The 41,228-nt window shown below is 71.5% G+C and carries 37 protein-coding genes (1 of these 37 only partly in view); 19 read left to right on the plus strand and 18 right to left on the minus strand.

The window, feature by feature from the left end; genetic code table 11:
* A protein-coding gene (locus tag CLV43_RS45895; RefSeq protein ID WP_106196868.1) for an AAA domain-containing protein crosses the window boundary here: on the plus strand, positions 1–714 show its end. The gene continues 2,145 nt to the left of window position 1, outside the view; the window shows 714 of its 2,859 coding nt (coding positions 2,146–2,859); the start codon falls outside the window, past its left edge; it ends in the stop codon at positions 712–714.
* 79 nt (positions 715–793) lie between these two features.
* Here CLV43_RS45895 and CLV43_RS45900 read toward each other — a convergent pair whose 3' ends face one another.
* The 4 genes from CLV43_RS45900 to CLV43_RS45915 are packed head-to-tail and all read right to left on the minus strand — an operon-like array spanning position 794 to position 4,063.
* On the minus strand, positions 794–1,648 hold the full coding sequence (locus tag CLV43_RS45900; RefSeq protein ID WP_106196869.1) for a p-hydroxycinnamoyl CoA hydratase/lyase: 855 nt from the start codon (positions 1,646–1,648) through the stop codon (positions 794–796).
* Positions 1,649–1,704: 56 nt separating this feature from the next.
* Positions 1,705–2,352 carry an HD domain-containing protein gene (locus CLV43_RS45905; RefSeq protein WP_106196870.1) on the minus strand — a complete coding sequence of 216 codons (648 nt, stop codon included), beginning with the start codon at positions 2,350–2,352 and terminating at the stop codon, positions 1,705–1,707.
* 50 nt (positions 2,353–2,402) lie between these two features.
* On the minus strand, positions 2,403–3,050 hold the full coding sequence (locus CLV43_RS45910; RefSeq protein WP_106196871.1) for a hypothetical protein: 648 nt from the start codon (positions 3,048–3,050) through the stop codon (positions 2,403–2,405).
* A gap of 5 nt (positions 3,051–3,055) precedes the next feature.
* Positions 3,056–4,063: a hypothetical protein gene (locus tag CLV43_RS45915; protein WP_106196872.1), complete on the minus strand. Its 1,008-nt coding sequence runs from the start codon at positions 4,061–4,063 to the stop codon at positions 3,056–3,058.
* Between the two features lie 220 nt (positions 4,064–4,283).
* On the opposite strand from CLV43_RS45915, the gene CLV43_RS45920 reads away from it, so the two are divergent.
* Positions 4,284–4,883, plus strand: coding sequence for an FKBP-type peptidyl-prolyl cis-trans isomerase (locus CLV43_RS45920; protein WP_106196873.1), 600 nt, complete (start codon positions 4,284–4,286; stop codon positions 4,881–4,883).
* Between the two features lie 64 nt (positions 4,884–4,947).
* Here the strand turns inward: CLV43_RS45920 and CLV43_RS45925 are convergent, their stop codons facing one another.
* Together CLV43_RS45925 and CLV43_RS45930 are read right to left on the minus strand one after the other, a co-directional pair.
* Entirely contained in the window at positions 4,948–5,919 is a 972-nt protein-coding gene (locus CLV43_RS45925) for a quinone oxidoreductase family protein (RefSeq protein WP_106196874.1), read from the minus strand.
* A gap of 26 nt (positions 5,920–5,945) precedes the next feature.
* Positions 5,946–7,559 (minus strand): DUF885 domain-containing protein, encoded by a 1,614-nt coding sequence (locus CLV43_RS45930; protein ID WP_245887524.1) that lies wholly within the window; start codon positions 7,557–7,559, stop codon positions 5,946–5,948.
* An 88-nt stretch (positions 7,560–7,647) separates the two neighbouring features.
* Here CLV43_RS45930 and CLV43_RS45935 point away from each other — a divergent pair, with 88 nt between their 5' ends.
* Together CLV43_RS45935 and CLV43_RS45940 are read left to right on the plus strand one after the other, a co-directional pair.
* Positions 7,648–7,953, plus strand: a complete 306-nt coding sequence (locus CLV43_RS45935; RefSeq protein WP_106196875.1) for a hypothetical protein — start codon at positions 7,648–7,650, stop codon at positions 7,951–7,953.
* Positions 7,950–8,837, plus strand: coding sequence for an ATP-grasp domain-containing protein (locus tag CLV43_RS45940; protein WP_106196876.1), 888 nt, complete (start codon positions 7,950–7,952; stop codon positions 8,835–8,837). Before CLV43_RS45935 ends, CLV43_RS45940 begins: the two co-directional genes overlap by 4 nt.
* A gap of 104 nt (positions 8,838–8,941) precedes the next feature.
* Here CLV43_RS45940 and CLV43_RS45945 read toward each other — a convergent pair whose 3' ends face one another.
* Together CLV43_RS45945 and CLV43_RS45950 are read right to left on the minus strand one after the other, a co-directional pair.
* On the minus strand, positions 8,942–10,537 hold the full coding sequence (locus CLV43_RS45945) for a solute symporter family protein (protein ID WP_106196877.1): 1,596 nt from the start codon (positions 10,535–10,537) through the stop codon (positions 8,942–8,944).
* Between the two features lie 3 nt (positions 10,538–10,540).
* Positions 10,541–10,972 (minus strand): DUF485 domain-containing protein, encoded by a 432-nt coding sequence (locus tag CLV43_RS45950; RefSeq protein ID WP_106196878.1) that lies wholly within the window; start codon positions 10,970–10,972, stop codon positions 10,541–10,543.
* 330 nt (positions 10,973–11,302) lie between these two features.
* Here CLV43_RS45950 and CLV43_RS45955 point away from each other — a divergent pair, with 330 nt between their 5' ends.
* From CLV43_RS45955 to CLV43_RS45970, 4 genes are all read left to right on the plus strand, one after another.
* On the plus strand, positions 11,303–13,720 hold the full coding sequence (locus CLV43_RS45955) for a sensor histidine kinase (protein WP_106196906.1): 2,418 nt from the start codon (positions 11,303–11,305) through the stop codon (positions 13,718–13,720).
* The gene (locus tag CLV43_RS45960; RefSeq protein WP_106196879.1) at positions 13,717–14,148 is read left to right on the plus strand and encodes a roadblock/LC7 domain-containing protein; all 432 of its coding nucleotides are present in this window, start codon (positions 13,717–13,719) and stop codon (positions 14,146–14,148) included. The genes CLV43_RS45955 and CLV43_RS45960 overlap by 4 nt, the downstream gene beginning before the upstream one ends.
* Before the next feature lie 7 nt (positions 14,149–14,155).
* Positions 14,156–14,656 (plus strand): DUF742 domain-containing protein, encoded by a 501-nt coding sequence (locus tag CLV43_RS45965; RefSeq protein WP_106196880.1) that lies wholly within the window; start codon positions 14,156–14,158, stop codon positions 14,654–14,656.
* Positions 14,657–14,781: 125 nt separating this feature from the next.
* The gene (locus tag CLV43_RS45970; RefSeq protein ID WP_106196881.1) at positions 14,782–15,504 is read left to right on the plus strand and encodes a Clp protease N-terminal domain-containing protein; all 723 of its coding nucleotides are present in this window, start codon (positions 14,782–14,784) and stop codon (positions 15,502–15,504) included.
* Between the two features lie 52 nt (positions 15,505–15,556).
* Here the strand turns inward: CLV43_RS45970 and CLV43_RS45975 are convergent, their stop codons facing one another.
* Positions 15,557–16,348 carry an alpha/beta fold hydrolase gene (locus tag CLV43_RS45975; RefSeq protein WP_170156305.1) on the minus strand — a complete coding sequence of 264 codons (792 nt, stop codon included), beginning with the start codon at positions 16,346–16,348 and terminating at the stop codon, positions 15,557–15,559.
* Positions 16,349–16,545: 197 nt separating this feature from the next.
* Here CLV43_RS45975 and CLV43_RS45980 point away from each other — a divergent pair, with 197 nt between their 5' ends.
* Entirely contained in the window at positions 16,546–17,010 is a 465-nt protein-coding gene (locus CLV43_RS45980) for a GbsR/MarR family transcriptional regulator (RefSeq protein ID WP_106196883.1), read from the plus strand.
* Positions 17,011–17,016: 6 nt separating this feature from the next.
* On the opposite strand, the gene CLV43_RS45985 is transcribed toward CLV43_RS45980, so the two are convergent.
* The 4 genes from CLV43_RS45985 to CLV43_RS46000 form a co-directional block, all read right to left on the minus strand.
* Positions 17,017–18,384 carry an ATP-grasp domain-containing protein gene (locus CLV43_RS45985; protein ID WP_106196884.1) on the minus strand — a complete coding sequence of 456 codons (1,368 nt, stop codon included), beginning with the start codon at positions 18,382–18,384 and terminating at the stop codon, positions 17,017–17,019.
* 39 nt (positions 18,385–18,423) lie between these two features.
* Positions 18,424–19,389 (minus strand): COX15/CtaA family protein, encoded by a 966-nt coding sequence (locus tag CLV43_RS45990; protein WP_106196907.1) that lies wholly within the window; start codon positions 19,387–19,389, stop codon positions 18,424–18,426.
* Positions 19,390–19,432: 43 nt separating this feature from the next.
* The gene (locus CLV43_RS45995; protein ID WP_106196908.1) at positions 19,433–20,146 is read right to left on the minus strand and encodes an ABC transporter permease; all 714 of its coding nucleotides are present in this window, start codon (positions 20,144–20,146) and stop codon (positions 19,433–19,435) included.
* A 95-nt stretch (positions 20,147–20,241) separates the two neighbouring features.
* The gene (locus CLV43_RS46000) at positions 20,242–21,180 is read right to left on the minus strand and encodes an ABC transporter ATP-binding protein (protein ID WP_106196885.1); all 939 of its coding nucleotides are present in this window, start codon (positions 21,178–21,180) and stop codon (positions 20,242–20,244) included.
* Positions 21,181–21,314: 134 nt separating this feature from the next.
* Between CLV43_RS46000 and CLV43_RS46005 the strand changes: the two genes are divergently transcribed.
* Together CLV43_RS46005 and CLV43_RS46010 are read left to right on the plus strand one after the other, a co-directional pair.
* Positions 21,315–21,959, plus strand: a complete 645-nt coding sequence (locus CLV43_RS46005) for a DUF998 domain-containing protein (RefSeq protein WP_106196909.1) — start codon at positions 21,315–21,317, stop codon at positions 21,957–21,959.
* On the plus strand, positions 21,956–24,004 hold the full coding sequence (locus CLV43_RS46010) for a glycosyltransferase (RefSeq protein WP_106196886.1): 2,049 nt from the start codon (positions 21,956–21,958) through the stop codon (positions 24,002–24,004). The genes CLV43_RS46005 and CLV43_RS46010 overlap by 4 nt, the downstream gene beginning before the upstream one ends.
* Here the strand turns inward: CLV43_RS46010 and CLV43_RS46015 are convergent.
* Complete coding sequence (locus CLV43_RS46015; RefSeq protein WP_106196887.1) at positions 23,914–27,762, minus strand: patatin-like protein; 3,849 nt, start codon at positions 27,760–27,762, stop codon at positions 23,914–23,916. The two genes, CLV43_RS46010 and CLV43_RS46015, sit on opposite strands and share 91 nt — an antisense overlap.
* 88 nt (positions 27,763–27,850) lie before the next feature.
* Positions 27,851–29,446, minus strand: coding sequence for a polyprenol phosphomannose-dependent alpha 1,6 mannosyltransferase MptB (gene mptB / locus CLV43_RS46020; protein WP_106196888.1), 1,596 nt, complete (start codon positions 29,444–29,446; stop codon positions 27,851–27,853).
* A 95-nt stretch (positions 29,447–29,541) separates the two neighbouring features.
* Here mptB and CLV43_RS46025 point away from each other — a divergent pair, with 95 nt between their 5' ends.
* From CLV43_RS46025 to CLV43_RS46060, 8 genes are read left to right on the plus strand one after another with little or no spacing between them, the layout of a single operon-like run.
* Entirely contained in the window at positions 29,542–30,270 is a 729-nt protein-coding gene (locus tag CLV43_RS46025) for a helix-turn-helix transcriptional regulator (protein WP_106196889.1), read from the plus strand.
* Positions 30,267–31,724 (plus strand): Fe-S cluster assembly protein SufB, encoded by a 1,458-nt coding sequence (gene sufB / locus CLV43_RS46030; RefSeq protein WP_106196890.1) that lies wholly within the window; start codon positions 30,267–30,269, stop codon positions 31,722–31,724. The genes CLV43_RS46025 and sufB overlap by 4 nt, the downstream gene beginning before the upstream one ends.
* A gap of 1 nt (position 31,725) precedes the next feature.
* Positions 31,726–32,904 carry a Fe-S cluster assembly protein SufD gene (gene sufD, locus CLV43_RS46035; protein ID WP_106196891.1) on the plus strand — a complete coding sequence of 393 codons (1,179 nt, stop codon included), beginning with the start codon at positions 31,726–31,728 and terminating at the stop codon, positions 32,902–32,904.
* A 34-nt stretch (positions 32,905–32,938) separates the two neighbouring features.
* A complete protein-coding gene (locus tag CLV43_RS46040) occupies positions 32,939–33,247 on the plus strand; it encodes a non-heme iron oxygenase ferredoxin subunit (RefSeq protein WP_106196892.1) in 309 nt (102 codons plus the stop codon).
* Between the two features lie 26 nt (positions 33,248–33,273).
* Positions 33,274–34,044: a Fe-S cluster assembly ATPase SufC gene (gene sufC / locus CLV43_RS46045; RefSeq protein ID WP_106196893.1), complete on the plus strand. Its 771-nt coding sequence runs from the start codon at positions 33,274–33,276 to the stop codon at positions 34,042–34,044.
* Between the two features lie 46 nt (positions 34,045–34,090).
* Positions 34,091–35,386 (plus strand): cysteine desulfurase, encoded by a 1,296-nt coding sequence (locus CLV43_RS46050; RefSeq protein WP_106196894.1) that lies wholly within the window; start codon positions 34,091–34,093, stop codon positions 35,384–35,386.
* 2 nt (positions 35,387–35,388) lie between these two features.
* Positions 35,389–35,832: a Fe-S cluster assembly sulfur transfer protein SufU gene (sufU, locus tag CLV43_RS46055; RefSeq protein ID WP_106196895.1), complete on the plus strand. Its 444-nt coding sequence runs from the start codon at positions 35,389–35,391 to the stop codon at positions 35,830–35,832.
* Positions 35,829–36,224 carry a metal-sulfur cluster assembly factor gene (locus CLV43_RS46060; protein WP_106196896.1) on the plus strand — a complete coding sequence of 132 codons (396 nt, stop codon included), beginning with the start codon at positions 35,829–35,831 and terminating at the stop codon, positions 36,222–36,224. The genes sufU and CLV43_RS46060 overlap by 4 nt, the downstream gene beginning before the upstream one ends.
* A 438-nt stretch (positions 36,225–36,662) precedes the next feature.
* Here the strand turns inward: CLV43_RS46060 and CLV43_RS46065 are convergent, their stop codons facing one another.
* From CLV43_RS46065 to CLV43_RS46075, 3 genes are all read right to left on the minus strand, one after another.
* Complete coding sequence (locus CLV43_RS46065) at positions 36,663–37,796, minus strand: carboxylate-amine ligase (RefSeq protein WP_106196897.1); 1,134 nt, start codon at positions 37,794–37,796, stop codon at positions 36,663–36,665.
* Between the two features lie 183 nt (positions 37,797–37,979).
* The gene (locus CLV43_RS46070; protein WP_106196898.1) at positions 37,980–39,695 is read right to left on the minus strand and encodes a GGDEF domain-containing protein; all 1,716 of its coding nucleotides are present in this window, start codon (positions 39,693–39,695) and stop codon (positions 37,980–37,982) included.
* Between the two features lie 81 nt (positions 39,696–39,776).
* Positions 39,777–40,889 carry a lycopene cyclase family protein gene (locus tag CLV43_RS46075; protein ID WP_211304888.1) on the minus strand — a complete coding sequence of 371 codons (1,113 nt, stop codon included), beginning with the start codon at positions 40,887–40,889 and terminating at the stop codon, positions 39,777–39,779.
* Positions 40,890–41,228: the final 339 nt, after the last annotated feature.

Here is a 41,228-nt window from a genome sequence, read left to right on the forward strand (position 1 = left end):
GCCGTCGACGACCTGGTGCCCGTCCGCGCCGCGGCCGACCTGGCGGGCATGACCGCCGACGAGCTCGCCCGACCCGCGTTCTTCCCCGCCGACGAGGTGGAGCGCGCCCTGGTCTGGGACTTCGAGCTCGCTCGACGTCGAATCGACGTCTACTGCCCGTTCCTGGACCGACCTCCGGTGCGCAAGTGGTTGAAGCGCCTGGAACGGCGGATGCTCGACGGGGTGGTTGTCGCCGTGCACACCCGGCCGCAGGACGAGGGGTCGTCCGCCGCGGGCCTGGTGGACGAACTGCACGCCGCGGGGTGCCAGGTGGTGTTGCGCGAGCGGATGCACGAGAAGGTGGTGGTGATCGACGGCACCGTGCTGTGGCACGGGTCTTCCAACCTGTTCGCGAACACCGGCCCCACCGACCTGATGATGCGGATCACGGATCCGGCCGCGTGCGAACAGGTCACCCGGATCATCGCCTCCGCCCGCATGGAACGCCCTGCCCGGCCGAGGTGGCCACCTCGGCCGACGTCATCAGGGCCGCCCGTCGCGGTGGGTGACGTGCTCAACGGACGCCTGTACCTGAACGTTCCTCGCGGCGAGAAGGACGAGGCGAAGGACCTCGTGGAGGCGCGGTGGGACCGTGACCGCGGGCTCTGGCACGTCGACGCGGACACGCCGCGGGCGAAGGTGCGCCGATGGCTTCCCGGCGAACCGGGGGTGTGAACCGAAGTCGGGCGGCCACCAGGTCCGGCCCACGACCCGCCGCGGACGGCTCCGGTTGTCGGAGCCGTCCTGGTGCGGGTCAGGGGGTCGGTTGGTCGTCCTCGAAGGACGTGAGGCCGGGGCGGTAGGACTTGTCGTCGAGGAAGCGGGAGAGGCCTTGGGCCTTGGCGTGGGCGGGGTCGTGGCCGGTGGTGGCGTCCAGTTTGGCGTAGAGGTAGTCCTCGGCCTGGTCCCAGGACATCTGCTGGACCTTGCGGAAGCCGATCTTGGCGGCTCGGAGCACCGTGGGGTTGGTGGTGGCGAGCTTCCTGGCGATCTCGGTGGTGCGGTCCTTGAGGCGGGTGGCGGGGACGGCTTCGTTGACGAGGCGCATGGCGGCTGCTCGGCGGCCGTCGAAGGTCTCGCCGGTCATGATGAACCAGAGGGCGTCGCGCGAGGGGACGGTTTCGGCGAGGGCGCGGGAGACGAGGCCGCCTGGGGGGATGCCCCAGTTGACCTCGGAGAGGCCGAAGGTGGCGTCCTCGGCGGCGATGGCGAGGTCGCAGGCGACCAGGGGGGTGAAGGCGCCGCCGAAGCACCAGCCGTTGACCATGGCGATGGTCGGCTTGATGAAGTTCATCAGCCTGCGCCACTGCCACTCGCTGGACTGGCGCCTGACCCTGGCCTCGACGTGGCTGGGGGCGGAGTCGACCTCGCGGAAGTACTCCTTGAGGTCCATGCCCGCCGACCACGAGTCGCCGCGGCCGGTGAGCACGACCACGCGGACGGACTCGTCCGCCTCCAGCTCGTCGAGTGCGCGGCCCATCTCCTGGTTGAGGGTGGGGCTCATGGCGTTGCGCTTGTGCGGCCGGTCGAAGTACAGCCAGCCGATGCCGTGGTCGTCGACCTCGATGGCGACGGTCTCGTAGGTCCCGCGATTGCCGTTGGGGTGCATTGTTGTCCTTTCCCCCACCGCACCGACCCCGCGAGGCCTCCGAACGGGCCACGGGATCAGGGCACGGCGGCGAGCAGATCGGTCACGCACGGGTCGTCGAGTGATTCGACGATGCACTGCCACAGTTCCAGGTTCGCGGTCGCCCAGCGGGTGTAAGTCGCGGCCGCTTCGGGGTCGTAGAAGTAGTAGCCGTCGTCCTGCTTGTCCTGCTGCTCGCCGACGATCTTGTGCGCGAGCTCCCGCAGGGTGATGCCGTTCTCCAGGAGGTACTTGTGGGCGAGCACCACCGGTGTCACCGGCAGGGCCTTGAACAGGGTGTCCGCGTCGGACAGGGCCTGCGCCTCCGGGGAGATGTCGCGGTGGCGGGTGCGCATCTCGGCCTCGTCGACGATCCGGTCGATCCACCCCGCGGTGGAGTCGTCCACACCGGCGTCGGCGAGGATCCTCATGCGCAGGTCGCTGCCCTCGGCGGCGGGCGAGTTGCGGCGCACGACGTAGTTGACGTCGTGCACCAGGGCGGCCACGTGCACCACGTCGACCTCGGAGCCGTTGCGCTCGGCGAAGTGCACCGACTTGTCGCGCACGAAGCTGACGTGGTGCCAGCCGTGGAACTGCAGTTGGGGAGCGAGGCGCGTGCACAACTCCCGCACGCGCCGCTCCACTTCGGTCATGGCCTTGGTCGAAAGTGCGTTTCGGACACGCATCGGAGCCCTCCCAAGCCGGGTGGGCCGATGGTAGGTCTCGGTGGTGATCCTTAGAGCTGCTTCGTCAGTTCCTCCCACCGCGACTCGACCGGCACGTGCCGGTGGCTGGACCGCGTGTCCGGGTCGAACGAGAGGCTCCACGGGCGCACCGCACGGGACTTGACCAGGAACGTCATCGTGTCGTCCTCGGCCCGCGGGATGCGGTGGAACTCGTGCGCCAACATCGTGCCGGAGGCCCCCGCCGGGCACTCCGTCCTGCGCAGCAGGCCGGTGGACAGGATGGCCGTCCCGTCGCCGTCGAGCCGCGCCTCGTACCGCTCGTGCAGGTAGGAGCCCGACAGGATCGTCGTGCAGAAGTGGTACCGGTGGTTGTGCACCGAGTCGGCGTACCCGTGCCGCCAGTCCCGTTGCGGTTTGTACTCGTGCAACCAGAACGTGAACGGCTCGGACGGCTCGTCGCGCAGGCACCACGCGAAGTGCGTGGTGGTCTCGCGCGACCTCGCGACGACGCGGGTCCTCTCCTGGGGCGGGAGGGCGCGCAGGTGCTCGCGCAGCCGCTCCCGCAGCCCCGGTTGGGCGGCCCACGCCCCGAACAGCGGCCCGATGTCGGACCACCGGTCGGCGGCAGGGGGGCCGGCCGAGGTGATCCGGGACGCGAGTTCGGTGATGGTGGCCAGCCCGGTCAGGTCGGTGGGCACCGCTATCAGCTCCCCAGCTGAGCAGAGGCCGAGAATTCCCGGCGGAATGTGTGGAACTTCTCCTCGAACGAACGGAAGTCGCTGTCGGACAGCGACGCACCGGTGATCTTCTCGAACAGCGCGGAGAACTCCACGCGGGTCGTGTTCGGTCCGATCACGAAGTGCTGCCCGGCTCGGGATTTGCTGACCCGGAGGAACTCGGCTCTTTCCATCCCGTACAGGAATGAGCCTTCCGAGAAGCGCAGCGTCCGCGGGTACAGCCGGAGCGCACCCGCGCCGGTGTTGCTGTAGAGCGTGAGCCACGCGCTGTCGTCGAACAGCTCCAGTCGGTCGACCGGCGGGTCCGAGACGATCGTGACGTCGATCCGGCTGCACCGGCCGCGGGCCAGGAACAGGCCCACCAGACCGATGGAGATCTGCTCGCGCAACCGGGTCTGGATGCCGTCGTAGTCGCCGTCGGCCCCCTCGTTGCGCAACAGGTACCTCGCCCGGTCGCCGATGGCGCTGCCGTCGCGCGGGTCCGCGAGCACCGCTCGCAGCTCGCACTCCGACTGCGACAACAGCAGCCTGCTGGCCGCGTACCTGCCCGCGAAGCCGCGGAAGCAGTACAGCCGGGTGCGGTCGAGGTCCTGCATCATGAGCTGGTTGAACGCCGGGTCGGGCTTCGCGGTGGGCTCGAACACGTGGCTGGGGAAGAACTCGCGATCGAGCGCGCGGTACTCGGCGGTCAGCTCCTGCAGCGCCTTCCGGCTCTCCTCGACGACGGGGGTGACGAGCGCGCGCTGCGTGGCCGAGCTGGTCAGCAGGGTCTGCCCGAAACCGACCACCGCGGAGATCATGGTGCCGGTGCCGATCGAGGTCAGGAAATTCTTGAACGTACCGGGATCCATACCGCTGGAAATGATCAGGCATATGCCCGAAGTGACGATAAGGCTCAGCAGGAGCAGGCCTGTTCGGGTCCAAAACAATTCCTGCAACAGGTTGCTGCGGATGCCCCTGGCGTCCGCGGACACAAAGTCACCTCCTGGGTGCTCATCCGAATGGATGAATGCGTTCGGTATCCGTCTGAGTGCGAGGAGTCACTGTACGCGCAGGTGTGAACGTACGAAAGCCGCAATTAGTGGCAGATAACGCACGTTGTTTTCGACGGTCGAACGCGCACGGTGAACGGCGTTGGTCCACCGGTGGGCCTGGGCGTCAGTCGGTCGGACGCTCCACCTAAGCTCCGCAACCATGCGTACTGTCGGCCGTACGGCCCTGATCCTCGTCACCCTGTTGTCCGCCGGGCTCTCCTCCGTCGCGTGCACGGCAAGCGATCGACCGTCCACCCTCACCAGCGGTGCCTCGACCCCCGCGCCGCAGGCGACGCAGCCGACCAGCCCCGAGACGCAGCGCAGCGCGGTGTCGCCCGCCAGCGGCCCGCCGTGCTCGCCGGACGACTTCAAGGTCGCGGGCGCGCTCGGCAGCAAGCCGACCATCACCGTGCCGACGGGCTGCAAGCCGCAGGACGGCCTCGTGGTCAAGGACATCGAGGCGGGCACCGGTCCGGAGATCAAGTCCGGGTCCACGGCGTCCCTGCACTACGTGCTCGCGACCTTCAGCGACCAGAAGACCCGCGAGGCGTCCTGGGACCAGGGCAAGCCGTTCGACCTGGCCAACATCGGGCAGGCGGCCGTGATCGACGGCTGGAACGAGGGCCTGATCGGCCTGAAGCAGGGCGGCCGCCGCCTGCTGGTCGTCCCGTCCGACAAGGGCTACCCGCAGGGCCAGGGCTCGATCCCGCCGGGCGAGACGCTGGTGTTCGTGGTCGACGCCGTGCAGGTCTCCGGCTGACGCGGAACCGCTCGTGCGGAGGGCCCGTCGACACCGGTGTCGACGGGCCCTCCGCCGTCGCGGGTCAGGGGATCAGCAGCAGCTTCGCGGTGGTCCGCCTCGCCTCGAGGTCCTCGTGCGCCTTCCGGGCCTCCGCCAACGGGTAGCGGGCGCCGACGGCGACCTTGAGCGACCCGTCGGCGACGGCCGCGAACAGCTCGCCCGCGCGCCACTCCAGCTCCTCGCGGGTCGCCACGTAGGCGCCGAGCCGGGGGCGGGTCAGGTAGACCGAGCCCGCGGCGTTGAGGCGCTGCGGGTCGACCGGCGGCACCGGGCCGCTGGCACCGCCGTAGAGCACCATGAACCCGCGCGGCTTGAGCGAGGCCAGACCGCCGTCGAACGTGTCCTTGCCGACGCCGTCGTACACGGCGTTGACGCCGACGCCGTCGGTGAGGCGGCGGACCTCGGGGGCGAAGTCGACCTCGGAGTACCGGATCACCTCGTCCGCGCCCGCAGCGCGGGCCAGCTCCTCCTTGGCCGCGGTCGACACGGTGGCGATGACCCGCGCGCCCCGCGACTTCGCCAGCTGCACGAGCAGCTGGCCGACCCCGCCCGCCGCGGCGTGCACCAGCACGGTGTCGCCCGCGTGGATCGGGTAGGTGGACGTGACCAGGTAGTGCGCGGTCAGGCCCTGGAGCATGGTGGCGGCCGCGGTCTCGTCGTCCACGCCCTCGGGCACCGGCACGGCCTGCTCGGCCGCGACGAGCACCTGCTCGGCGTAGCTGCCGGGCGACTCGTGCCACGCCACCCGGTCGCCGACGGCGAACCCGGTCACGTCCGGCCCGACCGCGGTGACGGTGCCCGCGCCCTCCAGGCCGAGCGCGAGCGGCAGCTCCAGCGGGTACAGGCCGGAGCGGTGGTAGGTGTCGATGTAGTTCACCCCGGCGGCGGCCACCGCGACCAGCAGCTGGCCCGGCCCCGGCTCCTTCGGCTCGACGTCGGTGAGCTCCAGCACCTCGGGTCCACCGGTCGAGCGCACGAGCACTGCCTTGGGCATAACGGTCCCCATTCTCGTCTTCTTGTTCATCCGCCGAGCGCCACGCGCCGCGCGAGGCCGAGCGGCAGGGCGCCGGAACCGGCGATCGTGTCGTGGAACTGGCGCAGGGTGCCCCTGCCCGCGGCGAGGTAGTCCGCCCTGATCCCCTCGATCTCCAGCGCGCCGGTGAGGTAGGACGGGGCCTGCGTTGGCCACGCGCAGTACCGGGTGACCTCGCCCTTGGCCGTGCCCGGCGTGAGGGACGCCTTGGTAGTCATGAACTCCTCGGCCTCCTCGGGGGTCTGGTCGCCGCAGTGCAGCGCCGTGTCCACGATCATGCGCGCCGCGCGGAACAGGCGCGCCTCGAGGTGCGCCAGCTCCTTCGCGGGCTCGGTGAAGTAGCCGTGCTCGCGCAGCAGCTTCTCCGCGTAGAGCGCCCAGCCCTCGGAGAAGTACGGCGTGCGCAGCACCTTGCGCACCGGCCGGTCCTGCGCGGCCAGCCACGACAGGTGCCAGTGGTGGCCGGGGTAGGCCTCGTGGACCGCGACGGACGCGAGCTGCGCTCGGGAGTTGGTGCGCAGCCGCTGCACGACCTGGTCGGGGGTGAAGTCGTCCGGCGTGTAGGGCACGAAGAAGTGCCCGGTCCTGGCCGCCGTCAGCGGCGGGGGAGACATGTACGAGGCCACCGACAGCACCGGCCGCTGGAACTCCGGCGACGGGACGACCCGGCACTCCTCGCCGTCGGCGAAGGTGACCAGTCCGTGCTCGGCCAGGAACGCCCGCGCCCGCACGGTCTCCGCCTCGTACTCCGCGCGCATGGCCTCCAGGGTCGGCGGGTGGTCGTCCTGCAGCCCCAGCATCACGTCGTGCCAGTGCCGCGGCGCGGCCAGCTCGGCCATCTCGGCCTCGAGCTCGGCGTGCGCGGCGATTCCCCGCTGGTGCAGCTCCGCCGCGCCGTAGCCCAGGACCTCCTGGTCGCGCAGCAGCGTGGAGTACAGCTCCTCGCCCATCCGCCAGTCACCGGTGGCGCGCTCGGCGAGGTCCTCCAGGAACGCCGCCAGCTCGTCGAACGCGGCCGCGGCGGGCTCGGCGGCCTCGGCCAGCCTCGCCCTCAGGTCGGGGTCGACGACCTGCGCGGGCAGCGACCGGGTGAGGAACGCCCGACCGGACCTGGCCTGGCCGACGGCGCGCCGGATGATGATCGGCGCCGCCAGCGCCGGGTCCAGGTTCGCCCGGCACGCGGCGAGCACGGACGGCACCTCGGCCAGCCGCACCACGACCGAGTCCACCAGCTCCGGCTCCGGGCGCAGCCGGTTCAGGAACGCGGTGAACAGCGGGAACAGCACCGGGGACAGGTAGGTCGACGGGTCGCGCCGCCACGCGGGCCAGGCGGCTCTCGCGCGCTGTCCGCGCAGCACGGCGACGAGCAGGTCGCGGTCGACCGACTCCTCCAGGTCGAGGCCGTCGGTGGGCACCGCCTCGAACCGGGCGAGCCATTCGCCCGCCTCGCGCTCCTGCGCGGCGAACCCGTCGGCGCTGAAGTCGCCGAACGTCCGGTCGTGCTCCAGCGAGCCCAGCATGGCGGCATGACCAGGCGAACGGTCGAAGTGCCACGCGAGCACACCGTCGACCAGGCCGGGCAGTGTCTTGTGATCGGTCACGTGCGGGAAGCTACCCCGAGGCGGGTGAGCGCCCCGTCACCCGCGCGAAGTTACCGGCGGGTTCTAGAGTTGGGGCGTGGCTGACGACGTGAAGGACGAAGGCGGCAAGCCCGCCGTGCCCCCGAAGGCGGCGGTGAGGTCGGCGACGGCGTTCGTCGCCAAGCACGGGAAGGGGTCGCGAGCGGTGGTGGAACCGGTCGGCCGCGCGGGTGCGCGGGTCGTGCTCGTGGGTGCCGACGACGGCGCGCTGGGCGACGTGGTGCTGGCCGACGTGGCCACCGCGGAGGCGCTTGTCGAGCAGGTCGCGGACCTGGAGCCCGCCGAGTGGGACCGCGAGACGACGGCGGCGCTGCGGATCGGCCCGGCGCACCGGCGCAAGATGGCGGGCCGGTGAAGGTCTTCCTGGCCTCCTGCGCCGAGCTGCCCGAGAGCGACGGTGACGACGACGCGGTCGTCGACGCCCTCGCGGACCTCGGTGTGCACGCCGACTGGGCGCCCTGGGACTCCGGCGCGGACTTCGCGTCGGCAGACCTGGTGGTGCTGCGCTCGACGTGGGACTACACCGAGCGGCTGCCCGAGTTCCTGGCCTGGTGCGCGTCGGTGCCCCGGCTGGCCAACCCGCTGCCGGTGGTGCGGTGGAACACCGACAAGTCCTACATGGTCGAGCTCGCCGACGCCGGGGTGCCGACCGTGCCGACCACGCTGCTGGTGCCCGGTGACGAGCCGGAGTGGCCCGCGGGCGAGTTCGTGCTGAAGCCCGCCGTCGGGGTCGGCTCGGTGGGCGTGCTGCGGGTGGCCGACGGCGACCGCGCGGCGGCGGACGCGCATTGGAAGGCATTGGACGCCAAGGCCCTGCTCCAGCCCTACCAGGCGACCGTGGACCAGCACGGCGAGACGGCGCTGGTGTTCCTCGGCGGCCAGTACTCGCACGCGTTCACCAAGGGCGCGATGCTCGCCCCCGGCGGAGCCGGAAACCGGACGACGACCGGCGAGCTCGATCCCACGGGACTCTTCGCGGTCGAACGGCTCTCGCCCGCGACCCCGGACGCGGCCCGTCGCCGGGTCGCCGAGGACGCGGTGGACGCGACGGCGAAGCTGCTCGGCGTCCGCCGGGCCGACCTGCTCTACGCCCGCGTCGACCTCGTGACCGGCGCCCACGGGTCGCCGCTGCTGCTGGAGCTGGAGCTGACCGAGCCCTCGCTGGGGTTCCGGGAGACCGACCCCGCCGCGGCCCACCGGTTCGCCTCGGCCATCCGCGCCGCGCTGCGAGACCGCTGAACCACCGCCGGGGACGTCCCGGCGGTGGTTCCACCACCGGCTTCTCGACGAAGCCGCTGTGGTCGGTCCCTAGACGACGGCCCGCCGTCGGGAGTGGACGGTCGCTACTTGAGCCCGGAGCCCAGACCGGTCAGCGCGCGGACCTCCATCTCGGCCTGCTTGACCGGGTCCGCCTTGGACCGGCTGAGCATGGTGCCCAGCCAGCCGCACAGGAACGACAGCGGGATCGACACGACACCGGGGTTGCCCAGCGGGAACCAGTGGAAGTCGACGCCGGGGAAGATCGAGCTCGGCGCGCCGGACATCGCGGGGGAGAAGATGATCAGCACGACCGACGAGGACAGTCCGCCGTAGATGCTCCACAGCGTGCCGGTGGTGTTGAACCGCTTCCAGAACAGCGAGAACAGGATCGTCGGCAGGTTCGCCGACGCGGCCAGCGCGAGGGCCAGCGCCACCAGGAACGCCACGTTCTGCCCGCTGGCCGCGATGCCGCCGACGATCGCGAGCAGGCCGACCACCACGGCGGTCAGCCGGGCGACCTTGATCTCCGAGCGCGGGTCGGCGTTGCCGTGCTTGAGCACGTTGGCGTAGACGTCGTGGGCGAACGACGCGGACGCGGTCAGCGTCAGCCCCGCGACCACCGCGAGGATCGTGGCGAACGCGACCGCCGCCACGACGCCGAGCAGGACCGCGCCGCCGATCTCGAACGCGAGCAGCGGCGCCGCCGAGTTCTCGCCGCCGGGGGCCTTGGCGATGGTGTCCGAGCCGACCAGCGCCATCGCGCCGAACCCGATGACCAGCGTGCACAGGTAGAACGTGGCCATCAGCATCGTCGCCCACACCACCGAGCGGCGGGCCTCGCGGGCGTTCGGCACGGTGTAGAAGCGCATCAGCACGTGGGGGAGGCTCGTCACGCCGAGCACCAGGCTCAGCGCCAGCGACACGAAGTCGAGCTTGGCCAGCGCGCCGCCGCCGTACTTCGAGCCGGGGTCCAGCACGTCCGCGCCGAGCGGGGAGTGCCGCGCGCCCGTCTCCAGGATCGCCGACAGGCTGAAGCCGAACTTGCCGAGCAGGAACACGGTCATGAAGCCGACGCACAGCAGGAGCAGCACGGCCTTGATGATCTGCACCCAGGTCGTGCCCTTCATGCCGCCGAGCAGCACGTAGAGCACCATGACCACGCCGACCACGGCGATGACCACGGCCTGGCCCGCGCGGCTGTGCACGTCGAGCAGCAGCGCCATCAGCGCGCCCGCGCCCGCCATCTGGGCGATCATGTAGAACAGCGAGATCACCAGCGTCGCGTTCGCCGCCGCCGCCCGCACCGGGCGCTGCTTCATCCGGAACGCGAGCACGTCGCCGAGGGTGAACCGACCGGTGTTGCGCAGCCGCTCCGCGATCAGCATCAGGCCCATCAGCCAGGCCACGACCCAGCCCACGGAGTACAGGAAGCCGTCGTAGCCGTGCACGGCGATGCCGCCGGAGATGCCCAGGAACGAGGCCGCGGACAGGAAGTCGCCGGACAGCGCGATGCCGTTCTGCGGGCCGGTGAAGCTGCTGCCCGCCGCGTAGTAGTCCGACGCCGTCGCGTTGCGGCTGCTCGCGCGGTAGACGACGTAGAGGGTGATCAGCACGAACACGGCGAAAACGGTGATGTTGATCGTCGTGTTGCCGCTGGTCGCCGGGGCGTTCGCCTGCACCTTCTAGTCCTCCACGCTCTCGGCGAGGCCGCGCACCGCGCTCGCCTGCGGATCCAGCCTGCGCCGCGCGTACCGCGCGTAGCTCAGCGTCAGCACGATGGTGCTCACGAACTGCAGGAGACCGACCACGATGCCCACGTTGACGACACCGACGACCTTCATGCTCATCAGGTCGTGCGCGTAGGCGGACGCGACGACGTAGGTCAGGTACCACGTGAGGAACAGCGCCGTCGCCGGGAAGATGAATACCAGCGCGCTCCTTCGCAAGGCGGCGAATTCCTCGGTCTGTTGGATGGCGACGAAGTCCGGATAACCTTCGTCGTCCACCAACAACGTCTTGCCGGGCTCGTCGAATGTCGCGAACCCGCGCCCCCGATTAGGGGTCGAGTTAGGGGTCTGCCGCGTTTCTAGGGGATGCGGCACGGCTTTCGTCATCGTGATCCTCCACGGGGATTCCGACGTGCGCCGCTGCCACGCGCGACCGGGAGCCGGAGGCGCACAGCGTAGCCGGGCGTGCCGCTGAGTCAACCGGATGGCCCTGGTCCGTTGCCCGATTGTCCACTTCCGTACCGGCCGGTCTGCGCGGCGTTACGCCATTCGGTGAGAATCTGCCCCGTCGGGCGTTGTCGGCGGCCGACGGCTCGCCTACGATCGTCCGACGACATCGCCACCGCGAATCACGACCCACTACCGAATCACAACAACGATTCAAAACGCGGGTTAACCCGCGTGGTGATCATCAACTACCGACCTGGGGTCTATCCGGTGACTGTGCAGAACCGTGTTCGCTGGCGGTGGGCCACGGTGGCGGACTGGCGCAATTGGCGACTTCCCGTCAAGGTCGCCGCCGTGCTGCTGGTCCCCGTGGCGGTCGCCGTCGGAGCGGGCGTTCTCCAGATCCGCGGTTACGTCGTGCGGGCCGACTCCTACGCCGCCGTCGGCAAGCTGGTCACGCTGCGTTCCGCGATGACCCCGTTGATCACCGCCATCCAGGACGAACGGGCCTTCCAGGCGGGTCGGGCCGACGGCGTGCCGCCCGAGCCGAAGGCCTTCCACGACCGGGGCGCCGTGACGAACCGGGCGCTGGACAACGTCCGCGCCATCGCGGCCGACGCCACGCTGCTCGGCGACGTGTCGGAGTCCCGCTACTCCGAGGTCCTCACCCAGATGAACGGCCTCCAGCAGCTGCGGCAGTCGGTCGACGCCGGGTCGGACGTCTCGGTCGCCGTCGTCTCCTACACCACCGTGCTGCGCACCCTGCTCGACTTCGACCAGGCGCTGGTCAGCGAGTTCGGCGACCCGGCGCTGGCGGGCACCGGCGTCGCGCTGCACAACCTGTCCATGGCGGGCGAGCAGCTCTCGCAGCAGCACGCCGTCGTGCTCGCGGCGGCCACCCGCGGCCGCCTGCTCGACGCCGAGGCCGTGTCGCTGGGCCAGTCGACGCTGCGCTACCAGGACCGGATCACCGACTTCACCGCGCTGGCCAACTCCGACCAGCGGGGGGAGTGGACCGGGATCGTCACCGGACGGGACGTCCAGGCCCGCGAGCGGATGGTCAACGACGCGCGCGCCTCCGCCGACACCACCGGTCCCGGTGACCCGCCGTCGCTGACGTCCAAGGTCCCGCTGGGGGAGTGGGAGTCGGCCTCCCACATCACCGACACGCTGGTCGGCAAGGTGATCAGCGAGCTGGAGGGCGACCTCGCGACGACCGCCACCACGCTGCAGGACGACACCAGCGACCAGGCGGGCCTCACCTCGACCATCCTGCTGGCCTCGCTGCTCGCCGCCGCGGGCATCGGCGTCGTGGTCGGCAACAACATGCTCCGCTCGCTGCTGACCCTGCGGCGCACCGCGCTCGAGGTCGCCCGCCACCAGCTGCCCGCGCTCGTGGCGGACCTGCGTGAGGAAGGCGCGAGCGAGGTCGTCATCGAGCCGGTGGCCGTGCACACGACCGAGGAGTTCGGCCAGCTCGCCCGCGCGTTCGACGCGGTGCACCAGCAGGCCGTCGGCTCCGCGGTCGAGCAGGCCAGGCTGCGCGGCGGTCTGCGCAACACCTTCGTCAACCTGTCGCGCCGCAGCCAGGGCCTGGTCGAGCGGCAGCTGCGGCTGATGGAGGAGCTGGAGCGCAAGGAGGAGAACCCGCAGCAGCTGGCGAACCTCTTCAAGCTCGACCACCTCGCGACCCGGATGCGCCGCAACAACGAGAACCTGATGGTCCTGTCCGGAACGGACGTGACGCGCCGGTTCAGCAAGCCGATCCCGCTGGCCGACGTGCTGCGCGCGGCGGCGTCGGAGATCGAGCAGTACCAGCGCGTCGTCGTGCAGACCACGCCCCAGGTCGAGGTCGTCGGCTACGCCGCGAGCGACCTGGTGCGGCTCATCGCGGAGCTGCTGGACAACGCCACCGCGTTCTCGCCGCCGCGCAGCCACGTGGTGATCGTCGGGCGGCCCCGCAGCGGTGGCGGCGTCGTGATCGACGTGATCGACGAGGGCGTCGGCATGTCCGGGCCCGAGCTGGCCTCGGCCAACGAGCGCCTGCGCTCAGTGGCGACCGACGAGCTGCCCGCGACCCGGCAGATGGGCCTGTTCGTCATCGCCAGGCTGGCCGCCCGGCACCAGGTCGAGGTCACCCTCGTCGACCAGGGCCCGCACCGCGACGGCCTGCGCGCGGTCGTCGGCGTGCCGCCGGACCTGGTCCGCAAGCCCACCTCCGCGCACTCGCCGAGGGTCGTCGACACCCGGCCCGCCGCGGCCCGCGCCGCCGCCGTCGTGCCGGCCTCCCGACCGCGTCCGGCCACCAACGGCGTAACGCCCACCCCGGCTCGGACGACGGAGAGCGAGTGGTCGTCCTTCCGGGGCATGGCCATCGACGACCAGGGCGGCGCGGCGACACCGCGTTCGGTCTGGTTCAAGGGCAAGCTGCCCGCGGGGGAGTCGCCGCGCCACCGGCTCGACGGCCCCCCGGAACCCGAGCCGACCCCCCGGTCCGAACCCGACGGCGAGCTGCCCAAGAGGCGGCCGCGCGGGAACCTCATGGGGGAACGGCCGGCCACCAACGGAGTCGCGCCCGCCCGACGGGACCCGAACGCGACACGGGGCTTCCTCTCGAACTACCAGACGGGAATCCGGCAGGGTGTGCGGGATTCCGGTGATCAACGTTCTGCACAGGAGGATCCATGACTGCTTCGCGGTCTCGCCAGGTGGACCAGTTCGGCTGGCTGATCACCAGCTTCACCGAGCGCGTACCCGGAGTCGCACACGCGGTGGTGATCTCGGTGGACGGTCTGCTGCTCACCGCGTCCGCGGGCCTGCCGGACAGGCGCGCCGACCAGCTCTCCGCGATCGCGGCGGGCGTCACGAGCCTCGCCCAGAGCGCCGCGCTGTTCTTCGACGGCGGGGGCGTGCTGCGCTCGGTCGTCGAGATGGAGCACGGCATCATGCTGCTGATGTCGGTCCGCGACGGCTCGTGCCTCGCGGTGCTCGCCGCGCCGGACAGCGACGTCGGCCAGGTCGCCTACGAGATGACCGTCGTGGTGGACCAGGTCGGCCAGCTCCTCACGCCTGAGTTCCGTGCCGAGCTGCACGGTGCGACCCGCATGTCAGCGTGAGGCCACGATGAGCGGACCGGACTCCGAGCAGACGTTCGCCGACTTACTGAACGGCCTCACGCTCGACAGCGGCAGGCGCCGGGGCCGCAAGCGCAAGCGCGACCGGCCCGAGGCCCGGACGATCAGCGTGCCGTCCCCCTCCGACGTGCCCTCGTCGGACGAGGACGGCGAGGCCGCGTCGATCGTCCGGCCCTACTCGTGGACCGGCGGCCGCACCACGTCCGACTTCCAGCTCGAGATCGAGACGCTGGTCAGCGCGGGCGAGGAGCTGTACGCCGGGCCGATCAAGGCCGAGTACCAGGACGTGATCGCGCTCTGCGAGCGTCCCCGTTCCGTCGCCGAGGTGGCCGCCCTGCTCGGCATCCCCCTGGGCGTGGCGAAGGTCCTGCTCGGCGACATGGCCGAGCGCGGCCTGCTGGAGGTCCACGCGACCGCCGTCGTCGAGGGCGACAACATCCCCGATCTCGGTCTGATGGAGCGCGTCCTCAGCGGCCTGCGCAAGCTCTGATCAAAATCCCTGCTCGGCCACCCCGGCGCCCCGCGTCGGGGCTTCCGCCATGCGTGCCTTGATGTGTAACCCCCAGTGGGGGTATACATGGGGTTACAAGCATCGGTGACCGAAGGGGAACGGCCATGCCGAAGATCAACGTCTACCTGCCCGACGACCTGGCCGACGCGGTCAAGGAGTCCGGCGTGCCCGTCTCGGCGATCTGCCAGCGCGCGCTGGAGCAGTCCGTGAAGCGGGTCTCCGCCATCCGCGCCACGGTCCTGGGGGACCTGGAGGCCGACGACCCGACCGCCGGGTTCCCGCACTTCACCGACCGGGTCCGCACGGTGGTCAAGCTCGCCGTCGGCCGGGCGCGGGAGGAGGGCGCCGCCGGCGTCGGCACCGCCCACCTGCTGCACGGCCTGCTCGCCGAGGGCACGAACCTGGCCCTGCGCGTGCTCGGCGCGATCGAGGTCGACGCGGGTCGCGTGGCGCGGGAGCTGGACCGGCTGTCGTCGGCGGCGGCAGGCTCGGACGAGGCCACCCGCTTCGGCGTCGACGCGGCCAACGCGCTGGAGCTGACCGTCACCGAGGCCGTGACCCTCGGGCACAACTACGTCGGCTGCGAACACCTGCTCCTCGGCCTGCTCGCCGAGCCGGACGGCCTCGGTGGGCAGGCCCTGCGCGCCGCGGGCGCCGACCTGCGGGCCGTGCGCGGCGCGGTCGTGGCCGCGCTCGCCGGGTACGTGCACCTGCGCGCCCAGCCCAACGCGGCCCCCGCGGGTGTCGTCGACGCCCTGCGCCAGGAGCTCGCCCCCCTCGTCAGCAGGCTCGACCGGCTCGAAGCGCATGTCGGCATCGAAGGCTGACGCCGGGTGGCTGCTGGTGCTCGCCTTCCTCGTGGTGATCGCGATCCTGTGACTACCCGCCGATGACGGCGGCCAGTGCGGAATAGAGCGCGTGCGGGTTGTCGACCATCGGGAAGTGGCCCGCGTCCGGAATGGCGAACGTGCTCGATTCGTCGAGCAGCGGCAGCAGGTGGCCCAACCGGTCGCCCTGGGCGCCGTACAGGAACGAGGTGCCCGTCATCGCCCGGTACCAGCCGAGCAGCTTGCCGCTGTCGGACCACTCCACCAGGGACCGCGCGCTCTCGTGGACGGCGGCGGGCGCGCACGTCGCCGTCCACTCGCCCCACGCCCGCAGGTCGGCCTCGGGTGCGGCCCGCAGCGAGTCGATGAACCGGCCGAACTCGTTGTCGGCGAAGTCGTCCAGCTCCAGGTCCGCGATCTGCCTGCTCACCAGCCCGGCGTCGTCCCCGACCAGGTTGCCCTCGACACCGGTGAACGTCACCAGGTCGCGCATCCCCTGCGCCGCGATCAGCCCGACCGCGCCGCCCATGCTGTGCCCGACCAGGTGCAGCCGGGTGGGCGCCAGCCGGGCCACGACGCGGCCGACCAGGTCCGCGTAGTTCTCCAGGGTGTGCGCGCCGGAGGGCAGGGGCGCGGTGCGGCCGTGGCCGGGGAGGTCGATCGCGCACGTCGTCAGGTGCGCCAGCGCCGGTGCGTCCACCACCGCGGCGAAGCTGTCCTTCGTGCAGCTCAGGCCGTGCAGCAGCACGACGACGTCCGGGCCGGCGGGGCGGATGTCCGCGACGACGTCGACCACCGCGCCACCGTGCTCGACGGGGATGGCCTGGTTGTGGAGGAAGTTCATCGTCGCTTCCGTCGTCTGTGCTGGGGGCAGGGTCTGGTGTACATCGGTCCGTTTCGCCGACACCTTGACCGCATTCATTCTTTCGCGTTGTTCGTGATGGTTTTCCGGCTGTTCATCCCGCAGTAGTGCGGTGTCTTGCGAAGATCCATAATCTGACTTACTGTGACTTCAGTGTTGACCGAAACCAAGGAGTCGCCGTGAGCGTCGGCAGGGAAACCCGCCTCTCCGCGTGGATCGAACGCCTTGCCGCGCACTTCGCGGAGGAGGGCATCCCGCTCATCGGCGGTCGCATCCTGGGGCACCTGCTCGTGTGCGAACCCACCGAGCGCACCGCCGCCGAGCTCGCCCAGGAGCTCGAGGCCAGCAGCGGCTCGATCAGCACGAACCTCAAGTACCTCGTCAACGCCGGGCTGGTCACCAAGCGGACCCGGCGCGGCCGCCAGGCCGCGGAGTACCGGGTCGACGAGAAGCGGTGGGCGGACATGGTGCAGCGGCGGCTGGACGCGCTGGTGAGCGTCCGCGACCTGACGCAGTCGGGGATGCGGCTGCTCAGCGGCGACCCGCAGCGGGCGCACCGGCTGCGCACGGTGGACGAGCTCTACGGCTGGCTGGCCGACGAGCTCCCGCCGCTGTGGGAAAGGCGTCCCGCGCCGCCCAAGTAGGCGGCCTCAGGTCCCGCCGACCCGGCCCAGCTCCGCTTCCAGCCCGTTCAGCACGGCGTTGCAGTCCGCCAGCAGCTCGTCGGCGCCCACGGCGTCCACCACGAACACGCCGAGCCAGTTCCGCGACCCGCCGGACGGGTCGTAGTCGGGCACCGGTACGCCCTCCTCCATGGCGAACGCCCTGACCTGGGTCGCGGTGCTCCCCGGCGACAGCAGCGCCGACCAGTCGACCTCACCGGGCAGCCAGCGCGGGTTGGTCCGCCACGGCACGCCCCGCGCGTCCGTCGGGATCACCGCCAGCGACGCGGCCGCCCGGTCGCCCTCCACGAGCATCGCGGGCGGGTACTCCACGGGTTCGCCGAGCAGTTCCCGGACCAGGGTGGCGATGGGGTCGATGCCGAACACGGTCTCGATCTGCCCGGTGACCATCAGCCCGGCGAACCGGGCGCCGGTCTCGATGATCGCGACCGCCCCGTCCGGGCCCAGCTTGATCTCCGTGTGCGTCCCGCAGGTGCCCAGCCCCAGCGCGTCCACCGCCGCGCGCGACACGGCTTCGAGGTGCCGCTGGACCGGCACCGGCAGCACGCTGGGCAGCGTGCTGGCGACCTCGGTGAACGGCGGGATCGCGGGCAGCTTCCCGGTGATGCACAGCGGGTGGTAGACGCCGTCGGCGACGATGCCCTCGACGCTCACGTAGTCGCCGTAGCCGGGCCCGTCGTACCAGCCCTCGGTGCTGCCTCCGATGATCTCCTCCACGAGCAGGTCGCGGTCGGTGTCCGGCGCGTGCAGCTCGTTCATCCCGGCCCGGCTGCCCAGCTCCAGCGCCGCCGCGACCCGCCGCCACGCGGGAGCCACGTCCGCGGGGGTGTCGAGCACGAGCTGCGCGACGGACCCCGCGCCCCACGCGGGTTTCAGCAGCAACGGCGGCCGCAGGTCGGTCATCGCCGCGGCGAGGTCGGCCTCGGAGTCGACCCGGCGGAACCGGGGGATCGGGACACCCGCGGCCTCCCACGTCCCGCGCATCAGCCGCTTGTCCCTGGCCCGCACCAGACCGGGCCCGCCGCCCTTGAGCCCGAGCCGCTCCGCGACGTGCGCGACGAGCAGCACGGCGAACTCCGACATCGTCAGCACCGCGTCCGCCCCGAGGGCTTCGGCGTGCTTGGCGACGAGCTCGACCAGCGCCTCGCCGCGCTCGTCGGTGTGCAGGTCGGTGACGCTCGCGCACACCGGCCGCCACTCGTCCTGTGCGGTGGTGGGCAACGGGGTCAGCGCGAGCACGTGCAGCTCACCGCAGCCCGCGATGCGCGGGAACACGTGCTCCAGCGGCGCCCCGCCCTTGACGTACACGTAGACGATCTTCTTCGGAGCACCCATCGACCGACGGTAATTTTGCCCTTCGGGCACGGACAACCCCTAGGCGGTCTGTTCCGCCAAGTCGAGTCGTTCGTGGACGTCGTCCACGCCCTGGGAGGGCACCGGACCGCGCGAACGGCTCGCTACCCACAGCGCCGCCGTGGCGACGACGACGGCCCCGGCGCCGAGGACGTGCAGCGACACCAGCACCTCGGGTACGCCGGTCCAGTACTGCACCATGCCGAGCGCGCCCTGCGAGAGGACGACGGCCACCAGGACCCGGAAGCGGCGGCGCAGCACGGTGTCCTCGGACAGCGCCCGGATCGCGAAGCCCAGCGCGGTCAGCATGCCGAGGAACAGGAACAGCAGGTCGGCGTGCACCTGCGCGAGGTTGTCGACCGGCAGGGCCAGGCGCGGGGTGTCCGAGTCGCCCGCGTGCGGCCCTGCCGCGGTCACGAAAGTGCCCGCCAGCAACAGGAACCCGAGCACCACGCCCTGCAGCACCTGCAACGCCATCAACGGCCGGGGCAGCAGCGTGTCGGCGGGCTCGTCGCCCTCGGCGAGCGACCGGTGCAGCAGCACGGCCATCCACACCAGGCCCATGGACACCAGGAAGTGCACCGAGACCGTCCACCAGAGCAGTCCGGTGAGGACGGTGATGCCACCGATCACGGCCTGCAGCGCCACCCCGCCCAACTGCACCAGCGCCAGCCCCAGCACCCGCCGCCTGCGCGGCCGACCCAGCCACGCCGCCACCACGATCAGCCCGGCGATCACGCCAACCACACCGGTCAACGTCCGGTTCCCGAACTCGACCCACTGGTGCAACGGCCCGACCTCCGGGTGCGCCACCGGCGTCAGACTCCCCGCCACGCACTGCGGCCACGTCGGGCACCCCAACCCCGACCCGGTCACCCGGACTACTGACCCGGTGACGGCGATACCGCCCTGGGCGATGACCAGCGCCACCGCGATGGCGCGCTGGAGAGCGAGGAGACGGGTGGTGAACCACGGGGGAACGGACACCGCCCGATGGTAGGACGGCACCGCTGAGAGCCGTCCGGGCGGGTCAGTCGAGCTTCGTGGTGCGGGTGGCCAGGGCGGTTGCGGCCAGGCCCCAGGTCAGGAGGACGGCGATCGGGCCGGGGCCCGGTCCTGTGCCGTCGACCACAGCGGAGTGCAGGCCCTCGGCGAGTGCGGCCGACGGCAGCAGTTGGACGACCTGCGCGACGCCCGAAGGCAGCGCGTCCACGCCCAGTGCGAGGCCGCCGATGAGCAGCAGCACGAACCAGACGATGTTGGCCAGTGCCAGCACGATCTCCGCGCGCAGCGCCCCGCCGAGCAGCACGCCCAGCGCGCCGAACGTCAACGTGCCCAGCACGATCAGCAGCACGGCCCACGCGATGCCGCTCGCGGGCGGGCGCCAGCCCAGGAGCAGCGCGGTGCCGCCGAGGATCAGCACCTGGACGGCGACGACGGCCAGTGCGGCGGTGACGCGGCCCGCGACGAGGAGCCAGCGGGGGAGGGCGGCGGCGAGGCGCTTGAGGACGCCGTAGCGGCGGTCGAAGCCGAGGGCGATGGCCTGGCCGGTGAACGCCGACGACAGGATCGCGAGGGCGAAGACGCGGGCGGTGGCGGAGCCGACCCTGGGGTCGGGCATGGGGATGACGGTCATGAGGGTGAGCGCGACGAGCAGCGCCACCGGGATCAGGACGGTGAGCAGGATCTGCTCGCCGTGCCGCAGCGTCAGCAGCATCTCCACGCGCGACTGCGCGAGGAACATCCTGCCGAGCTTCCCCCTGCCCGGCGCGGGCGTGAACGTGCCGGGGGCGAACCTGGCCGACGACGTCACCGGGTCTCCGATCGTGCTGCTCCGGGTCACGAGCGCAGCTCCCGACCGGTCAGTTCGAGGAACACGTCCTCGAGGCTGCGCTTGGCGACCATCAGCTCCTCGGCGAGCACGCCCTGCTGCGCGCACCAGGAGGTGACGGTCGAGACGACCTGCGGGTCGATGCGGCCTTCCACCAGGTAACTCCCCTGCGTCGGTTCGCGCACGTCCAAGCCCTCCGGCAGCGCCGCCACGAGCAGCGTGGTGTCGAGGCCGGGGCGGGTGCGGAAGCGGAGCTGCTGGTCGTCCGGCTCGTCGGCGGTCAGCTCGCGCGGGCTGCCCTGGGCGACCACGCGGCCGGAGTCGACGATCACGACGTGGTCGGCCAGCTGTTCGGCCTCGTCGATCAGGTGCGTGGTCAGCAGCACGCTGACCCCGTCGGAGCGCAGCGCGGAGATCAGCTCCCACACCAGCCTGCGGGCCTGCGGGTCCATGCCCGCGGTCGGCTCGTCGAGGAACACCAGCTCGGGGCGGCCGACCAGGGCGCACGCGAGCGAGAGCCGCTGCTGCTGGCCGCCGGAGAGCCGCTTGTACGGGGTGCGCACGGCCGAGGTGAGGCCGAGGACGTCCAGCAGCCACGCCGGGTCGAGCGGGTTGGCCGAGCAGGTCGCGATGAGCGACAGCAGCTCGTCGGCGCGGACACCGGGGTACCCGCCGCCGCCCTGCGGCATCACGCCGACGCGCGGCCGCAGCCGATCGCCCTGCGTCCTCGGGTCGAGGCCGAGCACGCGCACGGTGCCCTCGTCGGCGGTCCGGAAGCCCTCGCAGATCTCCACGGTGGACGTCTTGCCCGCCCCGTTGGGGCCGAGCAGCGCCAGCACCGAGCCGGTGTCCAGGGTGAGGTCGAGCCCGTCCACCGCCACCTTGGAGCCGTAGCGCTTGACCAGCCCCGACACTTCGACGGCGCACGTCCGGGACTGGGGGCTCACGACCGGGCAGCCTAGTGCGGCTGGGCCGCCAGTCGGTGGTGGGGTCAGCCCTACCGGGGTCTCGGGGTGCGCTCAGGGTCGTCTCGGGGAAATTCCCCATACCTGCGCAAACGCGTTTGCGCCAAACTTTCGACATGGAAGTGATTCGGGGGAAAAGGCGGGCGGTGCTGGCACCACTCGCTGTTGCGAGCCTGGTCCTGTCGTTGTTCCCGATTGTTTACCTGCACGTGGCGTCGGCCGGTCAGATTAGTCCCATCAGCCACACGATCAGCGACTACATCTTCGTCGCCAACGGGACCGGGCTGCTGGCGGTGACGGCGCTGTCGCTCGCCGCGGGGTCGGTCGTGCTGCTGATCGCGCTGTTCGGAGCGGGTCTGCCACGACGGGGGCCGATCACCGTGCTGGTGGGCATGTGGTCCGCCGGTCTGACCGTGGCCACCCTGTTCCCCACTGATCCGGTGGGGACCCCGACAACATTTCCCGGAGCCGTGCACCGCTACGCGGGCGCGGTCATGTTCGTCAGCCTGCCATTGGCCGGACTGCTCATTTCCCGGCGATTCATCCCGAGTACCACGGTCCGCAATCTCGCGTTCGCGAGCGGGATCACGAGTTTTCTTTTCCTGCTCAGCCACGTCCCCGTCGTATTCCACGGAAACGGCGCCCTGCTGCTCGGGCTCGCCGAACGGATCCTGTTCGCCGTCCTCTACGGCCTGCTGTTCGCACTCGCCGCCGCGCTCTGGCGGGACAACGCACGAACCACGGCGGAGGTGACCGCGTGACCGGCATCGCGATCCTCCTGGCCGTCGTCGGCGCCGCCTTCTTCGCGCTCGCCGCCCGCCTCCAGCACAGCGCCGTGTGCGACGGCGACGGCGGTCCCCGGATCTCCGCGCTGCTGCGGCAGCCCCGCTGGCTCGGCGGGCTCGTCCTGCTCGTCACCGGCTCGGGCGTGCACGCCGTGGCGCTCGGCATGGCGCCGCTGACCGTCGTGCAGCCGGTCGGGGTGCTGGCGATCGGCATGACGGCGCTGCTGGACGGCCGCCGCAGGGCGTTGCCCGCCGTGGCGCTCACCACGCTGGCCGTCGGCGCGTTCGTGCTGCTCGCCGCCGGCAGCGCCACGGCGACGCAGGTCGCGCCGGAGGCCGAGGTCCGCGCCGGGCTGGTCGTGCTCGGCCTGGTCGCGCTGCCCGGCCTGCTGGGCGTGCTCAGCGGCCGTCCGCACCTGCGCGCCCTGTCGTTCGGCGTCGCCGGGGGCGTGGCCTACGGCTACGTGTCCGTCCTCATGCGGGCCGTCTCGCAGGACGTGCAGCAGGGCGCCTTCGACTGGTCGTCCGCCGCGTCCGTGCTCGGCATCGCCACCGCGCTGCTCGTCGGCGGCTGGTTCATCCAGCACGCCTACGCCGGCGGCCCCGCCCACCTCACCGTCGCCTGCCTCACCGTCGTCGACCCGCTGGTCGCCGTCGGCATCGGGGCGGGGCTGCTGGGGGAGTCCGCCCGCACCACCGGGTGGACCGCCCTGGCCCAGATCGCGTGCGCCTGCATCGCCGTCGGCGGCGTCTGCGTGCTCGCCCGTCGTGAACAAACACCCACCGGATCGGAGAAGCTCGTGAACAACGGACGCGCACCGCGGGTCGTCATCGCCGCGGAGACGTTCCCCCCGGACGTCAACGGGGCCGCCCGGTTCGCCCACCGGCTCGCGGTCGGCCTCGCGGGCCGCGGCAACGACGTCCACGTCATCTGCGCCGACCCGGTCGGCCCGGCCCGCACCGAGCTCGCCGACGGGATCACCGTGCACCGGCTGCGCTCGCGCCGCACGCCGTTCTACCGCGGCTTCCGGGTGTGCCTGCCGTGGGAGGTGCGCGACGACGTCGGCGAGCTGCTCGACCGGCTCGAACCCGACGTGGTGCACGTCCAGGCGCACTTCGTGATCGGCCGCCAGGTGCTGCGCCAGGCCGCCGCGCGCGGCATCCCCACCGTGGCCACCAACCACTTCATGCCGGAGAACCTGTTCGGCCACGCGCACGTCCCCGGCTGGCTGCGGTCCGCGGCCTCGCGCTGGGCGTGGCGCGACCTGGCCAAGGTGTACTCCGTCGCCGACGCGGTTACCGCGCCCACCCCGCGCGCGGTGCAGCTGTTGCACGACAAGGGTTTCCCGCACCCCGCGGAGGCGGTGTCCTGCGGCATCGACATCGACCGCTACCGGCTGCGCCCCGCCCGGCGGGACGACGACGACCCGACGGTGCTGTTCGTCGGAAGGCTCGACGAGGAGAAGCGGGTCGACGAGCTGCTGCGCGCGCTGGCCCTGGTGCCCCGGCTGCGCGCCGAGATCGTCGGCGACGGCTCGTGCCGCGCGGAGTGGGAGCTGCTGGCCGCCGACCTCGGTGTCGCCGACCGGGTGCGGTTCCGCGGTTTCGTCGACGAGGAGTCGCTGCTGGACGCCTACGCGAACGCCGACGTGTTCTGCATGCCCGGCATCGCCGAGCTGCAGAGCCTCGCGACCATGGAGGCGATGGCCGCGGGCAAGCCGGTCGTCGCGGCCGACGCGATGGCGCTCCCGCACCTGGTCCGCCCCGGCCGCAACGGCTGGCTCTTCCAGCCCGGCGACGTCCGCGGCCTGGCCGACCGGCTGCACGGCGTGCTGGCCGACCCGGCCGTGACCGCGAGGATGGGCGCGGCCAGCAGCGAGCTGATCGCCCACCACGCCATCGGCACCACGCTGGACCGGTTCGAGGCCATCTACGCCAGGGTCACCGGTGCCGTGCCGGTGCCCGCGGCCGAGCCCGTGCCGGTGGTGGAGCCGGTGCCGGTGGTGGAGCTGGCGGCCTGACCGCGCTTGGCGCGGACCGCCTCGACGACGCGCAGGGCGGCGGGCTTCAGCACCAGCTCGCCGTTCTGCTGCTTCTTCACCAGGAACCGGTACAGCAGCGCGTAGCTCTCCAGCTTCACGTACAGCGCGTCGGCCAGGTCCTCGCCCTCGCGGGCGGGGATCGTCTGCTCGGACAGGCTCCGCATGATCGCGCGGCGGGCCCGCATCGGCACCCACCAGCTGGTCACCAGCACCAGGACCAGCCCGAACACCAGCGAGGTCGCGAGCACCGACTCCCAGCCGGTGAAGTGCACGCCGCTGAGCTGCAGCACCACCGCGACCAGCAGGAACACGATGCCGTAGACGACCGCCCAGCCCGCCGTCGCGGCGGCGGGCGCCTCGGCGTTCTCGGTGCGCCACTCGCCGTGCCGCCGCCGCCAGCGCTGCAACGACCGACCGCCCGCGGACGCCGCCGCGACGCCGATGGCGACCGCGACGGCCGGGGCGATGACGACGAGCTGCGGGCTCAGCCAGGTCAGCTCGTAGAGCCGGTACTCGATCACGGCCCACACCGCGGCGACCACCGCGACCCCGGCGGCCAGCCGCCACACGACCTTGCCGATCCGCTTGTAGGTGCGCCGGTCCTTGAGCACCGCGAACGGGGTGCGGATGGGCGCGGGCAGGCTGCCGATCACCAGCAGCGCCACCACGACCAGCGCGACCCCGCCGACGGCGACCATGCCGGTGGTCGCGTCGCCACCGGTCGTGCCGGAGCTCAGCGCCGACCGGGTGCGGTCGATCGCGATGATCGCGAGCGGGATCACCGGTGACAGCAGCACGAGCCCGTGCAGCAGGGTGCCGGACCGCAGCGCGGCGTAGCCGAAGGCGGCCATCAGGGTGCCCGCGCCCAGCGCGGCGGCCGGGCCCACGGCCCAGTTCGGCAGCAGGTTGAACAGCGCCAGCACCAGCAGGGCGCCGCCGACGGCGAAGCCGAGGGACCCCAGGAACTGGGCGAGCTTGCCGCCCCTGGTGAGCCCGGTGATCGTCCAGTACGGCAGCAGCGCGCCGCCGCGCAGCATCCGGGTCAGCGGCTTCGCCGCGGCCAGCCCGGAGTTCCTGCTGTCGGCCACGGTCACCGCCACGGCGGCGGCGGTCGCGGCGGTGCGGATCATCTGGTCGCTGCCCGCCTCCTGCGCCAGCGGCTCCCGGCCGATGCCCGCCTCGTCGAACGCGCGCAGCGCCTGGAGCCCGATCGTCACGCTCGCCGCCCGCGTCGACTCGGTGTCGAAGTCCACCGGCCGTTCCAGCCTGGCCAGCAGCACGCGGTGCTCCTCCAGGAACAGCTCGCCGCGCGACCGCGGGTCGCCGCCGTCGTTGCGGTCGGCCAGGATCGACGCCCGCAGCGCGGGCAGCTCCTCGACGATGATCCGCACGTGCAGACCCCACGCGGCCAGCTCCGCCATCGCGCCCGCGGTGGGCGGCAGGTCGCCCGCGAGGGTCTCCTCGGCGTAGATCGCGGCCAGCTCCTTCTTCGCCGCCGCGACGGCCAGCGCCAGACCGGGGTGCGGCCCGCCGAACAGGTCGTCCACGAGGTCGTCGACCTGCCGGTGCGCCCGTTCCGCCGCCTTGTCGGGGTCCTTGCCGCCGCCGGTGGTGGTGAGCAGGTCCATCCGGCGCAGCCGCTGCGGGTCGAAGACGACCTTGCACAGCATCGTGGCGCCGTCGAGCCTGCCCCAGATCCAGTCGTTGACCCGCCAGGACCGCTTGAGGAACCCGGAGAACCGGTTGAGCGATGCGCCGCCCGCCTTGTCGTCGGCGGTGAGGCTCTGCCGGGCGAACGCGTTGCGCGTCTGGAGGCTGATCTGCACCAGCTCGACGGCCTGGTCCAGGCCCGTGCTGGAGTCGGCGAGGCACATCGTGGAGACCTCGAGCGCCATCAGCCGCGACAGCCACACACCGGGTCCGGGGACCAGCCCGACCTCGGTCTCCCGCGCGGTCGGGGCCGAGGTCAGCAGCGCCTTCCACGGCCCGAGCCCGCCCAGCCGCAGCCGGTCCTCGTCGTCGATGAGGGCGAGGATCCGCTGCGCGTCGTCGACCAGCAGCCCGATCTCGGCGACCTTCGCGCGCACCTCCGCGCCGATCGACCCCACCGCGCCGCCGGTCATCCGCTCGCCGTACACGCCGAGCCTGCCGCTCCAGTACGCCTGGTTGAGCGTCTCGGAGTTCTCGCCGGTCCAGGTGACGTCCACCTTCTCGCGCAGCTGCCGCAGCGCGGCCCGCACCCGGTGCAGCCGGGTCCGCGACTCCGCGACCGACGCGCACGCCCCGCGCAGCTCGCCCTCGTCGGTGTCCGGCACGACCCAGACCATCCGCTTGAGCAGGTCCATCGCCGAGGCGGCCAGCACCTCGGCCATCGTGATGCCCCACTCCCACCCGGTCTCGGCCAGCGCCGCGGGCAGGTGCGCGGTGGGCACGTACGGCAGCGACCCGCGCGCCGCCCGCCACTCCCGCTGCGCGGCCTCGGCGGCGGAGCGCACTCGTTCGAACGACCACCCGGCCGCGTTCGAGCCGCGCACGGCGAACTGCCGGGTGGTGATGTCCCGCGCGGCCAGCCGGATCCGCACGTCCTCGTAGTGCTCGTGCAGCGTGTCCGCCAGCGCGTAGGCCTTCTCCGGCACGGGGGCGTCCCCGCCGCCGGACGCGAGCCGCTCCAGCAGCGAGTTGCGGCCGCCGCGGCGCGAGGCGGCCAGCCGGTTGTGCTCCTCGATCTTCTCCACGTAGGTGCGCCCGCCCTGGCTGGACAGCGCGCCGAGCAGCTTGCCGCCCGTGCCGACGGTGCTGGGCAGGTCGCCGCGTACGTGCGCGGGCGGCTCGACGGCCTCCGGCTCGGCGTGCGGGAAGATCAGCAGCATCACCCGGCGCACCGGCCCGTTGGCGGGCATCCGGTCGATGGCCTCCAGCGCCTCGCGGGTCGGCGTGTTCACCAGCACGCCGCCGTCCACGGCGAACCGCGACCGGTCGGCGTCGGTGTGCCGCGCCCACGAGGCGATGTCGCCCATGTCCGGCCTCGTCGGCGTCGACTGGCCGTTGACCGGGATGAACGAGGGCTCGAACGCGAACGGGAACGACGCCGACGAGCGGGCGGCCAGCGCCATCTGCAGCACCCGCCGCGGCAGGTCCTCGGCGGTGAAGTCGTCCCGCCCGACCGTCTCGTCCGACGGCGTGGCCCAGTCGTAGGCGTCGCGGCGGAAGGAGAAGCTGCCCTGGCTGGAGGACTGCACGAGCGGCTGACCGAGGTCGTCGTAGGTCACCGTCGGCACGCCGCCCAGCAGCGTGGTCGTGATCCGCAGGTCCATCGGCCGGTGCTCGGCCTTCGTGGGGGTGAAGTCGGTGGTGAGGCGGGCCAGCATCTCCTGGAGGCGGGGCAGGAAGAACTCGTCGCCCTGCAGCAGCGACACCGGCTGGCCCTGGAACGGGGTGCGCAGCAGCTGTTCCATCCGGCCCTGCTCGGCCCACAGGTCCCGCAGCCGCGACAGGTCGGTGGTCTCGTTGACCTGCGACACGGCCAGCGCGGCGCCGTTGATGCCGCCAGCGGACGTCCCGGTGACCACGTCGGCGCGCGCCGTGCAGCCGACCATCGACAGCAGGTGCTGGTAGGTGGACCCGTCCCTGGTGAGGCGGTCGAGCTCGAGCACGACCCCGCCCATCCAGACGGCGAGGCTGACACCGCCGTTGAGCACGACGGCGAACCGGATCTGCTCCTGCGGCACCTCGGCCACGACTCCCCCTCCCCGGACCACCGGCGGGCGATCACGCCAGCACACGTTAGTCGTCGGCCGGGGTGCGGGGGTTACCCCGGCGAGGGCTTCAGTCGGTGCTGGGCAAGGGATCGCGGCGCATCAGCGGGTAGAGCTGCTTGCGGGCGACGAGCACGCACAGCACGAACGTGATGGCCGCCCCGGTGACCGCCTGCGGCACGACGTAGGCGCGGCCGTCGAACGCGGACCCGGTGGGCGGCAGGATGATCGCGATGAACGCGCTGGTGGTCATGGCGAAGCCGCGGAAGCGCTTGGCGACGACCGCGGTGGCCAGCGGGAGCGCCGCCCACAGCACGTACCAGGGCTGGAGCACCGGCCCGAGCACCAGCACGGCGCCCAGGCCCGCGCCGAGCCCGTTGACCGCCTTGATCCGGCCGCGGAAGCTCTTCCACAGCAGCGTGCCCACGATCAGCACGGACACGACCTGCCCGAGGATCCGCGCCAGCGCGATGGTGGACTCGGTGTGGTTGCCCAGCGACAGGGTGATGCCCAGCCCGCCGGACAGGTAGCCCAGCGCGGTCGGCGGCGACATCCAGCTCTTCACCGTGCTGGCCACGTTGAGCGTGGAGATCCAGCCGAACCCGTACCCGGTGCCCAGGCAGGTCAGCACGGTCACCAGCCCGGCGACGGCGGTCATGAACGCCGCGGCGCGCAGCAGGTCGGCGAACCGGCCGCCGAGGCGCCGGGCGACCATCACCCCGAGGAAGCCGAGCGCGAGCATCGCGGGGATCTTCACCATCGCGCCCATCACGATCATGGTCGCGCCCAGCGCCACCCACAGCACCTCCTCGCGGGTGACCGGCGGCGGCGCGGCGCCCCTGGCCACCACCGGCAGCTTGCGCAGCGCCAGCTCGAGGCCGACCAGCATCAGGCCGATGGCCAGGCCGTCGTTGTGCACGCCGATGACGATGTGGAACAGCACGAGCGGGTTGAGCGCGCCGAGCCACAGCGCGCCGACCGGCGGCACGCCGAACCGGCGGGCGAGCCGGGGGAGCGCCCACACGATCATCCCGAGCCCGACGAGGGCGAGCAGCCGGTGCAGGAACACCCCCGGCAGCACGTGGTCGCCGGTCAGCATCGCGATCACCCGGCCCACGGCGAGGAACAAAGGGCCGTACGGGGCGGGTGTTTCGCGCCAGATGTTCGGCACGTTCATCGTCAGCGGGTGGTCCACGCCGAGCGCCGTGGCGGGCCCGAACTCGTAGGGGTCCTGCCCCCTCGCGGCGATCTCGCTCTGGGCGAGGTAGCTGTAGACGTCCCGGCTGAACATCGGCAGCACGAAGACCAGCGGCATCGTCCACATGAGCAGCGTGCGGTCGAGCTGGCTGCGGGTGGCCAGCCGGATGCGGCCGGGCCGCACGAACCGGCCGAGCCACAGCCACGCGGAGACCACCATGAACACGCCTGTCCAGGCGATTCCCATCGCGACGCTGGGCATCCGCACGAACAGGCCGAGGACCGGGGTGCCCGGCAGCGGGCTGAAGACGGGGGCCGCGCCGGAGCCCAGCGAGCCGACCGCGAGCAGCAGCGCGCCGACCGTTCCCCACCTGCGGATGACGTCCAGCTGGCGGCGTTCGGGCGCGTCCAGCGAGCCGGGTTCGCCCGCCGTCACGCCGTCACTGGTGTCCACTCCGCCTGCCGTCACGACGCGAGGGTAGCGAGCGCGCGGGGCGGGTGAGCCGGGTCACCCGGTGGGGGCGCGGCTTTGCGGGCGCCGGCTAAATAAGCAACACTGGTGTTGTGAAATACGCCGGGACCGGTTCGCAGGCCTTCGCGGGCTCTGTCGAAGCACCCGTCGGGCCCCCTGGGCACGACGGGCGGACCCGGCGCGCAGTCGCCAGGCTGCTGCTGGAGCGGGGCCCGGTCACCGCGGCGGCCGTCGCCGAGGTGCTGGGACTCAGTCCCACCGCTGTGCGCAGGCACATCGACGCGCTGGTCGCCGATGGCGAGGCGACCACCAGGGAGGCTCCCCGGAGCGGCCAACGAGGCCGCGGACGTCCGGCGAAGCTCTTCCTGCTGACCGAGACGGGGCGTTCCCGGTTCGGGCACGCCTACGACGACCTCGCCGTCGCCGCGTTGCGGTTCCTCGCCGAACAGGGCGGGGAAGAGGCGGTACGGGCCTTCGCGCAACGCCGGATGGCCGCCATGGTCGACCAGCACCGCGCCGCGATCACGGCCCTGCCCGACCCGGTCGACAGGGCCACGGCCCTGGCGAGCGCGTTGAGCAGGGAGGGTTACGCTGCCTCGACGCGCGACGTGGGCGCGGGAGCGCAGCTGTGCCAGCACCACTGCCCGGTCGCCCACGTGGCGGCCGAGTTCCCGCAGCTGTGCGAGACCGAGACGGAGACCTTCGCCGAGCTCCTCGGTTCCCACGTCCAGCGGCTGGCGACGATCGCACGCGGCGACGCCGTGTGCACCACGCACATCCCGAACACCGTTAAGACCCCAGATGGAGGGGAGCCCGCATGACTGCCGCTGCCGAGCAGCGCACGCCCACCACGGTGCAGTCTGAGCCGCTCAGCCAGGAGGAGACCCTGGCGAGTATCGGCAACTACGAGTTCGGCTGGTCCGACTCCGACGCCGCCGGTACGAGCGCACGCCGAGGCCTGGACGAGGATGTCGTCAGGGACATCTCGGCGAAGAAGAGCGAGCCCGAGTGGATGCTGGAGCACCGCCTCAAGGGGCTGCGGCTGTTCGAGAAGAAGCCGATGCCGACGTGGGGTTCCGACCTCTCCGGCATCAACTTCGACTCGATCAAGTACTTCGTGCGTTCGACCGAGAAGCAGGCCACCTCGTGGGAGGACCTGCCCGAGGACATCAAGAACACCTACGACCGGCTGGGCATCCCCGAGGCGGAGAAGCAGCGCCTCGTGGCCGGTGTCGCCGCGCAGTACGAGTCCGAGGTGGTCTACCACCAGATCCGCGAGGACCTGGAAGCGCAGGGCGTCATCTTCAAGGACACCGACACCGCGCTCAAGGAGCACCCGGAGCTGTTCCAGGAGTACTTCGGCTCCGTCATCCCCTCGGGTGACAACAAGTTCTCGGCGCTGAACTCCGCGGTGTGGTCGGGCGGCTCGTTCATCTACGTCCCCAAGGGCGTCAAGGTGGACATCCCGCTGCAGGCCTACTTCCGGATCAACACCGAGAACATGGGCCAGTTCGAGCGCACGCTGATCATCGTCGACGAGGGTGCCTACGTGCACTACGTCGAGGGCTGCACGGCGCCGATCTACTCCTCGGACTCGCTGCACTCGGCCGTGGTCGAGATCATCGTGAAGAAGGGCGGCCGCTGCCGCTACACGACGATCCAGAACTGGTCGAACAACGTCTACAACCTGGTCACCAAGCGCGCCAAGGCCGAAGAGGGCGCGACCATGGAGTGGATCGACGGCAACATCGGCTCCAAGGTGACCATGAAGTACCCGGCGGTCTTCCTCATGGGCGAGCACGCCCACGGCGAGGTCCTCTCGATCGCGTTCGCGGGCGAGGGCCAGCACCAGGACGCGGGCGCCAAGATGGTCCACATGGCACCGCACACCTCCTCGACGATCGTGTCGAAGTCGGTGGCGCGCGGTGGTGGGCGCACGTCCTACCGCGGCCTGGTGCAGATCAACAAGCGGGCGCACCACTCGAAGTCCACGGTGAAGTGCGACGCGCTGCTGGTGGACAACATCAGCCGCTCGGACACCTACCCCTACGTCGACGTCCGCGAGGACGACGTGCAGATGGGCCACGAGGCCACGGTCTCGAAGGTGTCCGCCGAGCAGCTGTTCTACCTGATGTCGCGCGGCCTCACCGAGGACGAGGCCATGGCGATGATCGTGCGCGGGTTCGTCGAGCCCATCGCGCGCGAGCTGCCCATGGAGTACGCGCTCGAGCTGAACCGCCTGATCGAACTGCAGATGGAAGGGGCCGTCGGCTGACATGGCCGTTTCAACCGAGGCCCAGCACGGCCTGACGGACCACACGCACGGCGTCGGGGGCACCCCGGTGTCGTCGCGTGCGGACCACTTCGCCTCGTTCGACGTCGACGCCTTCGAGGTGCCCGGCGGCCGCGAGGAGATCTGGCGCTTCACCCCCATGAAGCGGCTGAAGAACCTGCACAACGGCGCCCCCGCGACGGGGTCGGCCACCGTCGAGGTCAAGGCGGCGGCGGGCATCACCGTCGAGACCGTCCGGCGCGGCGACGCGCGGCTCGGTGTCGCGGGCACCCCCAGCGACCGGATCGCCGCGCAGGCGTGGTCGTCGTTCACCGACGGCACGCTGCTGACGGTGGGCAAGAACGAGGAGGTCACCGAGCCGACGCTGGTCACCGTGACCGGCGCCGGCGAGGGCGAGGTCGCCTACGGGCACCTGCAGATCCGCTCGGAGCTGTTCTCCAAGGCCGTCGTGGTGGTCGACCACCGAGGTTCCGGCGCGTACGCGGACAACGTCGAGTTCGTGGTCGGCGACGGCGCGCACCTCACCGTCATCTCGGTCCAGGACTGGGCCGACGACGCGGTGCACGTCTCCTCCCACCACGCCTCGCTCGGCCGCGACGCGACCTTCCGGCACACGGTCATCACGCTGGGCGGCGACGTCGTCCGGCTCACCCCGACGGTGACCTACACGGGCAAGGGCGGCGACGCGGAGCTCAACGGGCTCTACTTCGCCGACCACGGCCAGCACCTGGAACACCGCACGTTCATCGACCACAAGGTGTCGAACTGCCGCAGCAACGTCGTCTACAAGGGCGCGTTGCAGGGCGAGGGCGCGCACACCGTGTGGATCGGCGACGTGCTGATCCGGGCGGCGGCCGAGGGCACCGAGACCTACGAGCTGAACCGGAACCTGGTGCTCACCGACGGCGCCCGCGCCGACTCGGTGCCGAACCTGGAGATCGAGACCGGCGAGATCGTCAGCGCCGGGCACGCCAGCGCCACCGGCCGGTTCGACGACGAGCAGCTGTTCTACCTGCAGGCCAGGGGAATCCCGGAGGACCAGGCCCGCCGCCTGGTCGTGCGCGGCTTCTTCCACGAGATCCTGCTGAAGATCACGGTCCCCGAGGTGCGCGAGCGCCTCGAGGCCGCGATCGAGGCCGAGTTGGAAGCAGTAGGCGCGTGACGTGCCGACGTGCTCGTCCCGGCGGGGGCGCACGATGATCAAGGTGTGCGCCTTCGCCGAGCTGGACGACCGCAAGCCGTTCGCGGCCGACGTCGACGGGAACCCCGTCGTCGTCGTCCGCGACGGCGAGCGGGTGCACGCACTGCAGGACCAGTGCTCGCACGCCGCGGTGTCGTTGAGCGAGGGCGAGGTGACGAAGCAGGGGATCGAGTGCTGGCTGCACGGTTCCCGCTTCGACCTCACCACCGGTGAGCCGTCCTCGCCGCCCGCCTCCGAGCCCGTCGACGTCTACGCCGTCGAAGTACGCGATGGCGACGTGTACGTCGCCGTCCCCCAGGACTGACCGCAGTTACAGGAGAACACAGAGCCATGGCCACGCTTGAGATCAAGGACCTGCACGTCACGGTCCTCACCGACGAAGCCCCCAAGGAGATCCTGAAGGGCGTCGACCTGACCATCAAGGCGGGCGAGACGCACGCCATCATGGGGCCCAACGGCTCCGGCAAGTCCACGCTGTCCTACGCCGTCGCGGGCCACCCGAAGTACACGGTGACCTCCGGTTCGGTGACGCTGGACGGCGAGAACGTGCTCGACATGAGCGTCGACGAGCGCGCCCGCGCGGGTCTCTTCCTCGCGATGCAGTACCCGGTCGAGGTGCCCGGCGTCTCGATGTCGAACTTCCTGCGCACCGCCGCCACCGCCGTCCGCGGCGAGGCCCCGAACCTGCGCCACTGGGTCAAGGAGGTCAAGGGCGCGATGTCCGAACTGGACATCGACCCGGCCTTCGCCGAGCGCAGCGTCAACGAGGGCTTCTCCGGCGGCGAGAAGAAGCGCCACGAGATCCTCCAGCTGGGCCTGCTCCAGCCGAAGATCGCGATCCTGGACGAGACCGACTCCGGTCTGGACGTCGACGCGCTGCGCGTCGTGTCCGAGGGCGTCAACCGCTACAAGGCCTCCGGTGAGGTCGGCGTCATGCTGATCACGCACTACACCCGGATCCTCAAGTACATCTCGCCCGACTTCGTGCACGTGTTCGCGAACGGCCGGATCGTCGAGTCCGGCGGCCCCGAGCTCGCCGACGTCCTCGAGAACGAGGGTTACGTGAAGTACACCGGCAGCGCGGAAGCAGCGAAGGTCTGAGTTTGTTGCAGTGGTCGAACCCGTACTGAGAGGAGGCGTCGGACCAGTGACCACCACAGCCACTCCGCTGGACGTCGTCGCATTGCGCGAGGACTTCCCGATCCTGGCGCGCACGGTCCGCGAGGGCAAAAAGCTGGTGTACCTCGACTCCGGCGCCACCTCGCAGCGGCCCACGCAGGTGCTCGACGCGGAACGGCGTTTCCTGGAGACGTCGAACGCCGCCGTGCACCGCGGCGCGCACCAGCTCGCCGAAGAGGCGACGGACGCGTACGAGAGCGCGCGGGCGCGGATCGCCGAGTTCGTCGGCGCCTCGCTCGACGAGCTCGTGTTCACCAAGAACGCCACCGAGGGCATCAACCTCGTCGCTTACGCCATGGGCAACGCGGCGACCTCCGGCCCGGAGGCCCAGCGGTTCCTGCTCGGCCCCGGCGACGAGATCCTGATCACCGAGATGGAGCACCACGCGAACCTGGTGCCGTGGCAGCAGCTCTGCCTGCGCACCGGCGCGACGCTCCGCTGGATCGACGTGACCGCCGAGGGCAGGCTCGACCTGTCGAACCTCGACGAGCTGGTGACGCCCCGGACCAAGGTCGTGGCGTTCACCCACCAGTCGAACGTGCTCGGCACGATCAACCCCGTGGCCGAACTGGTGGCCGCGGCCCGCAAGGTCGGCGCGCTGACCGTGCTGGACGCCTGCCAGTCGGTGCCGCACTCGAAGGTGGACTTCCGGGCGCTGGGCGTCGACTTCGCGGCGTTCAGCGGCCACAAGATGCTGGCCCCGTCCGGGATCGGCGTGCTCTACGGCAGGCGTGAACTGCTGGAGGCGCTGCCGCCGTTCCTCACCGGCGGATCGATGATCGAGATGGTCCACATGGACCGGTCGACGTTCGCGCCGCCACCGCAGCGGTTCGAGGCGGGCGTTCCCATGACGTCGCAGGCGATCGGGCTCGGCGCGGCCGTGGACTACCTGACCGCCGTCGGCATGGACCGGGTCGCCGCGCACGAGCACCTGCTGACCGAGGCCGCGCTGGCGGGCCTCGGCGAGATCCCCGGCGTGCGGATCATCGGACCGAGGTCCACAGTGGACCGCGGTGGCGCGGTGTCGTTCGGCGTCGAGGGCGTGCACGCCCACGACGCCGGACAGGTGCTGGACAGCCTCGGCATCGCCGTCCGAGTCGGCCACCACTGCGCGTGGCCGCTGCACCGCAAGCTCGGCGTGCAGGCCAGCATCCGGGCTTCCTTCTACCTCTACAACGACCTCGACGAGGTGGCCGCGCTCCTGGACGGCGTCCGCGAAGCGCAGCGGTTCTTCGGTGTAGGCCCGGTTCCTGGGCAGGGATGACGATGCAGCTGCAGCAGATGTACCAGGAGATCATCCTGGACCACTACAAGAACCCGCACGGTCGCGGTCTGCGCGACCCGTACGACGCCGAGTCCCACCAGGTCAACCCGACCTGCGGTGACGAGGTCACGCTGCGGGTCAAGCTCGACGGCGAGACTGTCCAGGACGTCTCCTACGACGGCCAGGGCTGCTCCATCAGCCAGGCCTCCACGTCGGTGCTGACCGACCTGGTGATCGGCAGGTCCGTCGGCGAGGCGTTCAAGAAGTTCGACGCCTTCGTGGAGCTCATGCAGAGCCGCGGCCAACTGGAACCCGACGAGGACGTCCTGGAGGACGGCATCGCCTTCGCGGGCGTTTCGAAGTACCCGGCGCGCGTCAAGTGCGCGCTGCTCGGGTGGATGGCATTCAAGGACGCGGTCGCCCGCAGCGAAGGAGCAAAGGCATGAGCGAGCAGGACACCGAGGTCGTGCGCGGCGTCGAAGGGCTGCCCGTGCCACCCGCACCCAAAGCCGACGTCGCCGCCATCGACGACATCGAGGAAGCCATGCGCGACGTGGTGGACCCCGAGCTGGGCATCAACGTGGTCGACCTCGGCCTCGTGTACGACCTCCGCGTCGAGGACGGCAACGTCGCGATCATCGACATGACGCTGACGTCCGCGGCGTGCCCGCTGACGGACGTGATCGAGGACCAGACGCGTCAGGCGTTGACCGGTGGGCCCGGTGGGGGGTTGGTGGACGACTTCCGGATCAACTGGGTGTGGATGCCGCCGTGGGGGCCGGAGAAGATCACGGATGATGGGCGGGAGCAGCTTCGGGCGTTGGGGTTCACGGTGTAGGTGTTGTTTGGTGTTGGGTGCTTTGGGCCCGCTTGGCTTCGGCTGGGCGGGTCTTTTGCGTTGGTGGGTGGGGTGTGGGGGAAGCCCGGCCCCCGGCGCGCGATTGTCTCAATGCTTGATCTTGCTTGTCAAGACGATAGGGCTGTCTTGACAAGCAAGATCAAGCAGGAGGGCGCTGTGGATCGGGGGCAGAGGGGGAGTCTGGCTTCGCCAGCATCGAGCTGCGCTCGACAGGGCATCCTCGGCTTCGCCGTCGGACAAGGCATCCTTGGCTTCGCCGTTGGACGGGGCATCCGCGCTTCGCGGCGGACAGAACATCCTTGCTGCGCTGCGGACAAGGCCCCAGGCGCTTCGCGCCGGATGCGCGCTGGCGGGCTGCGCCCGGCGGGGTGGGGTTGGTGCTTGCTGTGCGTTGGACAGGCAAGCGGCCTTGCCGTCCTATTTCGAAGCGGTCTGGCGTATCAGCAGGTCTACTACGTCGCTCAGTTCGCCCCGCTGTCGGAATGCTCGTCGCTGTCGTTCTGCCCCTGAGCCGTCCAGCAGCATTCGGTCGACGGCTGCTGTTGCCAGGTCGAAGTCGCCGGAAGCTTCCAGGGCGGGGCGGGCCCAGGTGAGTAGGGCGTGGAGTTGTGTGGAGGCTTGGACCAGCTCGCCGGTTGCGAGGTTCACGTTCGTGCCTTCGATGCCGTCGCGGGCGGCGCGCCAGAGGGCTGCTCGGAGCAGGTGGGGGGCGACGTCGAGGGCGGGGACGCGGGAGCTGAGGGCCATGACTGCGATCGCGCGGGTCAAGGCGGCGATGAGGACTGCCTCGTCCACGGTGGCCGCGACGTCGCAGACGCGCAGTTCGACGGTCGGGTGGTTGGCCGAAAGCCTGATGTCCCAGTAGATCGTGGCCGCGTCCATGGCCGCGCCGCTGCTTTGCAGGAGCTGGGTGTTCGCGTGGTACTCCTCGGCCGAGGCGAATCGTGGTGGGGCGCCTGCGGATGGCCATGGTGACCACGTCAGGTAGCGCCAGCTGGCGTAGCCGGTGTCCCGGCCGGAGGCGAACGGGGAGTTGGCGCTCAGTGCGAGCAGCACCGGCAGCCACGGTCGGAGGTGGTTGCTGATGTGGACGCCCGCGTCCTCGTCCGGGATCCCCACGTGCACGTGGCAGCCGCAGATGGTCAGGTCGTGGATCAGGCGTCCGTACTCGACCGCCATGCGTCGGTAGCGGGGGTCGTCGGTCAGCGGAGCGGGGTGCACCTCGCCGAGCACCGCCGTGCCCGTCGCGACCAAGCGGGTGCCGTGTTCGGCGGCCATGGCGCCCAGGGCGCCCCGTGCGGCGACGAGCTCGGAGCGCACCTCGGCCATGGAGCGGCAGACGGGGGTGGCGATCTCGACCTGGAAGTCGGTCAGCTCGGCCTGGAGGTCGAAGCGGCCGTCCGACTTGGTCGCCAGCACCTCCGGCGCGAGCGGGGCGACCTCGCGGGTGGTGGCGTCGACCAGCAGGAACTCCTCCTCGACACCCACGGAGAGGGACTGGTCGAAGATGGTCCGCGGTCGGGGCAACTGGCTGGTGTCGGCCTTGCTCACGGGATACGTCCAATGCTGTGGGTAGTCCTCACAATGCTATGAGTGACCAAGCCACAGGCACATGCGGCGTATTGGCGAACTCTACGCGCGGATGGCGTCAGTTTCGGACATCCCCAGGCCGGCGGCCGGTTCCGAGCGCTCGTTGACGCCTGTCCCAGCGCGCTGTCGGTCGTGATCCGCTGGTCACGCCGCAGGTCGGGGGGACCCGCTCTCACCAACCGGTGTGCCGCGCAGCAGGTCGACCCGGTCGTTGCCCGGCCGACCGAGCACCCAGCTGGTGCCCCGCAACGACTTCGCCCGCGCCTTCAACGGCGCCAGCAGCCGCGACACCTCGCGGTAGGACGGCACCGACCCGGCGGCGCACACCAGCGTCGCCAGCGACAGCGTGACGGCCAGGCCCTCGGCTTCGAACTCGGTGTCCAGCACCCGCGAGGCCAGCGGCACGATCTCGTCCAGGCCCGCCACGACCAGGAAGTCGTCCCCGCCGACGTGCCCCACCTGCGCGGTCGGCCACGGGACCGCCGCCTCGGACAGCGTCCGTCCGATCCCGCGGATCAGCTCGTCACCCGCGGCGAAGCCGACCCCGTCGTTGACCCGCTTGAACCCGTCCACGTCCAGCCAGCCGACGGCGAAGATCTCACCCGCCATGATCCGCCGGTCGACCTCCCGCGCGATCGCGTCGCTGCCGGGCAGCCTGGTCAGCGGGTTCAGCGCGGCGGCCTGCTCCACCTTCAGCTCGGCGATGCCCCGCACGACGTCCGCGACCCGCACGACCCCGAGGCAGCGGTCGTCGGCGTCGACGACGACCAGGTCGTCGTTGGTGCGCTCGCGGTCGGTGTTGGCGACGATGTCCAGCAGCTCCACGGCGCTGGTGCCGGTGCCGATCAGGTGCGGCCGGTCGGCCAGCCTGGCCGCGTCGCGGCGGGCGTGCAGCGCGTGGCCGTAGGGGCCGGTCACGGCGAGGAGGAACCGGTTGCGGTCCACCGACCAGCGCGGACGGCCGTCGGGGTCGACCAGCACGACACCGCTGAGGCTCGGGTGGCCAGCCAGCAGCTCGCGCACCCGCTCGGACGTCGCGTCCTCCGGCAACGTGGTCGCGGGGTGCAGGAAGTCGGTCACCCGAGGTCCGGTGGCGCGCCGGATCGGGCCGGTGCGGGTCACCGCCTCCGGGTCGTTGGCCTCGCTGAGCACGGCCGCGATGGTGGCGTCGACCCTCGGTCTTCGCGACGCCGCCGCCAGCAGGTTGCCCTGCGCCAACCACACCCCGAGCCTGCGCAACGACGCCAGCTCGGCCTCGGTCTCCACGCCCTCGGCGACCAGCTGCGCCCCGGTGTGCTCGGCGATGTGCAGCAACCCCTGGACCACCGCGCACTGACCGGGGTCGTCCGGCAGCGCCGCCACGACCTCGCGGTCCAGCTTCAGCAGGTCCGGCCGCGCCCCGGCGAGCAGGCTCAACGGCACGTCGCCCTCACCCACCCCGTCCAGTGCGATCCGGAACCCGTTCCCGCGCAACAGCTCCAGCCCGCGCAGCAGCGCGCCCCGCCGCGCGCGGGAGTAGGGGATGCCGACCTCGACGACCACGCTCGACGGCGACCGGCCCGCGTCGCGCAGGGCACCGAACAGCGGGGCGAGGAACTCCGGCCGGTCGGCCAGCGTCATCGCCATCAGGTTGAGGTGCAGCGGCAGCGCGAGCTCGTGGTCGGCGGCGGACCCGACCGCACGGCAGGCGAGCGCCACGTCGGTGTTCGTCAGGTACCCCGCGCCGTGGGCCGCGCGCAGCAGGTCCTGCACGCCGCCGTCATGAGGCCGGGCCAGGGCTTCGACCGCGACGACACCCCCGGTGTGGAGGTTGAACAGCGGCTGGAAGGCGAATCGGACGTCATCCAGCAACGCGGGCACCCGTCGATCGTGCCTGGTCGATCATGGTTTGCCGAGGTCGTTCACCAGGTGTTCACGACCTCTTCGGGTGCGGTCGCCCCCTCAGCGGTCCTGGGGAGCCAGCACCATCGTCCGGCGCAACCGCCACGGGGCACCGCGGAACAGCTCGGCCATCGCCTTCGTCGCCCCCGCGACGTCCTCCCGGTCCGACAGGTAGGCGCGCCGCAGCTCCTCGGGGAGCCCGAAGAACAGGTCGAAGAACTCCGGCACGTGCTCGGGCGGCATCGCCAGCAGCACGCGCAGCCCGTGGCGGCGCATCGTGTGCACGACCTTCGCTGCGGGCGACCAGACGACCTGCCGCGCCGCGGCCCGCGCGGCACGGGGACCGCGGGGCAGCGCGTCGGCGATCGCGGCGGCGACCAGGGGAGCGAGCGTCAACGTCGTGGCGACGCTGTACCCGGTGGCCGGGTGCACCAGCGCGGCCGCCGCGCCGAACGCGAGCTTCGCCGGGCGGTTGAGGTCCACCGGGAAGCGGACCTGCTCCTCCACGTCGGACAGGTCGACGCCGTGCTGGGCCAGCCGCGCGGCCAGCCGGGTGCGCAGCTCGGCTACCGGGAGGCCGGGGCGACGGGCCAGCGACGTCTCCTCCAGCAGCACGCGGTCGCCGTCCAGGGGGACGGCGTAGAGGAAGGTGGGCCAGTCGACGCCGGTGGTCGGTGGCTGCCGCCAGTCCATGATCAGCGCCTCGCCCTCGGCGACCAAGGCCTTCGCGTCCGTGGCGGCGACGACCACCCCGGCGGCGGTCTGCTCCACCCTGCCCCGGCTCGGCGGGGCACCGGTGGCATCGACCACCAGCGCCGCGGTCAGCGTTCGGCCGTCGGCCAGCAGCACGGTCGTCCCCCTGGGACCGACAACGGTGCGCACGCCCTTGCCGGTCTCCACCAGGACGTCGGGGTGCGGCACCTGGAGCCGCGCGTTGTCGATGACGGCGTACGCGCGATCCAGCACGTGGGCCTCGACGCCAATGGCGCGGGTAACCGGGGCGACAGCGGCCACCGGGGTGCCCGACGGCAATTCATCGGCCCACGCCCCGTAGGTCGCGGTCCACGGCCGTTCCGGACGCGGGTCGACCAGCGTCGTCTCCAGTCCCGAAGTCGCACAGGCACCCGCCAGCGCCCGGCCCGCGGGTCCACCACCCAGCACGATCACGTCCACACTCCGACGTTATCCCTCCCCGTGCGCGCTCCGCCGCGCCCGATCGGGGGTGATCGCGCACGTCAACGGGCCGTCGACCCGAAAGGGGACCCCCGATTTGGAGCCCGAACCACACCGGTGTAAGTTTCTCCCTGCCAGCGCGGAACGGGCCGGAAACGGAACGGAGCGGGGCAAAACCCCAGAACTACATGAACACCAGCACCCCTTGCTGGGCCGGTGAAGTCGGTGGTTATCTCCACTGCAAGCCGATTTGACAAGGGAAATGCGGTTCGGATAGCGTCTGGAACATAGAAAACTGAATGCGAAGCGAGTTTCTGCTGAGCGAAACGGCCCGAACCG

This window comes from Umezawaea tangerina (genome assembly GCF_003002815.1).
Taxonomy (GTDB): domain Bacteria; phylum Actinomycetota; class Actinomycetes; order Mycobacteriales; family Pseudonocardiaceae; genus Umezawaea; species Umezawaea tangerina.

Bases quoted from the DNA above. Each gene is read 5' to 3' on its own strand.
- CLV43_RS45900 (WP_106196869.1), bottom strand. From the start codon at position 1,648: ATGCACCCCAACGGCAATCGCGGGACCTACGAGACCGTCGCCATCGAG.
- CLV43_RS45905 (WP_106196870.1), bottom strand. From the start codon at position 2,352: ATGCGTGTCCGAAACGCACTTTCGACCAAGGCCATGACCGAAGTGGAG.
- CLV43_RS45920 (WP_106196873.1), top strand. From the start codon at position 4,284: ATGCGTACTGTCGGCCGTACGGCCCTGATCCTCGTCACCCTGTTGTCC.
- CLV43_RS45925 (WP_106196874.1), bottom strand. From the start codon at position 5,919: ATGCCCAAGGCAGTGCTCGTGCGCTCGACCGGTGGACCCGAGGTGCTG.
- CLV43_RS45950 (WP_106196878.1), bottom strand. From the start codon at position 10,972: ATGACGAAAGCCGTGCCGCATCCCCTAGAAACGCGGCAGACCCCTAAC.
- CLV43_RS45960 (WP_106196879.1), top strand. From the start codon at position 13,717: ATGACTGCTTCGCGGTCTCGCCAGGTGGACCAGTTCGGCTGGCTGATC.
- CLV43_RS45965 (WP_106196880.1), top strand. From the start codon at position 14,156: ATGAGCGGACCGGACTCCGAGCAGACGTTCGCCGACTTACTGAACGGC.
- CLV43_RS45970 (WP_106196881.1), top strand. From the start codon at position 14,782: ATGCCGAAGATCAACGTCTACCTGCCCGACGACCTGGCCGACGCGGTC.
- CLV43_RS45975 (WP_170156305.1), bottom strand. From the start codon at position 16,348: ATGAACTTCCTCCACAACCAGGCCATCCCCGTCGAGCACGGTGGCGCG.
- CLV43_RS45985 (WP_106196884.1), bottom strand. From the start codon at position 18,384: ATGGGTGCTCCGAAGAAGATCGTCTACGTGTACGTCAAGGGCGGGGCG.
- CLV43_RS45995 (WP_106196908.1), bottom strand. From the start codon at position 20,146: ATGTTCCTCGCGCAGTCGCGCGTGGAGATGCTGCTGACGCTGCGGCAC.
- CLV43_RS46005 (WP_106196909.1), top strand. From the start codon at position 21,315: ATGGAAGTGATTCGGGGGAAAAGGCGGGCGGTGCTGGCACCACTCGCT.
- sufB (WP_106196890.1), top strand. From the start codon at position 30,267: ATGACTGCCGCTGCCGAGCAGCGCACGCCCACCACGGTGCAGTCTGAG.
- sufD (WP_106196891.1), top strand. From the start codon at position 31,726: ATGGCCGTTTCAACCGAGGCCCAGCACGGCCTGACGGACCACACGCAC.
- CLV43_RS46040 (WP_106196892.1), top strand. From the start codon at position 32,939: ATGATCAAGGTGTGCGCCTTCGCCGAGCTGGACGACCGCAAGCCGTTC.
- sufC (WP_106196893.1), top strand. From the start codon at position 33,274: ATGGCCACGCTTGAGATCAAGGACCTGCACGTCACGGTCCTCACCGAC.
- sufU (WP_106196895.1), top strand. From the start codon at position 35,389: ATGCAGCTGCAGCAGATGTACCAGGAGATCATCCTGGACCACTACAAG.
- CLV43_RS46060 (WP_106196896.1), top strand. From the start codon at position 35,829: ATGAGCGAGCAGGACACCGAGGTCGTGCGCGGCGTCGAAGGGCTGCCC.